Origin of the sequence: Novipirellula caenicola (assembly GCF_039545035.1) — a bacterium.
In the GTDB taxonomy this organism is placed as follows: domain Bacteria; phylum Planctomycetota; class Planctomycetia; order Pirellulales; family Pirellulaceae; genus Novipirellula; species Novipirellula caenicola.
The window spans coordinates 1-57671 of sequence record NZ_BAABRO010000031.1 but is presented as its reverse complement, the minus strand read 5'-3'; the positions used below and the strand labels follow the sequence as shown (position 1 = coordinate 57671).

Annotated in this window: 28 protein-coding genes (1 of these 28 running past the window's edge); 10 read left to right on the top strand and 18 right to left on the bottom strand. The window is 55.1% G+C overall.

The window, feature by feature from the left end; translation table 11 throughout:
• Together ABEA92_RS29935 and ABEA92_RS29930 are read right to left on the bottom strand one after the other, a co-directional pair.
• The coding region annotated (locus tag ABEA92_RS29935; RefSeq protein ID WP_345689307.1) for a beta strand repeat-containing protein crosses the window boundary (this coding region is incomplete at its 3' end): on the bottom strand, positions 1-7882 show 7882 of its 11800 nt. 3918 nt of the annotated region lie to the left of the window's left edge.
• Between the two features lie 1801 nt (positions 7883-9683).
• Positions 9684-11498 (bottom strand): C45 family autoproteolytic acyltransferase/hydrolase, encoded by a 1815-nt coding sequence (locus ABEA92_RS29930; RefSeq protein ID WP_345689305.1) that lies wholly within the window; start codon positions 11496-11498, stop codon positions 9684-9686.
• 457 nt (positions 11499-11955) lie between these two features.
• Between ABEA92_RS29930 and ABEA92_RS29925 the strand changes: the two genes are divergently transcribed.
• A complete protein-coding gene (locus ABEA92_RS29925; RefSeq protein WP_345689303.1) occupies positions 11956-12891 on the top strand; it encodes a ThuA domain-containing protein in 936 nt (311 codons plus the stop codon).
• Positions 12892-13407: 516 nt separating this feature from the next.
• Positions 13408-14676 (top strand): glucuronyl esterase domain-containing protein, encoded by a 1269-nt coding sequence (locus ABEA92_RS29920; RefSeq protein WP_345689301.1) that lies wholly within the window; start codon positions 13408-13410, stop codon positions 14674-14676.
• A 689-nt stretch (positions 14677-15365) separates the two neighbouring features.
• Here ABEA92_RS29920 and ABEA92_RS29915 read toward each other — a convergent pair.
• The 4 genes from ABEA92_RS29915 to ABEA92_RS29900 all read right to left on the bottom strand — a co-directional run bounded on the left by ABEA92_RS29915 (position 15366) and on the right by ABEA92_RS29900 (position 21294).
• Positions 15366-17237, bottom strand: coding sequence for a squalene--hopene cyclase (locus tag ABEA92_RS29915; protein WP_345689299.1), 1872 nt, complete (start codon positions 17235-17237; stop codon positions 15366-15368).
• Positions 17238-17345: 108 nt separating this feature from the next.
• Entirely contained in the window at positions 17346-17759 is a 414-nt protein-coding gene (locus ABEA92_RS29910) for an ExbD/TolR family protein (protein ID WP_345689297.1), read from the bottom strand.
• Positions 17760-18295: 536 nt separating this feature from the next.
• Positions 18296-19339, bottom strand: coding sequence for a MotA/TolQ/ExbB proton channel family protein (locus tag ABEA92_RS29905; RefSeq protein ID WP_345689295.1), 1044 nt, complete (start codon positions 19337-19339; stop codon positions 18296-18298).
• Positions 19336-21294: a tetratricopeptide repeat protein gene (locus tag ABEA92_RS29900; RefSeq protein ID WP_345689293.1), complete on the bottom strand. Its 1959-nt coding sequence runs from the start codon at positions 21292-21294 to the stop codon at positions 19336-19338. Before ABEA92_RS29900 ends, ABEA92_RS29905 begins: the two co-directional genes overlap by 4 nt.
• A 268-nt stretch (positions 21295-21562) precedes the next feature.
• On the opposite strand from ABEA92_RS29900, the gene smc reads away from it, so the two are divergent.
• Positions 21563-25159, top strand: a complete 3597-nt coding sequence (gene smc / locus ABEA92_RS29895; RefSeq protein ID WP_345689291.1) for a chromosome segregation protein SMC — start codon at positions 21563-21565, stop codon at positions 25157-25159.
• 79 nt (positions 25160-25238) lie between these two features.
• Here the strand turns inward: smc and ABEA92_RS29890 are convergent, their stop codons facing one another.
• The 5 genes from ABEA92_RS29890 to ABEA92_RS29870 form a co-directional block, all read right to left on the bottom strand.
• Positions 25239-25844, bottom strand: a complete 606-nt coding sequence (locus tag ABEA92_RS29890; RefSeq protein ID WP_345689289.1) for a superoxide dismutase family protein — start codon at positions 25842-25844, stop codon at positions 25239-25241.
• Positions 25845-25957: 113 nt separating this feature from the next.
• The gene (locus tag ABEA92_RS29885; protein ID WP_345689287.1) at positions 25958-26152 is read right to left on the bottom strand and encodes a YqaE/Pmp3 family membrane protein; all 195 of its coding nucleotides are present in this window, start codon (positions 26150-26152) and stop codon (positions 25958-25960) included.
• A 739-nt stretch (positions 26153-26891) separates the two neighbouring features.
• Complete coding sequence (locus ABEA92_RS29880; protein ID WP_345689285.1) at positions 26892-28406, bottom strand: bifunctional metallophosphatase/5'-nucleotidase; 1515 nt, start codon at positions 28404-28406, stop codon at positions 26892-26894.
• A gap of 26 nt (positions 28407-28432) precedes the next feature.
• A complete protein-coding gene (locus ABEA92_RS29875; protein ID WP_345689283.1) occupies positions 28433-29071 on the bottom strand; it encodes a DsrE family protein in 639 nt (212 codons plus the stop codon).
• Between the two features lie 262 nt (positions 29072-29333).
• On the bottom strand, positions 29334-29864 hold the full coding sequence (locus tag ABEA92_RS29870; protein WP_345689281.1) for a hypothetical protein: 531 nt from the start codon (positions 29862-29864) through the stop codon (positions 29334-29336).
• 342 nt (positions 29865-30206) lie between these two features.
• Between ABEA92_RS29870 and ABEA92_RS29865 the strand changes: the two genes are divergently transcribed.
• Entirely contained in the window at positions 30207-33185 is a 2979-nt protein-coding gene (locus ABEA92_RS29865) for a hypothetical protein (RefSeq protein ID WP_345689279.1), read from the top strand.
• A gap of 6 nt (positions 33186-33191) precedes the next feature.
• Here ABEA92_RS29865 and ABEA92_RS29860 read toward each other — a convergent pair whose 3' ends face one another.
• Positions 33192-33542: a hypothetical protein gene (locus ABEA92_RS29860; RefSeq protein WP_345689277.1), complete on the bottom strand. Its 351-nt coding sequence runs from the start codon at positions 33540-33542 to the stop codon at positions 33192-33194.
• 196 nt (positions 33543-33738) lie between these two features.
• Between ABEA92_RS29860 and ABEA92_RS29855 the strand changes: the two genes are divergently transcribed.
• Entirely contained in the window at positions 33739-33933 is a 195-nt protein-coding gene (locus ABEA92_RS29855; protein WP_345689275.1) for a hypothetical protein, read from the top strand.
• 133 nt (positions 33934-34066) lie between these two features.
• Here ABEA92_RS29855 and ABEA92_RS29850 read toward each other — a convergent pair whose 3' ends face one another.
• Positions 34067-38704, bottom strand: a complete 4638-nt coding sequence (locus ABEA92_RS29850; RefSeq protein ID WP_345689273.1) for a PAS domain S-box protein — start codon at positions 38702-38704, stop codon at positions 34067-34069.
• A 585-nt stretch (positions 38705-39289) separates the two neighbouring features.
• Positions 39290-42580: a PAS domain S-box protein gene (locus ABEA92_RS29845; RefSeq protein WP_345689271.1), complete on the bottom strand. Its 3291-nt coding sequence runs from the start codon at positions 42578-42580 to the stop codon at positions 39290-39292.
• A 32-nt stretch (positions 42581-42612) separates the two neighbouring features.
• Between ABEA92_RS29845 and ABEA92_RS29840 the strand changes: the two genes are divergently transcribed.
• The 5 genes from ABEA92_RS29840 to ABEA92_RS29820 all read left to right on the top strand — a co-directional run bounded on the left by ABEA92_RS29840 (position 42613) and on the right by ABEA92_RS29820 (position 50843).
• On the top strand, positions 42613-42756 hold the full coding sequence (locus ABEA92_RS29840) for a hypothetical protein (RefSeq protein WP_345689269.1): 144 nt from the start codon (positions 42613-42615) through the stop codon (positions 42754-42756).
• A 1049-nt stretch (positions 42757-43805) separates the two neighbouring features.
• The gene (locus tag ABEA92_RS29835; protein ID WP_345689267.1) at positions 43806-44735 is read left to right on the top strand and encodes a hypothetical protein; all 930 of its coding nucleotides are present in this window, start codon (positions 43806-43808) and stop codon (positions 44733-44735) included.
• A 58-nt stretch (positions 44736-44793) separates the two neighbouring features.
• Positions 44794-46530: a sulfatase gene (locus tag ABEA92_RS29830; protein WP_345689265.1), complete on the top strand. Its 1737-nt coding sequence runs from the start codon at positions 44794-44796 to the stop codon at positions 46528-46530.
• A 395-nt stretch (positions 46531-46925) separates the two neighbouring features.
• Positions 46926-49376 (top strand): DUF1553 domain-containing protein, encoded by a 2451-nt coding sequence (locus tag ABEA92_RS29825; protein WP_345689309.1) that lies wholly within the window; start codon positions 46926-46928, stop codon positions 49374-49376.
• Positions 49377-49379: 3 nt separating this feature from the next.
• On the top strand, positions 49380-50843 hold the full coding sequence (locus tag ABEA92_RS29820; RefSeq protein WP_345689264.1) for a DUF1501 domain-containing protein: 1464 nt from the start codon (positions 49380-49382) through the stop codon (positions 50841-50843).
• A 19-nt stretch (positions 50844-50862) separates the two neighbouring features.
• Here the strand turns inward: ABEA92_RS29820 and ABEA92_RS29815 are convergent, their stop codons facing one another.
• From ABEA92_RS29815 to ABEA92_RS29800, 4 genes are all read right to left on the bottom strand, one after another.
• Positions 50863-52293 carry a sulfatase family protein gene (locus tag ABEA92_RS29815; protein ID WP_345689262.1) on the bottom strand — a complete coding sequence of 477 codons (1431 nt, stop codon included), beginning with the start codon at positions 52291-52293 and terminating at the stop codon, positions 50863-50865.
• A gap of 59 nt (positions 52294-52352) precedes the next feature.
• The gene (locus tag ABEA92_RS29810; protein WP_345689260.1) at positions 52353-54221 is read right to left on the bottom strand and encodes an endo-1,4-beta-xylanase; all 1869 of its coding nucleotides are present in this window, start codon (positions 54219-54221) and stop codon (positions 52353-52355) included.
• 158 nt (positions 54222-54379) lie between these two features.
• Complete coding sequence (locus tag ABEA92_RS29805; RefSeq protein WP_345689258.1) at positions 54380-55630, bottom strand: FG-GAP repeat domain-containing protein; 1251 nt, start codon at positions 55628-55630, stop codon at positions 54380-54382.
• 137 nt (positions 55631-55767) lie between these two features.
• A complete protein-coding gene (locus ABEA92_RS29800) occupies positions 55768-57267 on the bottom strand; it encodes a sulfatase (RefSeq protein ID WP_345689256.1) in 1500 nt (499 codons plus the stop codon).
• Positions 57268-57671 lie beyond the last annotated feature (404 nt).

The window sequence follows — 57671 nt, the reverse complement described above, 5'->3', positions numbered from 1 at the left end:
CCGTGAGGGTGCCTGCGTTGGTGCGAACATTCGTGCCTGCATTGGAGTTGATCGTGAGGTTACTCGCATTAATGTAACCAGTCGCTAGTCCGGCTTCGGACTTAACCGATCCGGTCGAGCTGGTAAGCGTGACGGGGACGTTGATAGCAGGATTAATTTGATCCAGCGTGATATTGCCAACTGCGTTCGCAGATAAAGTTGACGCCGCCAGTATTAAAGTTTTTGATTCGATTAGACCTTGTGAAGTCAGGGACACGTTTGTCGGGGCCGCGCCACCAGAGGTACCCTCGATCTTGTCAAAGACAAGGCCGCCCGAACCTGCTGCAATTGTGACATTCGCAGCGTTGGCTTGAATCGTATTTAGTGTAACGCTTCCCGCACCCGATCCTGTGATATTGACCGCCCCTTGCGAGCTGATGTTGGCACCGGCGTTGGCGGTGGTGATCGATTGTGCCGCCAGGGTGACGGTTCCTGTGCCGGTGGTCGTCAAGGTTCCGGCGAGCGTGATGGTGTCGTTCGCACCCAGGTTAATGTTGACGTTGGCGGCCAATGACATCGCATTGAGGGTAAGCGAATCGGCTTTAGTACCGCCATTGATCGTCAACGAGGTCAAACTCGTGGTGCTGATCGTTGTGTTTTCAAACGTCGAACCGGAGAGGATGAGGTTACTTCCCGATTGCGTCAGCATCGCGTCAGTATTATCGACCAACGAGGGCAGGTTAAAGATCGCGTTGGTAGCGGTTCCGGTGTTGGTGATCGGTTCCAGACCGGTGTAGGTAATCAACCGGTTGGCCCCGGCGTAACCGATGCCGGTGCCGACACTGAATCCTACGCTGCCGTCGTTGGCGTTGGTGTAGTTGTAGGTGTGAGTGGCGTACTGGCCGGCCAAACCAACCACATTGAGCACGTCGCCAGGCAGCGGGGTGTCGTGTCCTTGGCCGTTGACGATCAAGCCACCGGCGGGCAATGGGTTGCCGCCGGAAAAATCGACGGTGAAGGTGTCGTCGCCGTTGCCGCCGTTGATGGTCAGCGATTGGCCGGTCCCGGCCAATGACGCCAATGGCCGCGAATCGATGGTGGTTCCATTAACTTTCACCGCGACGTTCTCGCCGACACGAACGACCTGGATGGCGTCATTGTTCGCTGTGCCTGCGATAGTGACAGGCCCATCGACGACGATGACGACATCATTGCCATCCCCCCCAGCGTAGGTGATTCGCGCAGTCAGACCGCTGGTCCAGCCGCTATTGGCGTTTGTCAGTACCGTGCCTTCGGGAAGACCTGCGAATGTGCCCGTACGTGTTGCGGACCCGGCAACGTCAATGATCTTGAAGGCATTGCCAGCGACAATGGTTGCCCCAGTCAGATCTAGTTGCAAAGTTGCAGTCTCTGAACCGAGTGCTACCGTTGTCACGGTCGGTGAGGTCGCCAACAACGTGTCGTAAGTGGACTGGCTGGTGATATCAATCTTCAACTTGCCGGTATCGAAGTCCGCACCGCTGTTGAGGGTCAGCGTGCCTGTTGGGTCGACGGTGCCTGAGTTCGTGATGATCTGGCCGGTCACTGTCCCGTTGCCCGACAATACCTTGCCGCTACCAAGTCGCAATCCACCGGCGGCGTTGATCTCTCCAGTGACGGTTGTCGAGTTGCCTAGAATGGCTCCATTGGTATCAAGGATAGTCAAAGTGTGCGCAGAATTGACCACTACCGAACCAGCAGTCTCGAACCCAGTATCGGTCCCATTTCCAACAGTCGCATTTCCGCTGGTGACGACTTGCGCCGATACTGATGCACCTTCGATCCGGGACGTGAGCACACCGTTGACCGTCAGCGTCGAACTGGCGTCGATCTTCACAACATCAACGGTACCGACAACAGCCTTTGTTGCATTCCCGACGAGCGTGACCTCGTCCGTACTGTCACCGTTTTCCATCGATAGGATGATCTTGCCGGTGATACTGGTCAGCGGGATGGTCACTTTGCTGGCGGGCGTCGTTACATCTCGCGTGAAGCCAACTGAGGCCAAGCCGATCGGCAATGGGCTCACGTTGGTGTCTTCAATCACCAGATTCCCACCATCGACGGACAGTTTGAGCTTATCATTGCTCGCGGCGCGTACGTCCGTGATGAGCAAGTTACCCAAGCCATCAAGTTCAAGCTTCGTTGTTGCGATGGTGTAGGTTTCGTCGGTTGGTGCCGTGCCATTGGCGATGACATTGCCAGCGACGTCGGCCAAGCCATCGGTCGTCTTGACATTTAGGTCAATTGTGCCGTCACCCGTCCCGGTGGATACGGTCACGGTAAAGGTCGAAGAAACGCCTGTTGTTGGCGTGACCGAACTGATCGCCGCGCCAGTGGGAATCGACGTGCCTCCAAGCTCAAAGTCGCCAATGGCAACGGTTGTCGCATCAATCGGCTCACTGAACGTCACCAAGAAGTCAACGCTAGCAGCCAAAGTCGGATTAGCATCCGCCGCGCCCGTACGCACGATTGAAACAACGGTAGGTGCGAGAGTATCGATATCGAATTCTGGTTCGACACTGTAGGGTTCTTGGTCATTGCCAGCAATATCCTTCGAACCGGTGACATCAACCGTGACACCATTCTCTTCCTCATCGCCATCGACCAGCGTAAAACTGCGGGTAAAGACCGTGTCGCCCATGCTCCACGTGCCGACCGCAACTGGCGACCAACTTCCAGTACTGAAAGTAATGTTTGGAACAGTCGACGTGTCCATCGCTTCGTCAAACGTGACAGTTACTTGCTGAACCAGATCACCTTCGTAGACTAAGTCGGTGTCTACTTCTACAGATAATACTGCCGGAGCAACAGTGTCGACTTCGGTACCGCTGGAGATTCCGGTCTCGGCAACCATCGTGTTACCGGCCACGTCCTGAGCACCCGAAACATCCACCAGGACATCAGCCAATTCCACATTGGCATCGGCCACCGTGAAGTCGAGCGTGTAGGTCGTCGAATCGGTCCACTGACCATTGGTCGGACTAGTCAACGTCGTGCCTGCGTTGGTCGCAATCACAGGAGCAACACCGGTGTCCATGGCTTCGCTGAAGTTGACCGTCAATGTGACCGTCGCGGTGTCGTCGGCTTCGTTGATTAACGGATCCCCGAATGAAGCATTCACCGTCACCGTCGCTGGAGCAACAGTGTCGACTTCGGTACCGCTGGAGATTCCGGTCTCGGCAACCATCGTGTTACCGGCCACGTCCTGAGCACCCGAAACATCCACCAGGACATCAGCCAATTCCACATTGGCATCGGCCACCGTGAAGTCGAGCGTGTAGGTCGTCGAATCGGTCCACTGACCATTGGTCGGACTAGTCAACGTCGTGCCTGCGTTGGTCGCAATCACAGGAGCAACACCGGTGTCCATGGCTTCGCTGAAGTTGACCGTCAATGTGACCGTCGCGGTGTCGTCGGCTTCGTTGATTAACGGATCCCCGAATGAAGCATTCACCGTCACCGTCGCTGGAGCAACAGTGTCGACTTCGGTACCGCTGGAGATTCCGGTCTCGGCAACCATCGTGTTACCGGCCACGTCCTGAGCACCCGAAACATCCACCAGGACATCAGCCAATTCCACATCGGCATCGGCCACCGTGAAGTCGAGCGTGTAGGTCGTCGAATCGGTCCACTGACCATTGGTCGGACTAGTCAACGTCGTGCCTGCGTTGGTCGCAATCACAGGAGCAACACCGGTGTCCATGGCTTCATCGAAGGTCACCGTCAGCGTCACCGTGCCGGGGATATCTCCCTCAGTGACTAGGTCGTTTGCGTCATCAAACGCGACCGTGCTTACTGATGGCTGAGTCGTGTCGACAAGGACATTTATTAGCGTTGGAGTTTCATTGGTCGGGGTCGTAAAATCGAGGTCGGCGTTGGCTCCGCCCGCGTCTTTGATCGTGCCTCCATTAAGGTCGATCACGCTGCCTATCCCGATGCCGTCAGTGTCCGTTTGACCGTTCAGGACCGTGTAGCGGAACTTCAAGGCCGTTGTTGTCGAACTACTGGGGTCGTAAAAAGCTTGGACTGTCGCGGAACCGATTGTAACAGCAATTGATGGAACTCCCCCGCTAGTATCCACAACAACCGATTCGTCGTAGTTAACGGTAAATTCGAGAATATCATCCGCTTTGTAGTTGCCATCAATTGGACCGCTGACGGCGACAATGGCGGGGGCGACATTGGTGACCGTAATCGGGATGGTGATGGTGGATTCAAGCGAATCACTGCCGTCCCCGTGGTATCCATCGTCATTGATCGTCAAAGTCAACGTTGCCAATCCGTTCCAGTTTTCTGTGGGTGTGAAGGTCAACCCATTGAGCTTTGAATTAATATTCGCAATCGTACTCGTGCCGGTTACCGTTCCACTGCCGCCGTTGATATATACGGTAGTAGAACCATCGCCGGTGACCGTACTATCGACATTTGCGACGCTGATCTCGCCCGCGCCTGCGGTCACTTCAATCTTGAGCAGAAAACGAGGACTATCCGCGCCCGGACTACTGGTATCGACATCGCCGATCGTTAACCGATTTGCGTTTGTGTCATTGAAGACGAGCGGTGTGTCTTCGGCAGTGGTTTGGGCATCGGCCGACTCGTTGTTGGCAACCGGAATATTGTTGAATGCGATAAACGGAGCATCATTACTTGCTGTAAGCTCAACGGTCACGGTTTCGGCGGAAGATTCATTCCCAGCGGCATCAATCGCGACAACCGTGAAAGCCTCCAGGTTCTCACCATATAAATTGGCTGTTGGGGTCCAAGTGAGCGAGTTGCCAGGCTTAAGGGTGTCATCTAGCACAGCATCGCCACTCCCTTGAGTGAACGCCACGGTACCGTTGGCGATGGATTGAATCTTTAGTGCAACAACGCCCGAGTTATCCGCTGCAGACAACTCGACAAGTAATTCATTGTACGTTTTGGTGAGTGTCGTGTCTTCATAATCGCCGTCTTGGTAGTACTTGCTATCTAGCGTTGGCACGACTGAATCGGCATAAATGACAACGTCGTTGCCGGTGCCGCCAACGTATGAGATTCGCCCCGTGAAATTATCGATGGCTACGACTGCACCTTCCGCTAGGCCCGAGAAGGTTCCCGTGATTGGATTGGGGCCTTGGTTGTCTATGATTGTCATAATCTCGGTGTCAACATCGGCAGTTGCACCTCCGATTAGGTTCAGAGAACCATTTGTCAAGTCCACGTCCCCAGTGACAATTATCTTGTCGTAATCGCCGCCGGTAGCGGGTGCAGCGGCACCGGGCGTTGTGTAGGGCGAAATGATTTCAACGTCCAGCGCGCCGCTCAGCGTGTAGTTTCCATTGACCGTCGTGGTTCCTGGGCTGTTTCCAGGAGCATGCACACCGTCGCTCGGGATATTGACGTTTCCGTTGATTGTACCGCTGCCCGCAAGCGTTCCGTCGACCGTCAGCGATCCAGCGCCGGTGACAGCTCCATTGACGACGAGTTTGCCGCCGGAGGAGACGTGGATATCGCCGCCTGAGGCGGCGAGGCTGCCGGTGATGGCGAGCGTGCCCGCGTTGACAGCAAGCGTTGGGCTCGTGCCGGTGGATTTTTTGAGCGTGCCACCGGTGACGGTGACGTTCCCGCCGCTGATGGTGATTGCGGGAGAGTCGTCTGAGGCGCCGATTTCTTGTGTACCGAGGTCGAGAACGACGTTCACATTTGGGGGGGCTTCGGCGGTGAGGTTGGCGGCCTCATTGGCAGTCGCTTTGACTTGAATTTCGACCTGGTTCGTCACACCCGTTTTTGCTTGGACCGCCGTGAGCAGGTTTTGCAAGGATCCGCCAGCTGCGGTGAGCGTTAGTTTGGGTGTCACGCCAATTGGCGTGCTGGCGATTTCGCTGTCAATGACCGACGCGATGAGGTCAGCCGCTTCGCTTTCATTCGCTGGGATGTCAAGGTTCCCAGAACCATCGACGGCCTGCGTGCCCGTGGCGGTGACGATTGTTCCACCGGCGGGTAGCATTTCAACAGCGCGGGCGATCGATCCGGTGGAGGTGACGTAAACCTTGTCCGAAACGACTTCTGCAAATCCTTTGTACGCCCCAAAGGTGGATCCGTGGGTCGGGTGCAGTTTGTCCGGGTAATGCAGGATGCGGGCTTCGATGGCCAAGGCGTCTGGTGCGGTCAGTGATGAGGCGTCAATGTCGAAACCACCGATGGTCCAACGGGTGCCTGTCGCGTCAGCCCTCAAGAAGGCAAAACCGTTATCCGGCGCAAATTCCAGATCGTAGACGCCGCTGCCTGAAATGCCCCGGAACAGCGTATTACCAAGATCAACGGAAGTGGGCGGTGCAACGCTCCCAGTACCAACACCGTCGAATCGCAGTGCTGATCCCCACCCGCCGGTGATTTCAGAGCTCCCGCCACCAAGCTCAACACCATTGAAAGACAGGCCGGATACATCGCTATATCGCTGAATGCCGATCATCTGGGTGCGATATTTACCCGAGACATCAATATCGGATAGCGCGATGGTGCCCGAAGGACTTACGCCGGTACCGTCGCCTGCTCCCACTCCACGGAACTGGATACCAAGCTGAGCGCCGCTACTGCTGGGCGATTCCACGCGATTGCCAACCAAGCTCAGGTTGCTGAGCGTTGCGTTGTTGTTGTAGCCGAAGAACTGAATGTCACCTTGGCCGCCGCTGCCGTTGATACCGTTGTTGGCAAAGTCGAGATTGGTGAGGGTTACCGAATCGACGATTGCGGAGACTGAAGGGTCGCTGCCGTTGTACGCTGATGCGCCTAGGTAGAAACCTTGGCTCTTGAAATTTTCCACCGAGCCGTTATCCAGGCTGACGGAGGAGACATTGGCATTGCCGTCAATACGCAGCCCGATATTGGCTGTGTTTTGACCGTCCAAATTTACGTTACTGATCGCAACATCCGCGTTTGCAGGAAAGCTTGCACCCGTGATGTTAATGACGTTGCCGGAACTAGCCTGAAGCGTTGTTGTCGCGTTTCCACCAACACCCGTCGCTCCGACGATATTCACCGGTTTGCTGATAACAAGGTTTTCGGTGAAAGTGCCTGCAGCGAGATTGATCGTGCCGCCGATGCTGGGGAGATTGTTGATGGCGTGCTGGATTGATTCTCCAACCGCCACGTCGACGGAAGCCTCGTAGGAAATCGTCACAGCGTCATGGGCGGTGAAGCTGGTCGCTCCTGTGGCGCCTTCCATTACGCTAAACGTTTGGCCGTGGGTGATTTGGGCGGAAGGCGTGAACGTCCACGAGCCAAGGCCATCACTAGCATTTCCATCGCTTGCATCATTACCAACGTCAACAAATGTCTCGATGCCATCAACGTAAACTGTTGATCCTGCAGTCGCTGTTCCTGTAATGGTCGGTGTCAAATCGTTTGTCGACGCCGTGTCCGCGGTTACCCCTGCGATATCGGCAAAGTCTTCGCTTTCACCGATTCCCGTAATGTCGGCGGCCAGTAGTTCGCGCCGCTCGAGCGTTTCTACGGTGACTCCCGCTTGCTGCGTGCTGGCGAATCGCGGACGACGTCGGCGGTCCGTTTTGCGTTCAAAGCTAAACAACCACGGCAACATCGCGGTGTAGGGAACCGCTGGACGCTTTTCGATTCGCACGATGAACGGTGGATCGGTAATCATCCGCACAATCGCCATCAGACCCAAGCCGATCTTGGCTAGCCAGGCACCGCGAAAGGCTTCGCGGAAACGCTCGAGTCGAGCCGCTCGCTTCTCGGCCCATGATTGCCGCCGTGATTCGAGTCGGTCGGACCAACGGCGAACCCGCTGACGCAGTTTTTCGACGCGAGAAAGACGATTGAGGCTTGTACCCGAGAGATTGGAATTGCGGCGAAGGGACATGGTGAGTTACCTAATGATTCAATGACTTGGGGCGAAGAAAACGACTTCTAAACGCGTCCGGCAGCATCGCGTACCTAGAAGAAGAAAAATAATTCAGCAACAAAATGCGTTGCACATGGTGGAGTCCGCGTCTCTAAGGACCATGTCGTGCAACAAAAAGGCTTCGTAAACGCGAAGAAAGCCGAAGGTCCCCCATGTGATGCGGTCGACGCAACATTGGGACCATCGGCTCGTGACGCACAATCACAATCGCAGGGGCTCGAGGCATGACGACGGCAGGGGGTGATAGGTGAACAGGCGATGCCATACGGTGATTTCACGGATGGAATGGTTGCATTTGTTGGCCGCCATCAAGCGGCCTTTCTCGTTCGCTCACGCCACATCATGTGCGTAAGCGGACCAATAAAATCGTTTGTTCATGCGGGGGGTAGCATCCTGCTCATGCCAGCAGCAGCATAAACGATTGAATATGCGGGGGGGTAGTGATGGCGGAAAATTATTTCGCAATCACCTCGAAGAAACACCCGTTCAATCAAGCAGACCGCATGGTGAGGCGTGTTGCGTGCCCGTAACGCACCATTAGTGGATTGGTCAATGCCTTTGAGGGATTTGCGTTTTTTTTCGTGTGTGCGAAGGTCACTGACGATTTGCGACGGAGCTTCGGAGGTGAACAGAATGGCACCCCCCAAAGGCATTGGGTGGGTTTCTCATCGGACGGGTCGTGTGGAGTTCGCGAGGCAGCGCGCCATTTTGCACAGCTCGGGTGCATGGGGTGGTGTGTCCGGTCACCTGGGGGTTGCTACAGCTCCGGTGCAACTGCGTCGCTCTTGCAGACGTTGTTGTCATGCGCAAAAAAACTGATTCTGTTAACGAGGAAAAAAGGGACAGGGCTAAGATGGAGCGGGTGGGGCGGCCCTCTGGGGGACTGGTGGCGGCTAAAGTTCCGAGCTCGGGTTTTGGCCGAATTGCCAGTTACCGAACGCTTTAATCACGTCAAACGTTCTCCGGTGTTTTAGCACAGGTTCGGATCGCTCGATCGACTTTGCAGCGTCGGTTGAACCACGGAGCCGACGAGGTGAGTGGCACTGAGAACTTGGTTCGATCGTGGCCCGATTCCTAGCGAAATCCGGCATTTTGGTCGCCGATCGTTGCCGCGGTTTTCCATCGCGAACTCATTGAATGCTGTGTTGATTTCCCCCATCTCGAGGTGACTCGCTGAAGCGTTCACGCTCATTTCGAGGAGGCTGGGGACGATGCGTTTCCGTTCGCCAGCGAAGCGAACCGATGTGCGCTAGATGTGACCGTTTACACTTGTTTTTCGCTCGTTAATCGCCTCGGGCATTTCACCCTGAAGGGGATTCTTTCAGTGTGCTACGGACACAGCATGTGCAACACATTGTCCTTTCGAGAGTGCTTGTTCGGCCTGTTTGTCATTCACCGTTGGCGAAGTCGGTTCGCGAAAGCAAAAGGGGACATGCAAGGAATGAAGGATGTGGTTCTAGCGGTGGGCGAGCACAGCAATCCGAAATGCCCCGAGGGCCAACATCCTTTTCAAGAAAAGTCGGACAGTCTGAGACCGAAGACCACAGGCGAGGTGAGGTTGCCAAGTTGCAATGCGACTTGGCGGAATGCCCGAAGCGAAGTTGAGGAGGTGCATCAGAATGGGATGCTGTTTAGCACATTAAAACTCAAGTCGACCAATGCAATGCCACGCATTGAAGCGTGGCATTAGGGAACGTTCGTGCTGCATGATTCATTGCACACTGCGCAGTGGAAGGAAAGGTCTTGTTTCGCAGGAATGTTAGCGAGGCATGCTTTGCAGCAGTTCGGTAAGATTGAATCGGGCGTACGGTTGCTCGGCGGCGGGGGCGTTGTGGGTGGCGTTGGCAACGTAGAAGACGCCGTCTTCGGGGATGAAGAGCACGTTGTGGAGGTTCGACTTCATCGCCACGGGACGACTCATCAGCCATTGGGCGGCTTCGACGTCGATCTCGCCGTATCGCTGCTGGATTCGCTCTCGCAGTGTTTCCAGTCGTGAACCCGACGACAACGCCAACACATTGGGGATTCCATCGCCGAGTCGTGGATCGCTTTGACCTGGCATGATGAACTCGATCGATTCGGGATCCGCTGCGACACCGACTGCTTGCCTGCTCTTCCCGTCGGCGAACACGTAGAAGTACTCACACGTTCTCGGCGAGTCCTGCCACAGCGTCATCACTTCGTCCAGCGTCGAGCATTCCTCGAGTGCCCGCCGCATCAAAGTTGCCATCGGCACGCCATCCCATTGGCCTTCGCCATGGCCGCCCATCTCGCCGAGTGATATCGCTTGGTCGTTCATCCCGCTGACGCTGCCGATGAATCCGGCATAGCCAATATTCGCAAACGCATGCTTACCGTCGACCGCAACAATAAAAGTGGTCGCGGCATCTTGCAGTCCAATCGTGGTCATGTAGTCCAAGACGCGGCCGTGATACAGTTTGCCGTCTTTGCTTGCGGGGCCCGAAACGGCGAAACCGGAACAGTGAAACAGTTCGGGAAAGACGTTGATCGCGTGTGCCGTGGATGGATCGATGTTAATTGCCTTGGCAAACGCCAACGTTTCACGCTTATGGTCTTCGGGAATGTGCGGAGCAAGTCGAGCGTAGGCCGCGTCCAAATCGTGCCGAAACCAACGCCCGGTGCGAATGGTGTTCACGGTTCCAAAGGTGTACAGCACCGAATCAATACATCGCTGCGACTCGACGGCCAATAGCCGGCCATGGGCGTCGCCGATCTGCTCGGGCGTTCCTTTTAGCAAGACAACACGTTGGCCATCGATCCAGCGAAGTTCGCCACCGGGAACCTGGCGGGCTTTTGGCTGTGGCGACGTCAGCAGTCGCGACGGCGACAGAATCTCTAGTGCCCGTCGTGTCCCGCGTGTGATGCTGCGTTCGAGTTCCGGACGCTCAAGCACCACTTGTTTGAAATCCACCCAGTCGTCTACTTTTGCCATCTCGGGCAAACTGTCTTGGATCGTCAACGTCCCGCGGTGTTTTTCGCCGACATTGATCTCGATTTTCTTGCCGCCGTTGTGGAATTGCAACGAGACGTCGTTGCGGAGTGTCCAGTGCTGCCGATTCACGTTGAAGTCCATCTTCAATAACCCTGTCAACATGTGAGCGACCGCCTCAGAGTCGGTTTGCTGAAGCATTGGCACGACCATTGTCAACATCGAGCCACTTCCGACCAATCGGTTGGTGATTCCCCGCGGTGACAGTTGGTCCGACGCATCCACATCGCCCGATCCGAGGAAGACGGTTTGATGGTGAGGCAACGCAAACGCGGTCGCATCGGTCCGGCGTCGAATCCGCACGCTGTAGTCGCTGTGGATCAGGTCCAGGTCAAACGACTGGTCATCGAATCGGACGAGTCGCCCGTCAACATGTTGGACTTTGCCATCGAGAAGCACATCAATGTCCAAGGCAACCGCAAAGGAATCGGCACGTCCTGATAAACAGGAAAGCAGCGGCTGCAAGTTGTCGCCAAGCCGCGTTGCATTCGATTCGGCATGGATGGGAACTACCGTCACGAGCAGTAGTGAGAAGGCAAAAACACGTAAGAGAATGGCAATCATATTGAGTCGGTATTTCGTGCTTGATGGGGGTAAAGAACAGGCATTGTTGTCGATTCGATGCAGCTGATTGTAATGCAAATGCGGCCACGCGAGGGTGGGGGAAGCCGTCGCTGTTGGCTGGGCTTCGCGGGGGACTGTGAACGTGCAGGACAGTGAACGCGAGGGCCGGCAATCTGGGCCGCTATTTGCCACCGCGTTTTAAGTGCGGCGTTTCTTAGGGGCGACGTGTCTTAGGGGCGACGTGTCTTAGGGGCGACGTGTCTTAGGGGCGACGTGTCTTAGGGGCGGCGTGTCTTAGGGGCGGCGTGTCTTAGGGGCGGCGATGCGATGTGGTTTTTCCAGCGAAAGTGGCTGGGTTTCGATTTTTTTGTCGGGACGGTAACGATGGCAATCAAAACGCGACTAAAATGGGGGTCTTCCTCCCTATCCATCCCCCCCGTAATCGAGAAGTCGCGTGATGAATCGACTGTTCCTGCTGACTCTAGTGACCTGCCTTTGCTCGGGAGCTTGTTTTGCCGAGGACAAGTCGGATGCTTGGCAAGAAAAGAAAGCCAAGCATTTCAAACCGCTTAGTGAAGATCAGCTAAGTAAGATCGCAAGTGCGGTTCCCGAGCAGTTGGCGGCCGAGCCGAAACAGGATCGACGAGTGCTGGTGTTCTATCGCTGTGAAGGATTCGTTCACGGCTCGATTCCGTATGCAAATGAAGCGGTCAAACAAATGGGACAGAAAACGGGGGCGTTCGAGGCCGACTTTGCCGACACCTATGACGTGTTCACCCCCGAGAACTTGAAGCAGTACGATTGTATTTTGCTGAACAACACAACGGGAATGCAGTTTGAAACCGCCTCGCAGCAAAACGCGTTTCTGGATTTCATCTCCGGCGGCAAAGGCTTGGTCGGCTTCCACGCGGCGAGCGACAACTTTGGCCGTCATCCCGAGTGCCGTGCGATCGTGGGCGGCGAGTTTGGTGGACATCCTTGGACCGCAGGCGGCACATGGGCATTCAAATTGGATGATCCCGATCATGTGCTCAACCAGGCATTCAATGGCAAAGGGTTCTGGCATCAAGACGAGATCTACCAGTACAAATCGGATTCGTACGAAGGGCCTGAAGTGCTACGGATCCTGGTCAGCTTGGACATGAGCAAAGAAGAAGTTTCCAAGCGGATCAACGATGGACCTCGTGAAGTGCCGGTGTCGTGGATTCGCACCGCGGGGGACGGACGCGTGTTCTATACCAATCTGGGCCACCGCAACGAGACGTTCAGTCATCCGGTCGTGCTCAAACACATGCTCGACGGCATTCAGTATGCGATGGGTGATCTTGCCGCGGACGCGACTCCGACGGCAAAAGCCGAACCGACAGAAGCTGCACTGGCGCCAGCCAAGTGAGTTGCGGCGGGCACTGTCAATTTTTCCAGGCAACTGGGGAGAGGTCGGATGGGGCCTTTAGGCTTCGTGCGGGTGAGGGATGGCCGCGTGCACGCGAGGCGGCGTGCGGCGTGGATTGCTCGGACGGCCCTCACCCGAGCAATCGCCGGAGGCTCTGCTCGACCTCTCCCAAACAAGTTTGGGAGAGGTGGCATGCCGCAAGACAGCTTCGCACGCGCGGGGGCATACCGCAGTCACCTTTCCCGAGCGCAGCTGGGGAAAGGTTGGACGGGGCCTTTAGGCCTGGTGCGGGTGAGGGATGGCCGCGTGCACACGAGGCGGCGTGCGGCGTGGATTGCTCGGACGGCCCTCACCCGAGCAATCGCCGGAGGCTTTGCTCGACCTCTCCCAAACAAGTTTGGGAGAGGTGACATGCCGCAAGACAACTCCCAACTCCCAACTCCCAACTCCCAACTCCCAACTCCCAACTCCCATTCTCCCATTCTCCCATTCTCCCATTCTCCTGAGTTTCAATCGATGCTTTACTTGACGAATCAATTCTCCACCGCGGTGTTTAGCAGCTTGTTTGCTGTCTTGTTCATGACCGGTTTTGCGATCGCCGAAGAGCCCGCTGCTTGGGCGGCGAATCCGGATTTGGTCAAGAAGCTGAGTGCGAAACGCTCGTTCAATTACGACGAATCGAAGGTGCCTGACTACGAGCTTCCCGATCCGCTGACGATGAACGATGGGACCAAGGTTAGCTCGGCGGGGCAGTGGATGACGAAGCGTCGCCCCGAACTGTTGGAACAATTTCGGAACTTGGTCTACGGTCGTCGCCCGGACACTGCGTACCAAGTCACGTTCGAAACGACAGCAGAAATTGAAAACGCGTTCGAGGGACTGGCCACCGGACGCGGCATGAAGGCGATCATCACGGTCGACCAGCGAACGTACACGTTTCCCTTTGTTGTGTTTACGCCGAATCACACTACGGGAAAAACGCCAGCGGTGGTTGCGATCAACAATCGCTATTTCATTCCGTTGGAAAAGGCGGTGAGTGAGTCCGATCCGTATTGGCCAGTGAAGACGTTGTTGCAACAAGGCTATGCAGCGGCGACCTTCTACACCTCGCACGTCGATCCCGACAACAAGAATGATTACGCCGATGGGATTCGAGCTTTCTTTGCCAACGGCAATCCGCCCAGCGATGACGCTTGGCGTAGTTTGTCGGCTTGGGGATGGGGAGCAAGCCGAGTGTTGGATTATTTATCGACGCTGCCCTCGATCGATGCCAACCGGGTTGCCGTCGTCGGGCACTCACGCGGCGGCAAGGCGGCGATTTGGGCGGCGGCCGAGGACGAACGATTTGCGATCGCGTACAGCAACAATTCTGGCTGTGGCGGCGCCGCACTGTCGCGTCGCGGCTACGGAGAAACGGTTAAGCAAATCACCACGGTCTTTCCCCATTGGTTCACGCCACAGTTTGCCAGTTATGCGGACCGCGAGCACGAGCTGCCGATCGACCAACACGAAGCGATCGCGCTGGTTGCACCGCGAGCGGTGTACGTGACCAGTTCGGACGAAGACCTTTGGGCCGATCCCCGCGGCGAATATGCTTCGCTGGTCGCAGCCGCGCCGGTGTTCGAGTTGTTGGGTAAAACTGCGATCGATGAACCGACAATGCCGCCGCTCGACGGTCAGCGGATCGTGGGCCAAACCGGTTATCACGTCCGCAGCGGTGGTCATGGGCTCGGCCAAGTCGATTGGGATTTCTTTGTTAAGTTTATGGAATCGGTGTGGAGGTAACCGAGTTGCCGGGCGCCTCGCCTGAGCAGAGGTTGCGGGAGCATCGCGGCACAAGTCACTTCTCCCAAACAACGTTTGGGAGAGGTGGCATACCGCAGTCACCTTGCCCGAGCGAAGCAGGCGATTAGATGATGCAACCTTTTGGGGTGCCGATACAAAAACAGCTGGCCACGGGAATTCACCCGCGGGCAGCTGTTTTGAAATATAATTGGGGTGGCGCGTGGGACCCGGCCGCTGACGCGTCGCGGCTCAGTAGATCAACAAGCCGCCAAGAGTTTCGTCCGCTCTCAATTGCCTTTCGTACGCCGCCCAACGTGACCGAAAGTCTTGGCGACTTTCGCTACGACTACGGCGATGGCAGCGTCCGTTTATCGCTCAATGGCTTCTACTTTCACGCTAAACGGGTGGTTTTTATAGCGGTGCGGTGCAAGCCGCCCGGTCAAAATCGAACGTTTGACTCGCCGCAACCGGACGGGCCCCGCGCCGCTACTAAAGTGGATGGCATTGGCCTTAAGGCATCGGCTGGCGTGCGGGACCCGACCGCTGACGCGTCGCGGCTCAGTAGATCAACAAGCCGCCAAGAGTTTCGTCCGCTCTCAATTGCTTTTCGCACGTCCGCCAACGTGACCGAAAGTCTTGGCGACTTTCGCTACGGCTACGGTTACGGCTACGGCGATCGCAGCGTCCGTTTATCGCTGCCAGGTCGCGGCGGGCTGCTGGGCAATTTTGGCCTTCGATTCACGCAGTGTGTGACGGTAGTAGCTTTCTAGACACAGCGTTGCCATTGCGGTGGTGTAGATCGATCCGCCGTAGCCTCCCCACACGCTTTCGGTGGGCCATTGCCCATCAGGCAACTGGGTCGACAACAATCGCGACTGAAGTGCGCGGTTCCATTCTTCCCACGCCTCGTCTTGCAACTGATGAAGCGCGAGCGTGGCGTAGTACCAATAGTAGTAATTGTCTTGCCCAACGCCCGGTTTCTGTTGCAACAACGCGACTTCCGCTTCGTCGATCTCAGCTTGAGGCACGCGTTGGCCGATCAACAAGCGAGTCGCTAACGCTTCGGCGGTCATCGTACGGCTCGGTGCCTCGCCGCCTCGATAGCTAGCCAACCCGCCAGTGCGGCCAGACCGGACACTGCGCAAAAAACGCTCCATTCCGCGAACCGCCGCATCGCTGGGCTGAATCCCTGCTCGGCTGCCTGCATCTAATACCATCGCTTGCCAACCGAGCTGACTTAAATCTCCGGTGTCGCCCTTGGTATAACGCCATCCGCCGGTCCCCGAATGCTGCATGCTTTGCGTGTACTGCATCGCACGCCGAGCCGATTGGATCGCTGATGCATCGTGGGTGATCGCAGCGGCTTCGCACATCGCCAGCGCGGCCATGCCGTGGGCGTAGGTCGCCGCATAGATCGACGCGTTGCCGGCCAACGATCCATCCGGTTTCTGATTGCGGATCAGGTAGGCCAAACCACGATAGACGTTGTCCGCATATTCGCCTTGCTGATGCGTTTGCCCGGCGCCCATCAGCGACAACAGCGCCAATCCGGTCAACGCCGTTTCGGCGCGTGAACCGGCCCCGCCGCGGTTCATCCCCAGCGGCTGTCGCTCTTGTCCCGCACCGCTGGAATGAGGATCCCAGGCGCCGTCGGCACGCTGGTGAACGGTCAAATATTTCAGTGCCGCTGCAACGGCGGCCTCCGTTTCCACATTGCCGCCGGTTTCAATCAGGGCTTCGGTTTTCGCGTTTCCGACCCGGTTGGCAAAATCGTTCTGCTGGGCTCCGGCCACAAACGCTCGCTCGGCAGCGGCTGCCGAAACGGGAACCGCCTCGACCGTTCGCGGCGTGGGCTCGGTACGCGCAACAACGGGTTGGGTCGTGGGTTCGGGTGTCGGTTCGACGACGGGCGTGTTCACCGGCGTCTGCACCATCGGTTCAGCCGGCTGCGGCACGGGAGGAGTTTCCGGCTGGGGCTCGAACAATTTCTGGAAATCCGCATCGAGGCTATCCATCATCGAATCGACTGCCGTCGTCGACTCGGCTACTAACGATGGAGGCACAATCGATGGTGGTACTTCGACTTCGGCTGCATCCGACGCTGACGATTCGATTTCCTCGCTCTCCGCTTCCGCCACGTCAGCGACTTCGGGATCGACAAGCGAGTCGGCCAAATCGGAAACCGGCAACGGCGCGATCGTGGGCTGATCCTCGGCTTGGGAATGATCTTCACGCTGCATCTCGGGATCAAACGACGAGAATTCGATGTCTTGAATGCCGATGGTGTCGTCGGAATCCGGATGGCTTTCCGCGCTCCCGCCGGCGGGTTTGGGCAGGTAGGGGACCAAGCACAACAGGATTAGATGCAGCACGACCGAGCCGATCAGGCAGATGATTCCCGCTTGCCGGCCTTGGCGTTTTTGTCGCCGAAACAACCAAATCGTGATTAGCAGCAATGCCACTGCCACCGCCGCGACGGCGTACACCAACCGTCGATCCGCCCACAGCGAATACGAGGTTTGCAGCGCGATAAGCGATCGGTCTAACGAAAGGGAAAGCACGTCGTCACCGTCGAGGAATCGAAGTCTCAGAGTTTGCTTTCGTGTGCGAGAAAAGGGTTTGCCCGCTGCGAAAACCGCAACGACAAACGGTCATCCCCGCCGAATGCATCAGCGGCGGGTGCTTTTTGCCGACAATCCGACCTGTTGGACCCCGCTGCTGCGAACCGCGTGCAACACTTCGGCCACTTGTTGAAAAGAGCTTTCGCCATCGCCGCGGACCGCGACTTTGAGTGCCGGATAATTTGCATGTTGATTGCGAAGCGTCTCGGACAACTCGGCAATCGTCACAGGCGTTTCGTCGAGGGTCAGCGAACCATCATTGGCCACGACGACCACCCGCTCGTCAGGCACCCGCGTCATCGAACGCAGATCACCCACTGAAGGAACATTCACATTAATTCGGCTTTCTGCCTCGCTAAATTTACTGCCGACCATAAAAAAGATGATCAGCAGAAAGACGACATCGATCATCGGCGTCAAATTGATCGTCGCATCCTCGGCTCGTTCACGTCGAATTGCCATAATTTCACTCGATAAAACGTTCGTTCATCACCCCTGTGGGATAGGCTTCCAGCCTGTCATGTCCCCTGTGGGATAGGCTTCTAGCCTGTCATGTCCCCCCGTGGGATAGGCTTCTAGCCTGTCATGTTTTCCGTGTCCTCAACTTCCGGTGCTGCGTTTCAGCTTGTTTTTGGACCGGCGAAAATCGTCAACGGCTAGTTGGTTTTGTGAACCGGTCGCGCGTCAACAGCCGGGTCCCACGCGTTACCCGGTGCCTTACGGCCCACGGCTCACGGTTTTGATTTGCGTTTGGATTAAATCAACCAGTCGTCAAGCGTTTTGGATTGCCTGTCAAATTCAACGAAAGTCTTGCCGGCTTGTTGATCTAATGAAGTTTTCTGCGGCAAGGGTGTATGGTGGACTTCCTAGTCCGTCAATGGCGCATTCGACGGACTAGGAAGTCCATCGTACGAATAAAACAACAAGCCGTTGACGGCTTCCGCTACGGCCAGCCCAACTTTCAAGCCTTTACGTATATTCCCCAAAAAGCCCTCCCACTACGCTGCACGTCGCTTGCGTTGCGGGCGTGCGTTGCCAGAGTTCTCGAGTCCCTCAGCCGAAATGCAATCGACGACTCGTTGGCACAACTTGTCGATCTCGCCCAAGTACCGATCACTTTTGCTACTGAAATACATATAGGCCAAATAAGCCGGGATGGCGACCATCAATCCACCCGCCGTGGTCATCAGAGCGGTACTGATCCCCGATGCCAGCATCTCGGGTCGACCGATCGATTCCTGTGAACTGATCGTCTCGAACGCCTCGATCATCCCCAACACGGTACCCAACAAACCTAACAGCGGAGCGACGTTGCTGATCGCGTGAAACACACGGACGAAGCGACGCAGCCCATCGGCCACTCGATCGCCCGCATCCATCACCGCTTGTTCAATTTCAAACATCGGACGTCCCCAACGACGCACCGCGGCTTGGAACACCTCGGCCACCGGACAATCAAACTCTTCGCAGATCTCGGTCGCCTCTTCGTAACTCAATTGGCCATCTTCGACACACTCGGTGAACCGGCGAACGAACGGGCGGGGAATCACGCGTCCGCGACGCAGCGCCACCAAACGCTCGAGCGACAAGGCAAATACAACCAACGAGCAAAACGCCAACGGCAACATCAACCAACCACCCTCGGCGAATTTGCCCAAAATGCCTGGCAGTTGCCATCCTGCACCGGCGTCGGATTCTGCATCGGCCAACTCGGGCTCGGAAACCGCATCAGCCTGTGGTTGAGCCGACGGGATCGCGGTCGACGCTGGAATCGTGGGAATCCCGCTATTGAACTGGGCCGGCGCAGGTTGAAAGTTGTTCTGACCGTAGCCGTTCTGCTGAAAATTCTGTTGTGGGTATTGCGCTGTCGCCAATTCCAAATGAGTCATCCACCACAGCGAACCAACCCCCAACACCACCAAAGGTGCCACCCGCGACAACAACCCGGCAACATGAGTCGGTTGTCGCTGACGCACGCGGGGATGCAACCGCGCGGGGCGAGGTTGAATTGGCTGAGAAACAGGGAAATTGCGATCGCTCATCGTCGTAACGTTTTGTTCGGTGTGTTCGATGGTGACCCAGGTTTTGTCGGCGTCGTACCGTCACTTGGCGACAACGCGGCAAGCCGACGACTGGCTAGAACAGCGAACTCGCTATCCCCATGTCGGCTAACTAGAGTCGAATAACAAACCGCAGCGTCCCGTGTCCTCCCCAATTGCTCAAAAGATTTCCCCGCCTGGACCAACGAAGCGACCACCCACGTGCCATCGGGGTCAATCCCAGCCACCCCGCGGTAGGCTTCGATCGCTTCGACATACCTCTGTTGCAGGTAATACGTTTCACCGATCATCCACTGAGCCCTTCCTCGTAGCGATGCGTCGACTTGGCTGCTGCGAACGACCGATTCCAGATCGCTGCGAGCTTCATCAAATCGCAACCGGCGTATTCCAAGTTCGGCTGACAACATTGCGACCAGTGCCGTTCGGTAGCGATCGTCACCCGCCGCCGCGGTTGCCGCTTCGACTCGCTGCGTGGCCCGATCCACTTCGCCGATCGACACCTCGGTTTCTGCACAACGCAGCAGCGTGGCGAAATCGTCCGCTCCCAATTCATCGACCACATGACACCACCAAACGTGCGCTTCGGCTCGGCGACCGGTTTGCATCAACGCCTCGGCAAACAATCGTTCCATCGTGATCGTGCGAGTTGGGTCCTGTTGGGCGGGCGAGGTCGATTGCGATGCCAACGCCAGCATCGACCAACGCTCGTGTCGGCCAGCCCAGCGGCAAGCCGATTCACGTGATTTTGCTTGAATCGTCGACGTTGCCGGCGGCGACAATAGATACAACGCCAACCGTTCCGCGTCCGCAGCGACCGGCAACTGACTCAGCAAATCCGCAGTGGTTTGGCCCGTTTGGTCGATTTTGCCAAGTCGGTTGACCAATCGATCCCACGCGTTGGAATCGCCTTGAGCTGCGGCAATCCGAATTGCAATCGAGGTCATCGCGGGCGTTAATTGATCAAAATCACGCCGCAGCACCAAATTTCGTAGCGGTTCGGGGATCTTGTCGATGTCGACGGCCCCAAATTGATTCAATACTTCTTTGGCTGCATCCGAATCGGGCCAGCGATGGAACAACTCGATGATCATCGCTTCGGCCTCGTCATCGCGACCGACCTGTTTCAAACACGCAATCCCCGCCTGTGATGCACGGGCGGCGTCCGGGTGATCGGGATAGGTTTTTAGAAACGCAATCATCCGATCCGCAGCTTCACCCATCCGTTTGCCCGACATCGCCACCGCCCAGGCGGCTCCCAGCATCGCCGTCGGCTTTTGTGCCGGAGCGGCGTGTTCGGCAGCTAAAATGTAGGCGGTTTCCGCAGTCGCAAGGTCCTGTTTGGTCAACGAATCGCGACCAATCCGCAAGCAAAGATCGACCGCCAGCGGCGTTTGCTCAGCAGTGATTCCTGATTCGGCAACCAAGGTTTTCTTGAGCGTCTCGGTTGCAACGTCCAACCGTCCGGCGTGAACAAACAACGAAGCCGCAGCGAGCCGAACCAAGACCACGGTTGCCGGCGGCAAGGTCTTGCTCGCAGGCCGCTCGAGTGCCGCGTTGGCGCGGGAAAAAAACTCTACCGCGTTCGTCGCATCCCCGGCGTTCTGGAATGCTCGGCCAATCTGCGCCAACGGCAACGTCAAATCGATGTCCGGCGTTGGGGAATCCTTGAGCTGTTGGTCCAGCTTGCGAGCCACTTGCGACGCATCGGCGAGATTTCCCGCTGCAAAGTGCGACTGGATCAGCGCATACAGCTGGTGGGGGGAAGGCTGTGTCGAGGCTGTATCGTCTATCGGTGCCGACAAATCCTCCACCGCCGTGGCAGCAGAATTATCCCCTTGCTGCGCCACCCCCACTCGGGGTGCACATGCGAACACACCGATAGCAACAAGGATCGCCACGGCGATCCTGTTGGACGAGATTCGGGGCGGCCAATCCATTGGCAACTCAGAAATTCCTTTACTGATGAGATCCGCGTCGAATGATTTCTCTACATCTTCTCAAATACCCCAAATTGCGGATTTGCCGCAATCCCGGCTTTTCCCCGGCGATTTGTCGGTTCTGTTGCGTAAAAGAGACAAAAACAGAGCTAGGCTCATCCGGTTCTTTCATCTACTCTGTAATATGCGGTAAATAAGCTGTATTTCGTATTTCACGGTCCTTGTTCTTTGGCCTTACCTTCCTGATCCCGAGCAAAAAACTCTTCGCATGCTGAAAGCACTCGAACTGGCCGGGTTCAAAAGTTTTGCCGATCGGACCCGCTTTGATTTCCCCGATGGGATTACGGTCGTCGTCGGCCCCAACGGCTCGGGCAAATCAAATATTGTCGACGCTATCAAATGGGTTTTGGGATCGCAGAGCGCCAAGAGCCTGCGGGGCAAGGACATGTCCGACGTGATCTTCAAGGGATCACAAACCCGCGGTCCGGCGGCATCGGCCGAAGCGACCATCGTTTTTGACAATGCCGACGGCTCGCTGCCCGTGGACGCCCCGGAAGTCCACGTCACCCGCCGCGTCTATCGCAGTGGCGAAGCGGAATACCTGATCAACAACCAAGCCGTCCGACTGAAAGACGTCAAAGCCCTGATCCGCGGCACCGGCATCGGGATCGACGCCTATAGTTTGATCGAACAGGGCAAGGTCGACCGCATGCTGCAGGCGAACGCCAAAGATCGCCGGGCGATTTTCGAAGAAGCTGCCGGGATCAGCCGCTTCAAAGCCAAAAAAATCGAGGCGGAACGGCGACTCGTTCGTGTCCAACAAAACCTGACCCGACTTGGCGACATCGTTGACGAAGTCGCGTCGCGGCTAAAATCGCTGCGTAGCCAAGCCAGCAAGGCCGAACGTTATCGACAAGCCTCGGACCGACTGAAGGAACTGAGGACGCAAGTCGCGTGGACCGATTGGGCCGATCTATCGAACGAGCTCGAAAAGTTCGAACAAGACCTGACCGACGCCGTCGCTCGTCATCAAGAATTGCAGACGCTTCGCGAATCGATGACCGAGCAGCGACAGGCTGCCGACATGAAATTGCAAACGATCGCCGAGCAAGCGCGTGCGATCGAAGAGAAACGCTCGTCGGCCTTGCAGCGGATCGCTGAACTCAATGGACGACGCTCGGCTGACAACGCTGCGATCAAGGACTTGCGATCGAGCATTGCTAAATCACTGGTTCGTGTTCGGTTGCTGCAAAACCAAGCCGGCTCGGCCGCGGCGGAACTGCGAAACGCCAACGAGCGTCTTGCTCAGTACGAATCCGAATTGGCGGCGGTGCAACAACGAGGCAGCGAAGCCGAATCGCGACGAGACAAGATTCAAGTCGAAGTCGACGAGGTTCGCAAAAAACGCGACGAAGTCCAACAGAAACATCTCGCGCTCGTTCGTCGTGCTGCCGATCTCGAAGCATCACGACAACGCAGCGAACAACAGATTGCCGAAGTCACTCGGTTGTTGGCCAATTTGGGCAAACGGATCGCCACCGCCAAAGCGTCGCTGAGTGAAGCCGAAAAAGAATCTGAACTGGCGAAGAACCGCGTTGCATCGCTCGACAAGCAAATCGAAGATGCGGCCAAAGAAGTCGGGCTGGCCGACGCTAAGCTGCAAGAGAGTCGACGCACGTTGGCACGGCGACGCGAAGAAACATCGGCACTGAAAGTACGATTGCAAGGGGTCACCGAGCGGTTGAGCGTGCTGTTGGACCTGCATCGCCGTCAGGAAGGTGTTTCCGGAGGCGTCCAAGCGATCCTGCAAGAAATGAGCGGTTCGGACGACCCGATCGCCAAGACGATGCACGGCATTGTCGCCGAGTGTTTTGAAGTGGACACCCACGTGGCTCCGCTGATTGATGCCGCACTCGGTACGCGAGCTCAATACGTGATCGTCAGCGGTGGTAATTTGCAAGACGCGATCTTGTCGGGCAAATTTAAAATCAACAGCCGCGTCGGACTGATTCGACTCGATGAATTGCCACGTCGACGCCCCGGCGACCGGATCCGGTTGGATGGACTCAAAGGGGTCATCGGGCGTGGTGACCGAATGATCAAGTGCGATGCGATGTTCGAACCGCTTGCGCGACATCTACTTAGCAGCACTTGGTTGGTCGATTCGCTGGCCACGGCATTGGGGTTACGGAAACTCAGCGGTGCGGGACTGCGATTCGTCACCGCAACCGGCGAATTGCTGGAAACCGACGGCACCGTTGTCGTCGGACCGGCCAACATCTCGACGGGCCTGGTGAGCCGTCGTAGCCAAATCACGGCCGCCGAGCAAGAAATCAAACACTACCAATTCCAATTAAAAGAAACCGAGGCGGAATCCGAGCGATTGGCTTCGTTGGTGGACGACCAAGCCGCCGAACTCGGACGCATCGAGCAGAAACACCGCAGCCAAATCACCGAGCGAGCAGCGGCGGTCGCCGATCTGCGTCATGCGCAAGAGCGGTATCAGTCGCTCAAAACGGCGTACGATGAACTCGATGCCGAAGTCGCCGCGGCCGACCAAACTCGTACGACCGCCGAGCGTGAATACGCTGCCATGGGCAGTCGCATCGCCAGCGGCCAACAAGAGATCGAAACACTCGAAATGGAAGCCGCCGAGATTGACGAGATGCTCTCGGGCGCCCAAACCGAATTGCAATCGGCCACCAGCGAAGTGATGGCGATCTCGGTTGACATCGCTCGTGCGGAACAAAAGTACGAGGCGCTCTCGACCACGATGCAGCAACAGCGTCGCGACCAAAGCCAACGCGAAGCCGCCGTGGCCGAAGTCCGTAGCCAAGCCGAACAAGGACGAGTGCGGCTCGACGAACTGACGCTGCGAGTGCTCGAGGCCACCAGTCGGCTAGCGACGCTCAGCTGGGAATCGGATGCCAGCACGCACGAGCTTGCGTCGCTCGCCGAAGCGGCGGCAAAGGTTCGTGCCGAGAATCGCCAAATCGTCAAAGCCAGCGAAGACGCGATCAAGCAAACCAGTGTGGCCAGTGAAGCGGTCCATTCGATTACGGCTAAACGCGATAACGCAAAAGTCCGCCGCGATACGTTGGCCGACCGATTGCTCGAAGACTACGAGATCGACCTTCGCAACTCCGAACCTCCAGAGGATCTCGAAGCCCCCGAAGATCGCAAGGCGGTCGAAGACGAAATCACCGAACTACGCGCCCAGTTGCAGCGCACCAGTAGCGTCAACATGGAAGCACTCGAAGAACTCGAGGGGCTGCAATCACGCTACGATGAACTGCACGGCCAATACCAAGATTTGACTGCCGCCAAAGACTCGCTGCAACGAATCATTGGCCGGATCAACGCCGACAGCCGACGATTGTTCCTGGATACGCTCGAAGCCATTCGCCAGAACTTTCAAAAGCTTTATCGCAAATCGTTCGGCGGGGGCCACGCCGATTTGATCCTCGAAGAAAACGAAGATCCACTCGAAGCGGGTGTCGAGATTGTCGCCACCCCGCCTGGTAAGCCAAGCTTCAGCAACTCACTGCTTTCCGGTGGTGAAAAGGCGTTGACGGCGGTTGCGCTGCTGATGTCGATCTTCCAGTATCGCCCCAGTCCGTTTTGTGTGCTGGACGAAGTCGACGCACCGTTTGACGAAGCGAACATTGGTCGTTTCGTAACGGTGCTGAATGAGTTCTTGGACCACTCGAAGTTTGTCGTGGTCACGCACAGTAAAAAGACGATGACCGCAGCGACCACCTTGTACGGCGTCACGATGCAAGAGTCGGGCGTCAGCAAGCAGGTCTCGATCCGCTTCGAAGATGTCAGCGAAGACGGCGAGATCAACGAAGGCGAAGCGGCTTAATCCGCCGAGTCCGCCCGTGGTTGATCGCTAGTGACGTTCGGTCTCTTGTCGCTGTGCATTTAGTGAGCGGGCACCTCGGTTATTCCGATTGCTTTTCGATCTTGCCGAACGCGACTCGATCTCCTGCATCGCCACTTGGCTGCGTGAACTTGTCTTCACCGGCATGGATCACGAGCGCCCGCCCGACGATCGAATGCTCGCCGCTTAACGAAATCACCGAGTCGTCGATTTCGATAAGCGCAATGCCTTCCTCGTTCGCTTCGATATTGCCAAGATCACCCACGTGGCGTTTCTGATCGGTCATCTTTCCGTGCGGTTGATCGGTTGGGTTGAAATGTCCGCCCGCGGATTTGCCCGTTTCTTTGTCCGACAGATCGCCATGTTCATGGATGTGAAAACCATGTTTGCCGGGAGTCAATCCAGTGACCTCGCCACGAACCTGGACCACATCCCCTTGCTGGGTAAAGCTAACCGCTCCCTTCACTTTACTGTCACCAATCGGCACCAATTCGCACATCGCTTTGATGGTCGTGTTCGAGTCGGCATCGGTGATATCACGAGTATCAAGCGACGAGGCTTCCAGCTCAGGTGTCACGTCTTGATTCGTGGCATCGTCAACGTCTTGATTGCATCCCGTCAACAGCAGTACTGACAGCCCCAACACAGGAAAAAGTCGCAAGCGCATCTCAATTCTCCATTTCAAAATTTGAAAGACCAAGCTCCAAGGGCAAACCAGAAACAACCGATACTCTGGTCACCCGTAGCGTTTTTTTTGAGGGGGACGTGAAACAATAACGATCACCCCGGACTGCGTTCCAATCTCGTCAAACCCGGCGGTCGTGCAGCCATGATGTAGACGGCGTGCAGGATGCCTGGAACGATCCCACAAAGCGTCAATAGACAGTTGATCCAAAAATACTTGCCGATGCCAAATTGCACGTACACCGCGGCAGGGGGCAAGATGAATGCAATTAGTAGACGTATGAAGCTCATCGCTGCTTCCCGATTTAGAAACGTTAGTTATCCGGCGTTATCCGTGCATCGACTACGATTTTCAATCGGATTCTAAATCCGATAACGGCGGCCCGGACAAAGGAACCACAGATCGAACAAGTTGCAAACGATGTGCCATTTCGTCTGCTAGAGACACGCTTCCGCTTCCAACACACGGGCTCTTCGCAACATGCAAAATTATGCATGACGGATGCCTGGCTTCTTCACATCTGCCAAGCTTGTGCTCATCCAGCGAAGCGATCGTTGCGGGGTGACTGTCGTTTTCCCTTAGCTCAGCAGGTCGACAGGTGTCTTTCGGTAGACGAGCCGTTTTCGCCAACGCCATGAAGCATTTCGGAGTCGTGTTTTGCCGTGTCATCACACCCGACGCGTCAGTTTTGAAGTTGCGCTTTTGTATTTAGGGGCAAAGCCCCGGACGTTTACCTAGCCCAGCCCAACGGGCTGGGACCAAGAAAACCAATGAATTGTAGGGCCAACGGTCCGGCCGTTTACCGGGACATAATGAGGGCGGCTAGCAAATGGCCGGGCCTTTGGCCCTTAGGTTTCTTTGCATCGAAAACCTAGCCCGTTGGGCTAGGCTAGGCAAATTGCTGGGCCTTTGGCCCGAAGAACGAAAAACAGCAACTTCAAAACTGACGCATTCGGGTTATGAAAGATGCTTTGCAGCGTTGGCCGAAGCTGCTATGGGGATTTCACCCAATTACTCCTGCATGCCAGCTTAGCGGCTCGGTTGCGACTGCAGCAACGAATCCGGCGAATCCGTTTTATCCACTTTCCGAATACGGACATCGTGCGGCGCGGATACGTTGGTCTGCTTTTGAAAGTAGGTTTTGATCATTTCATATTGACTGCCGTGCTCCTGCAACTCTCGCCCTCGGGTAAACGTCTGCTGGTGATGGCCGCCAGCGGCAAGCATCGAATTCGTGGCGACGCGGTACTTTCGCTCAGGGCTCCATTGGCGTGGCTCCATGTGGATGTCCTCAACACGCTCGCCCAGCGGCTTGTCACGGTCATAGCGGAATCGCATTCCTGAAACCTGGATCATGCCACCAACTTTTTTGTCGAGATCCTTTGTAAAAACATTCTCGACCGCCTGCTCGAGAATCTCGCGCAATTCGCTTCCGGAAAGCTGCATCGTGACGACCTTGCCTTCGTGGGGAACGAGCTGCCGAAGCTGGGCCGCGGTGATCGGCCCCGGCGGAATGGCCACCCCATAACCCACACCGGGCAGCAAAGCCACGTCACTACTGGTCGTTTCGCGAAGGATGTCCGCAAACAGGCTGTCGACGGGCGACTGCGCGTCACGTTTCCTCGGCTGTTGGCCTGCCAGCGTCTGGGCACGAATCAACCATGAGGCAGCTTCGCCAATCGGCTCGTCCATGCGATCGCGATGGGGAGCAATGATTTGTTCGACAAGCTTGTGGATTGCCGGATCCGGATTGAATTCGCTTGCCAGCAGCGGATACAAGACGCGTCGATGCTTGACGATGCGTCCATCCTCGATGAACAAGTCCAACCGCCCCAAATCCGAGCCGTGTGCTCCGGCTTGAACGATCAACGTCTGACCAACCCGCCGTGCTTCGTGCATCCGGTTATGACTGTGTCCACCGACAATCACGTCAATTCCTCGCACCTGCTTGGCAAGCTGGATGTCGGCGCCGAGTCCGAGATGAGTCAACGCGATGACCAAATCGACGCCCTGGTTGCGAAGCTCGTTGACGAACTTTCTGGCGACGTCCACCTCAGGATCAAACGTCATATCTTGAACGTTTTTTGGTGCCGTGGTCCACGGGGTTTTGGGGTAGGCAAGTCCAAACACGCCGACCTTCACGCCATCGTAGTCCTTGATCATGTAGGGGCGCGTCAGCAATTCGCCGTTGTCCTTTCGCCGTACATTAGCAGCAAGCGTGGCAAACCCCGCAGATTCAATCCGCTGCATCAGCGTGGCACCACCAAAGTCTGGTTCGTGATTGCCGATCACCACCGCATCGTACTGCAGCGCATCGAATACTTGTGTCAACGCTTGACCGTGCGTCAATTGCGCGATCATCGTATCACCGATCAGGTCACCCGCGTCCATCAACAACAGGTTCGGCGATTCGGCGCGGACGGCAGCGATGGCCGATGCCAAACGAGCAGCTCCACCTAGCTGCTGATCCTGAAGCTCTCCCTCCCATCCACGCCACGCCCTCAGGTGACCATGCACGTCGTTCGTGTGGAGGAGCGTGATCATGGTTGGCGGCGAATCATCCTGAGGGCTTAGTGGAAAGGGAGATAAGCATACCCATCCATTTGGCTGTTGATGTTGACGGTGGCTGCCGAAACAGCGACTTCTACATCCGACGCAACATCACTAGTGGCAAACCCATGATGAGCGAGAGCTTGGCCGCAGACGTAAATCTTCACCCCCGCTTCCTTCAGCTTGCCGATCAGTTCGAGGTTTGGATTTTTGTTCTTTCCTTTGGCATTCAGGTAGGGATCGGTGTGCTTTCCATAACCTGTGTCCGATAGCGCAGCTTTGGTGGCAGGGCCGTGCAGGATGATCGCCATCTTAAATCCGTTGTCCATTCCCGCTCCGGCTTCGGAGTACTGATTTAGGATCAGCGCGGCACGATCAAAGCCTTTGATCACAGAGCCAGATTTTGCATCCGACGTAATATCCAACAGCACCTTCGAATTCGCTTTGGGTTGGTGGGCAGCGTCCGAAAGGGTGACGATCCCGCCGTGATCTTTGATCACCGGGTACTTGAAATTGGGCTCCCCCGTCGGGTCGGCCGCTTGTCCGAGAGTTGGCATTACCAACAGAAGCAGTGTTGCAAGCATAGGAATTGTCGATCGCATCGTTACTCTCACTTTTAAATTCGGGGGAAAGGTTAAGAACGGGATTGCAGCAATCAAGTCGTGCTTTCCTCGGGTTCTGGACGATCGAAATCGATCAACCAGAAACTCAGCAAAATCAGCGCCAAGCCGGCTCACGGGAACGCTTCGCAATGAGATATCGACTTCGTTCGCTCTCCAAATGGGATGGTCGGCAATTCCGAACGAGGAACCGCGACGCGAGTTGTGTGGCGGCGAGCACGTGTTGAAACTTGTCCACCTAAAATGAGTGCAACAAGAAAAGACATTCCACATCAAATCAATCTGCCAACGGCCTCGTCACTCAAGCCCGTGCAGGTTGCGAACGCTTGCGTCTCGCACCAAACCAACCGGTGCGTCGTCGGCGAATCGAAGGCCAGAATCGCCGAACGATTAAATTCACCAACTCTTGATCGGACAACCGATCAAAGGCGGTGTCTCGCACAATTCGCTCCTCCCGGCTCAGCCGAATCGCATGGATCTGCTCCAGCAATTGTGATCTCCGATTGCTCTGACACATCGACTTCGTCAACACGTTTAGCATGTCCTCGCGGGTGAGCCGTTTGAGTAACACGTCCCCTATTTCCTGTTGTGACGGGCTCAACCGAGTGTCGTAGCGATCCCGTAGCGTGCGGACGATCTGAACGACGTTGACGACTAAAAATAGCGACATCCACGATGCAGGCGCGAACATCGCATCGGCTTGGCAACAGAAAAAGATGATGCCAAAAATTAATCCCGCACACGTCAGAACACGTAGCCACAAAATGTCTTTGCAGAGGTACGAGCCGAGGTAGAAAAGATTCGCGACATGGATGCAATGATCAGCTGTCATCGTGGGGTTAAGGCTCGACAAAAAGGGTCAATGGAAATGGGGACGTAATAGCTCAAGATGTGATTTCTGTTCTTCCAATTGCCAGCGATCAAAATACTGTTCGGCTTTCGCGATCTCGCGAACCATTGGTCGGATAATGGCCACGTTGCACCGAAACGAACCAGCGTTACGGCGTCTACTGCCAACTCAGCGTTGCGTATCGAGTCGCGAATTCGTCTCGTTTGCGACTCGGTCCGTTTCGCGTCCGACGTCAATATCAGGCACGCAGTTTGCTAATCTCGTGCCATAGTCCCCAATCACCTTTGTGCCCCAACTACGCCTAATCGGACTACCTTTACATTGATGGACTTCTCTTACTTGCGACTCCGTTCCGTTTTGACGGGCAGCATCTACACCATGATTTGCCTCTCGATTCTCGGTTGCCGCGACCGGGATTCGATGCAGCAATCGGCCGAGCGTCAAAACCTTGCCGTCCGTCCGGTGGTGGCCGTCTCCTCGATCAATCCCTCCAACTCTGATTTCGGCCGTCAACATCAGCTGCCGCTGCCGAGCACCATGGCGGTTTTTGACTACGAGAAGCAACTATTCAAGTTTTTGAGCGAGCGTCAGTACGTTGAACTGGGATGGCGAAAGGACAAAACGGTTCGCGATACAGGTCCCTACATCGACGGAACCTACTACGGAACTCATCCTGCGGTGCGAGTCTTCTATTCGCCGGGGATCACCCGTTGGCTTGCCGAAGGACGCGTCGGCCCGATCGCCGATGGGGAAATGATCATCAAAGAACAATACGCTCCGCCAGCAATCCTGCATCGCGATAAATCCGAAGCCGAACTGCGCGACTCATTGGAATCATGGACGGTGATGATCAAGGATTCCACCGGCTCGCATGATGGTTGGTTCTGGAGCAATCCATCGGCGGATGCAGAACCGTTTGACTATCACGCGAAAAACGAGCAACCCTATTCGGGGTTCGGTCTTTACTGCGTACGCTGTCATGCATCGGCCCAGTCACCCGGCGTCGAATCACCGGCGGACATGGCAAACGAGTTCACCTTTGCATCGCTACGAAACATCGAAGGGTTCCCTGGCCAACCGATCCTTTTTCGAGTCGACGATTCGTGGCAAGCTGCAGCAGATCAGGAAGCCGATGACGAAGCCAGTGGGGGCGATACGGATGCAACCGAGACATCGAAGGTGGCCAAGGCTACGGCAGATCAGGCATTTACGGCGCTGTACGACTCGATCAAATCGATACCGCTTCAATCAATCGACTGCCTGCCACGCTCGAGCCATGACTCGGTCCCCAGCAGTCGTTACCAAGCGAAACAGTTCTTTACGTCCAATCAATGCATGAATTGTCACGCTGGACTAACCGGTCCGCTGGGTCCCGTCGGATATGTGCACATGGATTCAGCGACGAACGAATACGGGGGCGATGGAGTGAACGTTTCGCCCTACGGTGAATGGCGGTGGACGCCGATGGGTTTGGCAGGCCGCGATCCTATTTTCTACGCTCAATTAGAAAGTGAAATCTCCTTGATTCGGCAACAATTTGGGGAAGGCGACGAGTCTCGGCAAATTTCGGAAACGCTAATCGATACCTGTTTTCGTTGTCATGGCCCAATGGGCTATCATCAACGCCGATCGCAACACGGTGACGTCGAAAAAATTTCGATGGCCGATGTGCACGGTGATTCCGAAATCGGGGCGCTCGCCCGTGATGGTGTTAGTTGCATGGTTTGCCATCGCATCAAACCACCGGCCCAACCCGAAGATGATCAACGCCCCTATCTGCAATATTTCCTAGAAACTTCGACCACCGGAAATCTGCATCTTGGTCCGCCCGGTGAACTCTACGGTCCCTACAAAGACAACGAGGTAGCCGGCTACGCAATGCATCATGCGACCGGGTGGAAACCAGTCCACAGCGACTACCTGAAAAAATCGCAACTTTGCGGAACCTGCCACACGGTTTCGCTGCCAACCATTGATCGGCCGCTGGGCGATGATGATTCTGGACCACTAGTTGATCCTTTAACCGACGCCGAATCCGTTCCGGAATTCAAGCGATTTCACCATCACATTGAACAGGCAACTTACTTGGAATGGCTCAACAGCCAATTCAATAACGAAACCGATCCCGATGCCGTTCATGGTCGATCGTGCCAGGATTGTCATATGCCGAGCAAGGTGTTTGCCGACGAGAACAATGGGGCCGAAGAACCAGTACGCACGCGAATCGCTGCCATTCAAGATACAACATACCCCGACGCAGAAAACTTAGCCGAACACAAACAACTCGACATTCCCATCCGCGACGAATATCGGCGTCACGGTTTCGCGGGGTTGAACGTCTGGCTGCTGGAGTTGACCAAACAATTCGATCAGCAAGTTGGTGTCAAACAACAGGATCTGATGACAGGTTCAACGCGTGGCGCCGAGCAGGCGATTGCCGGCATGGTGCGAACCGCGCGACACGAGACCGCTTCGATCAAGCTAGACATTGTGCCTGAATCGACAACCACCTCCAACACACTGGACGCGAAGGTCACCGTCACCAATCTCGCGGGGCATCGATTTCCCACCGGCGTCGGATTTCGTCGCGCGTTCATCGAAATGACGGTCTTTACAACAGACGAACAAGGTAACGAATCGATCGTTTGGTCGTCTGGAAAAACCAACGAACTGGGTGTCATCCTAGGCGATGACGGTCAGCCACTGGAAACCGAATTCTTCGCTGGTGACGTCCCGGACGAGTCGCATCAGCCGCATCATGAAGTAATTACTTCCCAGAATCAGGTTCAAATTTATGAGACTTTGCTGAAAGACAATTTTGGACGCTTCACGACCAGCTTTGTTCGCGGCTGCGAGAGCGTGAAAGACAATCGCTTGCTACCCAAAGGATGGTCCGCCAAAGGTCCCGGCGGCGGATTGGATGGTCCCTATCTAAAGGCGACCCTACCGGGACCGATCGCAATGCAGGACAGTGACTTCACCGACGGCAATGGACATGACATCGTGCACTACCAAATTGCACTACCGGCAAACGTTGATCGAGACGAAATCCGCGTACGAGCAAGCCTCTATTACCAAGCGTTGCCTCCCTATTACCTGCGGAATCTATTCAAGACATCACCCGATGGCGGGGCGACGCAATTGCTCCATCAAATGACAAGCCGACTTCAGTTTAAAAACTCGCCAATCCAAGATTGGAAGCTGCTTATCGACCGCCAAGAAACGTCGCTCGTGGGCCTAGAAACGTCGCTCGAGGGCAGCGACCACACGTCGACGCCGGCATCGGCCGCTGCACCAAAGTGACCGTCGTCATATGGCCATCGACTCGAGCTCGGTGAGCGACTCGACCGCAATTTCCAGTATTCGCTCGACGTCCGAGGCGGGGTCTTCGGCAGAGCAACGCTGCAGCACGTCCAGCGATAAGCTTGCCGATTGCAGACGATTCCGAATCGCATGCCGGTGCTTGGACGCAGCTTCCATCGATTCGGTATTGGGCGAGTGACTCAGCCATCGGTTGGTGGCAGATTCATCCTCGAATAATGCGTCGGACATTGTGACCTCGACCAAAGTGGTTTGTCGGTCAGTGCGATTGACTCGAATCACGACTCCGAGCTTATCGAAGCGGATGATTTCCGAGCAAGTTGAGGTCAGTGCAACCATTTGAATGTCTCCTTACATAGTTGACAGATGAGGATTTTTGACCTTCCGTTGGCTTTTCCTTGTACCAGCTCGTCTATGCAATCAGCGTGCCGACTGTGTGATTGAAATGGGCAAACCGTTTCAATTTGGTCCTGGCACGCCGGTTGCAGTGAGGGGACGTCCTAACCCGAAAATCACAAACAAGATATAGATTGCGATGAGAGACGAGTTTTCCAGTATCAACGTGGGCGAAACGTTTTTGCACCATGGCGATCGATACCGCAAATTGGACGATCATCGAGCACTGTTGGTGAGCGATTCCAAAGACAGCGAATCAAAAAAAGGAAAGGCTTACCACTTTTATGCCGAGGAACTCGTGACCAAGATGTCGCCGATGGAGCAGCGGCATTAGTTGCGGACTGCGAGTCGCGCATCGACTCGATCTCGAGAATAGATCTGCTCAAAATCGCCTGGCAACGCGTTCATGGCTTCACGCACTTCGTTGATCTCTAGCCGACACTTGGATTGCCAAGCACCTTCTCGTTCTATTTTCCAGCCTGATGCGAGAGCCCCTTTGTTGGGTCGAGGACCCTTCTCGCAAAACCATTTTGCAAGTGTTGCTCGATTTTCTCGAGCATCACCGCCTTGTCGATCGGCTTGCTCAGATAGTCGTTACACCCGGCCTCGATACACCGGTTCATATCACCTTGCATGGCGTCGGCAGTCAACGCGATGATCGGGCCATGGTAACCAAGTTGACGCAAACGCTGTGCGGTTTGATAACCATCAAGCCGTGGCATCTGCATGTCCAACAAAATCAGATGGTACACCTGTCCTTCATCGATCGATCGTTTGACCATGTCAATCGCTAATTGGCCGTCTTCGGCTTCACTGACACTAGCGCCCGCTTGGGTTAAGAACGTCTTGCTCAAGAAACGAATGTCGCGTCGGTCATCGACGATCAGAATCTCGGCATTGACCGTCACCGATTCTTCCGAAGTCCGCAAAGCCTGATCAGCCGTAGTCGGTGAGGCGACATTGGCTGCAGCGACTTCCGCCACGGCAATTGTGACAGTGAATTTGCTGCCGCGTCCCAAAACACTTTCGACTGTGATTTCGCCGCCGAGCATTTCGGCCAAGCGTTGACTGATGGCAAGTCCCAATCCCGTACCGCCGAACTCGCGATTGACATTCCCATCGCCTTGAGAAAACGGCTGAAACAGATTTGCAAGTTGCTTTTCACTAATGCCGACCCCCGTGTCGATAATATCAAAACGAAGTTGGCCGGATACGAATGACACCAGCAACGTGACGTCACCTTCAGGAGTGAATTTGATCGCGTTGCCGACAAGATTGATCAAAATTTGCTTCAAACGCTTTCCATCGGATCGAACCCACGCTGGCATCGGCGTCTGGTACTGTACCGAGAGCTTGATACCTCGCTCACCCGCACGAACATCCATGATGACGCGAACGTCTTCGATTAGCCGAGCAAGCGAAAACGTCTCTTGAGCGATGTCCAATTTCCCTGCTTCGATCTTGGACAAATCCAAGATGTCATTGATGATATCCAATAGGAAGTCACCATTGCGGCGGATCGTACGAACCCACATCGATGCTTCATCATCGTGAACCTTTTCAGCGATCAAGTCCGTGTAGCCTAAGATCGCCGTCATGGGAGTACGAATTTCGTGACTCATGTTGGCCAGGAAGGCACTTTTCGACTCGTTCGCCGCTTCGGCTTGTTCACGTGCTTCGCGTAGCGATGCTTCGAATTCACGCTGCTGCGTGATGTCAATCAACGTTCCGATCAACTGTGTCGCGCGGACCTTTTCGCCTTCGCCGGTATAGATCGGCCGTGCATGAATCCGCACCCACCGGATTTGCCCATCACTCCTTAGCACGCGGTGCTCGACGGTGTCGCTGACGCCTTCGGGCAGCGTCAGCAGCCGTTTGAAAAAGCGGAAACAAATCTCGCGGTCGTCGGGATGAACCCAGTCCGGGATTTTATGATCCAGAACATATTGCTCGGCATCGTCTGGCAGACCAATCAGTCGCTTGAACTCATCGGAATACCCAACCGTCCCGGCGATCAAGTCGGCGTGCAGCATCCCGAAACCAGCGGCCTCAGCCGCGTTTCGCAAACGTTCTTCACTGATCGAGATCTTCCTCACTGCCTCGTGACGATCGTGCGTGTCGATCACGCTACCAACATACCCGGCGAAATTCCCATCTTTGTCAAAGCGTGGTTTTCCAGCATCAATGACCCAGCGATAGGTACCATCTTTTTGTCGCAAGCGAAAATCGATCTCGTATTCCGCTCGCTGTTCCGCTGCGGTTAAAAATTGATTCTTCGCCGCTTCCTGGTCATCGGGATGAACGGCAGTGGTCCACCCCAATCCGTGCCCCTCTTCTTCGGATTGGCCGGTGAAGTCATACCAGCTCTGCGACAGAAACGTGCAGTAATGATTTTCATCGGTCACCCAAATCATCGCGGGCGCCGCATTGGTCATCTCTCGGAATCGCACCTCGCTCTCGCGGAGTTCCGCTTCGACCATTTTCGCGTGGCTGATGTCACGAACTTCGATCACGGTTGAAACCGGCACGCCGTGGCGGAAAATCGGGCTAGCTGCACACATCACCGGAAACGACGTGCCGTCTTTGCGGAAAAACAAATCTTCGTGTGCACGCACACTGAAATCCTCAGGCAACGCACGATCGATCGGACATTCCGCCATCGGATAGGGGCGTCCGTCGGGATAATGGTGATGTATCAGATCGTGTAGCGGTTTCGACCGAATCTCGTCTTCATCAAACCCCGTCATCTCGAGACAGGCTTGGTTGCAATAGGTCAAGTAGCCCTTTTCATCCATCATGATCAACGCATTGGTCGAGTTCTCGGCGATCGTGCGGACCAGCTCTTCGCTGCGACGCAAATTGGTTTCCGCCATGATCCGGTCATGAACGTCAATGTTCATCCCAACCCAGCGGCGGATTGATCCATCGCGGTTGCGAATGGGAGCGGCTCGCACCTGGGTCCAGCGGTAATCGCCGCTGTGGTGCCGCAGGCGAAACTCGTGGTCTAGCGCTTTACCAGTGTCAATGCAATCCTGCCACGCCTGCCTAATGCCATCGCGATCGTCGGGATGGACGACGTTGACCCAACCGTTTCCAAGCCACTGCTGGTAGGATTGTCCAGTAAAAGCACGCCAACTCGGTGAATCTTCCACGACTCGGCCGTCCGCATCCGTCGTCCATACAATCTGGGCTGCCACATCGACCAGTGTCTTGAACAGCTCTTGGCTGTCGCTCAGTTCGGTCACATCACTAAAAGTGACGACGATGCCATCGTGTTCGCCGTCGGTCCCTCGGTACGCGGTGACTCGGCGAATGTAGGTGCGACCGGCAATCTGTCCGATCATATCCTCGATTTCATCGTCGTCTGACAACGTGCGCGGATCGGGAAGCGGCGGCATCCCCTCGACCTCGGACGCAAATTTTGTCAGCTTGCGACCAACATCACTTTCACGCAGATCGTAGATTTTTTTCACCGCGGGCGTGAAGCCACGGATACACAATTGGTTATCCAAAAAGATCGTCGCAATCCTGGTACTGCGAAGCAAGTTTTGGATGTCGTTGTTGCTGCGGACGAGGTTCTCGTTGCTGGTTTGCAATTCCTCTTTGGATGCTTCGAGCTCTTCGTTGGCCGATTGCATCTCTTCGTTCATCGAAAGCAATTCTTCGTTCGATGACTTCAGCTCTTCATTGGACGCTTCGAGTTCTTGGACCGTGCGTTCAAGTGCGTCGCGAGTGCGCAGCAGCTCGAGCTCTAATTGCTCGATGACTTGCCCCGCAGTCGAGTCGACGAGTCCGCCGGATGCTGCTGCGTTGATCGAATCATCGTTGATAGCAGCTTGTAGCGGGGAACCGATGCGATGAAAAACGACCAGGTGCAGACTTTGATCCGATCCCATCTCGGGAATCGGCTGAACCGTGATATGAACTCGCTGGATGCCACCTTCCACCGGAATCGACATGCCTTCGGACAATGCCCGACGGCGATGCTCTTTCGATTCGCTAAACGCAGCCCGAAGCCCAGTCCGCAGATTCTCGTGAGCCATCGTGATGATGTTGTTCTTGAAATTGCCTCCCGTGATTTTCAAAAACGGAGCCGGGTCCGACGACAGTGAATGGATCTGACCTTCGTCGTCGCAAACGATCCATTGCGGAGCAAACTCACTCAAGATGATCTGTTGTGAATAGCGAAACAAGTCGAGCTCGCTGTTGCCCGCATCCGCGTGGGTGCCAAAACGATTCAGATTCATCACGGGTGGCTCGAGGGTTTGAGGACGATCGAGGGCGGTGACACGTCGCTGATAAAGTCGATGTTTGGTGTGTAACGTTCGAAACAGCTCTCGATTGACCGAGAGGGTTTCGGCAGGACCGAGAAAAAGATAGCCACCGGGTTGTAACGCATAGTGAAACAGCGGAATGAGTTTCTTTTGCAGGTGGGCTCCGAGATAAATCAGTAGATTGCGACACGAGATCAGATCGACTTTGGTAAACGGTGGGTCGCTGATCAGATTATGGGCAGAAAACAAAATCATGTCGCGAATTTTTTTGTTCACAACATAGCGGTTCCCACGTTTGCTGAAGAACCTTTGCAACCGCGTTTCGCTAACCTCATCCCGAATTCCAAGCGGATAACTACCCGACCTCGCAACCGACAACGCACGTTCGTCCAGGTCCGTCGCAAAGATCTGGACGCTGACTTCCCTACCGCATTGCTCGAGGATCTCAGCTAGCAGGATCGCAATCGAATAGGCTTCTTGACCGGTCGCACAGCCGGGGACCCAGATCCGAAGCGGGCCTTCGCCTTGGTGTCGATCGACCAGCGGTTTTAAGACGTCACGTGCCAGAGATTCGAATGCATTTGCGTCTCGAAAAAACGCAGTGACACTGATCAACAGGTCACGGAACAGCCGAAAGACTTCGTCGCGTGACGATTGCAACCGTTCGATATAGTCATCGACCGAAGACAGCTTGAGCACGAGGATCCGTCTGCGGATTCGCCGCGTTAGCGTGGTCGTCTTGTAATGCTTGAAATCATTTTGAGTGTGCTTTTCAATGACCGCGGCAATCTTGGGGATGGCGATAATTATCTTACGGTTTAAATCGCTCATCTCGCTCGTGTCGTCAGCATCTTGTTGGGGGGCGGAAAGACAAATCCTCTGCCGTGATCAAGTCCAGATGTCGAACATGCCGCACGTCGAATGGATTGATCGCTCTTGTATTGCTTGCTGGGAAAAAAGTCTAGAACGCTCGTTGGCGAATGCGACGCATTAAGCAATCCTCATGCCAGCGACTCGCTCCGCTGCGCAATTTGCCTTGGGGGACGCTCAGGCCACCTCGCAGCGAGGTTGCGGTTCCCTCAATGACCTGCCCTCCATGGTCAAAATCTTCAGCCCAAGGGACGGTTTCGCCGTTGCGTCGCAATCCGCGAGAACCGGCACTATTGCTGGAAAACCAAAGTCATTCGGAGGCTTTCGTCGCGAGCGAGCGATCATCGAGAGCCAGCGACCATTGAGCAACAGGATCCAGTTGAGATCAGTTTAGAACCAACGCTTTGATTTGAATCGATCACCTTGATCGAAAAACGCTCAATCGCTCATAAGGGGGGCAAGATCGTCACCGCGGATCGCCCGCCGCGTCACCGCAGACGGCTGATCGAGATGCCCATATCCCTAACGCTGAGATCACGCCTGGTTTTAGTTAGAGCTGACAATGCGTTGCTTTGAACGAGCGGCGATGAATTCATCAAAGACCTGTCGCAGCACTGCAACGCTGGCGGGCTTGACTAGATGCTGGTCGAATCCGGCTTCGCGGGCCTGCTGGATATCTTCGGGTTGCCCATTGCCGGTCATGGCGATGATTTTCAAATTGCCAAGTTCAGGAAGTGACCTCAGCGCTTGGGCGACTTCGTAACCCGATTTATCAGGCATACAGATGTCGGAAAAAACAATGTCCGGCTTTTGCTCGCGAACCAGCTCAATCCCGTCATTCGCACTGTACGCAACATGAACCTTATGCCCTAACGCCTCGATCAGCTTGACCAACAGCGTCGCCACCGCGGGCAGGTCATCGATCACCACAACATTCAGCGACTCCTGCGAGACCGATGGTTGGTCAATATCTGATTTCGGTTCATCGACTTGGGCCAGCGGCAGGCGAACCACAAATCGGCTGCCAGGCTGCTGTCGCGTTTGATCCAGCTCGACGGTGCCTTGGTGCATTTCGACCAGTTGTTTGACGAGCGTCAATCCAATCCCAAGACCTCCCTGACTGCGAGTCACCGAGCTCTCGACTTGTGTGAACATTTCAAAAATCCCCTTGGCATCCTGTGATGAAATACCGATTCCATTATCTTCGATCGAAATTTCCACCGCCTGGTCGACGGTATCACAGCACATCTGGATCGTGCCTCCGGGCGGCGTGTACTTGCAAGCGTTGTTTAAGATATTTGTAAAAACCTGGGCAAGACGAACGCGATCGCCCTCCACCGTTAATGACTGAGCCGCATCGATGCGGGACTGCAACGTGTGTTGCTGGTTCACGCATGACGGACGAACCGATGTCAACGCGGTTTCCAGAACCTCGCCGATCGAAACCGGTTCACGTTGTAATTTGATCTTTCCACGGGTGATCCGTGAGATATCCATCAGATCGTCGATCAGCCGAATGAGCTGAGAAACTTGCCCCTGAAGAATCTCGCTGATCTCCGCAATCTGCTTGGGATCATCGCTGCAGAACTTCAGCAACTCGGCTGCATTTCCAATCGGAGCCAGCGGATTCCTCAGTTCGTGCGCAAGAACGGCAAGGAATTCATTCTTGCGAGCATCCATTTCGCTCAACTGCTCGGCTCTTTGCCGCAGTTCACGTTCGAGTTCTTTTTTGGCAGTGATATCTACCATGACTCCGCGGAGATGGTTTGGTCTGCCCGCATCGTCCGAGACCACGTACACGATATCTCGCAACCACACCGAACGGCCATCCCGCGTGACGGCTCGATACTCGAAATCATGGTCGCGACATTCGTTACATGCATTGCGACACAATGCGACGGAGGCTTCGCGGTCTTCGGGATGAATGATGCTTGGCCAAAACGAAGTGTTCGAAAGCCATTGATCGATGGGATACCCGAGAATCTGTTGTGCACGTTCGCTGACAAACGTGAACTCCCATGTATTTGCGTCTGCTTCCCAGACAATCGCGTCCAAGCCATCAACCAAGTTTCGGTACTTCTCTCTGGCAATTTCTGCATCTTTGCGGGCCTGAACCTCGCGTTTGATCAGCGCCTCGCGTTCCTCTTCGGCGAGCACCGATTCGGTAACGTCACGAGAGATCGACAGCAGCTGCTCGGGAGTTCCGTCTTCTCCAGCGATCGGCGTGACAATGACGTCCCACCACTTCCGTAGCTTCGAATGGTAAGTCGAACAGACACCGCGAAATCGTCCCGCCCGCCCAGCTCGAGCGGCGGCCACCGCCTCGGCGGCAGATTGTCGGTCGGCCCCCTGCCAAAAATCGATCCACTGCTTTCCGAGCAACATTTGGATGTCATCAATCTCCAACAGTTTCATCCCGCCGATGTTCATCGAAAGTAAATGACCATCCAGGTCAAGAATTTTGATGCAGTCTTGGCTGCTGGCAAGGATCTGCTTGGCTTGCTCCTCACTGCGATACCGAGCAGCTTCGAGCTCTTTTAGCTCGGTCACGTCGCTGAAGGTGGTGATGGCCCTTGCCTGATTTCCGTCGCCCAAATCCACTCGCTTGGAACTGACCAACAAGCGACGGATTGCACCCTGTTCGGTTTCGAAAAGAATTTCTTCGTTGGATGTGGATTCACCGTGCAGGATCGTCCGTGCCAATGGCCATTCCTTTGGCTCGTACCGGCGACCGTCTGGATGATATCCGACGAAGTCCGTTAGCGAATTTGGATCGACGCTGTCGGGTATCTTACCCCCCACAATCTCAAGGGCACGCTCGTTCACAGACAGAACTCGCCCGCTGGAAGTTTCGGCAACGACGACGCCGGTGGGCAGTTGATCCAGCAGCGCCTTCATCAACGAACTCTCTTCTTGCAGCTGTTGAACAAGCTTTTCACGCTCTTGATCTGCGGAAATCTGTTCACTGATATCGTCAAAGATCAATAGACTTCGACCGGATTCGCCGCCATATTCCTGCAACGGAGCCGCGGCAATTTTCACATGCACGTTCGATTGATTGCGGTGGCGACGATAGGTAGAGATCCCCTGGAACGACTTACCTTCGGCCAATTGTTCGCGGACCGAACGACATTCGGCTTCTTTGTCCGGTGGAACAATCGGCAGCGGTTTGCCCAACACCTCGCATGCCTGGTAGCCAAACATTTTTTCAGCTGCGTTGTTCCAAAGATAGATTTTTGCATCGTCGTCGATGACGATCATCGCAAGCGGTGACTGCTCGATAATGACTCGCAACAAATGGTGCTGCTCTCGCTCTCGATTGGCAAGCGTCACGAGCTCGATCTCCGATTCGACCGACGCTGCTAAATCGTGCAGTATCTCGAGTTCGACTTCCGTCCAGTCGCGAGGCACGACATCAAAAACACAAAATGATCCGAGCACCTCTCCGGACCGTGCACGTACGGGCACCCCTGCGTACGCGCGGACACCAAGCTCCTCTACCGCCGGATTGTCCTTGACTCGTTCATCGGTATGCGAGTCATTAACGATCAATGGCGCATCGCAGAGAACCGACTGCCGACAAAAGGAATAGCTGAGCGGCGACTCTCGCCGTGTCGCCCACGGCTCCGGCAGCCCCACACAGCTCTTGAAAAATTGACGGTGCGCGTCAACAAGCGTTACGACGGATGCCGGGCACTTAAGAAGTGTAGACGCAAGCCGCGTCAGCCGATCGAATGAAATGTCCGGTGCACTGTCAAGCAGTTTCGTGGCTCGCAAGCTGGCCAGTCGACGTGGATCAGTGATCGGATCCGAATGAATCTGTCGTAGTTGGTCCATGGCCCAATTGTTTTCCAATAGGAGTGCACTTGATGACCGATTACGGTATCAACGAAACCGATTCCAGAGAAGCACAAGCCAGACGGCAAGTTTCAACTGAAGAGTGCTTTGCAGCGAAACTTTTTTTACGAATTTCGCGTATTTCAATGAAAACAGCAGCCCAAACGATACGGTGAATCCAAGATCGGCAAATTTCGAACCGCCTTTTAATTGTAGAACATCCAACGCGTCACAGGACGCCTGTTCCCCGTCCAAGGGCCTCCTTTCCTCACAACGACGCTCCTTCCTCAATTGAATTGCTTCTGAAGATGTCGATCGATAACCCTGATGCCATTCGAGTCGGCGGCCAAATCATGCCCGCCAACCAGAGTGTGCGGCTGAAATGACTGGCTCCAAGTCCGTCAATTCAATGGTACGACGTCTCCGATGATCTTGCCTTGGAAATCTTGAATGCTTGAAACCATGCGGGCCTGGGTACGCGGATGATTGATTGAAAAAGGGCGGTTCTGTTTGGTCCCATTGCCGCCTGGACAACACGTTTTTTGATCAAGCCGGTCAGACACGCCGATTTATCGGGCTCTATCCGGCTGGACAACGTCGTCCCGCTATAGAATGTCGTCACCGACAAAGACAAGACGATCGCCACCACTGCAGGGCTTTTCTCCGGGAGCTTCGGTTTCCGTCTCGTCGATGCTGCAAGTCAACTCGTCCTGTTTGCCCGAGCGAGTGAACGATCACGACGGCTTTGAAGAACTCAACGACTTGAAAACCGATCCCAATGCGTTTACCAATTTGGCTGGTGCTTTGGACATGATTGCGACGAAGGCCAGACTCTCGCAAGGCCTGCCGACACCGGCGGCGCCACACCAACGCATTCCTCCAACGAACAAAGTACAATCTGCGGCGAGACCGCAACAGAGACGACAAGCGATAGCCAAATAGACTTAGCCTGCCACTCAACGGGATCATGTGGGTCGTCATCACGCTCCCCAAGATGATCGCGATTTTCACGAACGAGACGCGTATGCGAATCCTAAATAACAACCGCGAATCAAGTAGCCAAATGACCAATATCCCACGACTTCGTCCGCGATTAATCAATCAAACATTTCGACGAGCCAAGCTTGGTTTAGTAACACGACCAAACCAGGCCCATTCTTTATCCACCAGAAAAACGGAGATGATAGACCGGTACTGTCGCAGCAAGCGACCTTCAGTTGTGGTCATGCTTTGCTGTTTTCTGTTTACGACTGCACTGCCCGCCGCCGACTTGTTGACGATTGATAACGGGTCGGTGAAGGTCGGCATTGATCGCGAGAAAGGCGGCGCAATCACGTGGTTGTCATCGGACGCCTATCCGAGAAACATTGTCAACATTGCCGATCCAGGCCGTTTGATTCAACAATCCTATTACGCGGGGCGGCGACTAGACCGAACGTCTGAAGGGCAAAGCAAAGCGTGGAGTCCTTGGTCATGGAATCCCATCCAAGGTGGAGGGGTTGGCAGCGAGGGCAGCAAAGGATCTTGGGCACGAGTGACTGCGTTTGAAAAGACAGGCAATACCTTGTACTCCGAAACGATCCCCAAGCTTTGGGACATGCCCGACGAAGAGGCTGAGGCCGTCATGCGTCAGTGGACGACGCTGGAACCGAACATGCCGGGTGTCGTTTGCGTGCAATGCGAAATCAAAACGATGCGTCGCGACGACGACCCTTGGGGCGAGACAAAAAGCAGTCCTCAAGAGGTCCCAGCCTGCTACTTCACTCGCAACTTCGAGTCCGTGCAAAGCTATCTCGGCAATGGAAAATGGCGGCCCGAACATCAACCGCCTGGACCACCATGGGGCCGCACCACTCCGCCGCGCAAAGCGATGGCAATGTTCGAGCCCTCCGGCCAAGGCGTCGCGGTCTTTTCGCCCACGTCCGGTGAGAGCTGGAATTTCGGTCCTCACGGCGGCGGTCAAAGTAACGATCCCGCCGCCGGCCCTTGCATGCATGTCGCACCGATCGACCGCGTCCCGCTCGGCCGCAAGACAACTTTCCGATATCGCTACTGGCTAATCGTGGGTAACGAAAGTGAAATCGCCTCGCGGTTGGATGCACTTTGGACAAAATACTCGTCTGAAAAGTCCCAGCTTGTTGATCCCTCAACTTGAATGGCACCGAATCACCTATTCCATCGCCTGCAACATCACTCTCACCACAGTCCTCCCAATGAATCGATTTTCCGTTTTCTTCTTCTGTCTTAGCTTTGCGTTGACTTCTCCGCTCGATGCCGCAAAACCCAATGTGATCATCATCCTCGCAGACGATTTAGGCATCGTCGATGTGAATGCCTACGCGACAAAGTTCACGGGGACCGATCCTTCGCAAATGTACTACGAAACGCCGAACCTGGATCGATTGACCAAGGAAGGACTTGCGTTCTCGCAGGCGTACGCTTGCCATCTGTGTTCACCGGCACGGGCTAGTCTATTGACAGGCAAATACGCAGCACGCACCGGATTCACCACCGCAGTCGGTGGTAACGTGCGAACATTCTACAACCAAGCGATCGAGCCACCGCAAGGTTACGTTGCTCAGGACGCGTTGGTCTGGGAAGACAAAATCGACATTCAACAAGCGTTGCTCAACGGCACTACCCGCGATGCACTGGCGTCAGGCCAACCGTCGGACAATGGACAAGATGAAACAACGATCGCCGAAGCGATGCCCGAACATGACGCTGCTTTTATCGGTAAATGGCATGTCGGTGGTCATGGATCGCAGGGCTGGCAACCGTCAGATCAAGGTTTTGAAGAAATCTCGTATCTCGACGAAGGTGGATCGCCCTACTTCAATTGGCGAGGCATTTGGGATAGCGGACAAAAACTGCACCCCAAGACACCGCAAGCGAAATTGTTGCGTGGGAAATCGGGCGGAAACCTTGGGCAAGAATACCTCACCGATGAATTGACCGAGCATGCAATCAATTACTTGCGTCATCAAGCCGATTCGCAAGCGACAAACGGCAAGCCCTTCTTTCTGCACTTCTGTCACTTTGCGGTTCACACTCCGTTTCAAGGACGTGCCGACGATGTCGCCCACTTTGAAAACAAAGCGACACGCGGTTGGAACGGACATGACAATGCCATCTATGCGGCGATGCTAAAACGATTGGATGTCTCGGTCGGTCGGATTCTCGATACGCTTGAAGCAACCGGGCTGGACGAAAACACCTTGGTTGTCTTCATGAGTGACAACGGCGGAGTGATGTACACCGATCCGCTCGCGACCAACAACGCTCCGTTCAAGGGAGGCAAAGGGACGCATTTCGAAGGCGGCATTCGCGTGCCTCTGGTGATTCGCTGGAAAGGTCACGTCGACGGCAACCGCTGGTGCAATGTTCCGGTCGATTGCAACGACATCTTTCCGACGGTCTTGGATTTGGCTGGCTATGATCTTTCCAAACATATCCAACCGGGCGGAATCGATGGATGCACTATCGCTCCGCTACTTGACGACCCCGCCAATGCGAAACGTGGATACACTCGCGATACCTTCTATCAGCACTATCCTCTGAACGTGATCGTCAAAAATCCCGAAGATGGATTACCGTCGGCTCCTTCGTCCGCCATCCGCAGAGGGGATTGGAAATTGATTTTCGATTGGTCCGGTGCGCTGCGGCTGTACAATATTGCGAAGGACCCCTACGAGCAGAACGAATTGTCCGCGGCAATGCCTGAGAAGGCTCGAGAGTTATTCGTGCAATTGAATGATTGGATTGATACGAACGTCGACGTGAAATACACACCGGCCATCAATCCCGATTACGATCCATCCAAGGAGGCTCGCGAACGACCGTTTGTGGACCTACGACGCAAGTACTTGGGCGACGATCGAGCGATTCGCACAATCGAAGACGATCCGAGGTTCAAGCTGATTCCCGCTGCGGTCAAAACATCGAAATAGCTTCAATGCGATGCGTATCCATAGATGAAATCGCCTTTTTTGTCGCAAGAAAACTATATTATGGAATTCTCGCAAAAAATTTGTGCGGTAGCGGGAATGGATAGAGTTGTTCACAAAATGTTGACAGTGGGCTGGAATGTGCCAGACTGCCCAGCCAGGAGATCCGATTCATGGCCAAACGTCCAACATTCAGCCGGGGATTTGAATTGACCGATGATCAAGCAGGCAGTGAGCAAGAGCTTTCGCATGCCACTTTCGCCAAAAACGTACGTGTCGGTGAAAACTCGCTGTGGAATTGGCCAATCGTTTGGCCGTTGTTGCTACTTACCGCTGCGATCGCTGTGCTCCCGGGCGCGAGTGCAGCGGAAACGAATAATGACGGCGAGATGGCAGCGATGCCAACCGCGGATGTCTCGTTCAATCAAGACATCCGTCCGTTGCTTTCGTCACGATGTTTCGCCTGCCACGGTCCTGATCCCGAGTCTCGCGAAGCAGGCCTACGGTTGGATCAAGCACATGGCGACGAAGGGGCAATCGGCATCGCGATTGAACCCGGATCGATCGACGATAGCGAACTATGGAACCGGATCACCACGGACGATGAGTCGATGCGAATGCCACCAGCGGACTCGCATCTAAAGCCGTTTTCGAAGAAGGAACAGCAACTCATTCGTGCCTGGATCGAATCGGGTGCCAACTACGAAGATTTTTGGGCATTTGCGCCGCCTCAAAGACCGAAGACGCCAGTCGTCAAAGACAAGCATTGGAGCGAGCAACCGATCGACCTGTTTGTGCTTCGCAAACTCGAAGCAAATGGCTTGTCGCCTGCCGAAGAGGCCGATCCACGCACGCTGGTTCGCCGCGTCACATTCGATTTGACTGGATTACCGCCCTCGCGCGACGAGGTCCGTCATTTTGCCGAAGCGTACAGGAAATCTCCCGAGATCGCTTGGGAGCAACTTGTCGACGATTTGATCGCTCGCCCGCAATTTGGCGAACACATGGCTCGCTATTGGTTGGATCTAGTCCGCTTTGCCGACACCAACGGGATGCACAAGGATTTCTATCGCAACCACGTCGCCTATCGTGATTGGGTCATCCGAGCGTTCAACGAAAACCTTCGCTATGACGATTTCCTTCGCTACCAATTAGCTGGCGACCTGTACCCAGAACCGAGCAAGGATCAGTGGATCGCTTCTGGATTCCACCGATTGCATCTGATTATCGACCGAGGCACCGCGCTGCCCGAAGAAAGCCATGTAAAAAACGTCTTAGATCGTGTCACCTCGGTTGGAACCGCATTCATGGGGCTGACGGTGCAATGTGCCCAGTGCCATGACCACAAGTTTGACCCGATCACGCAAAAGGATTTTTTCGCGCTGTACGGTTTCTTTAACAACATCGACGCGGACCCCGAGACCAACCCACGAAAAACCGTCGCAGGATTGCAGGAACCGATTGTTCGTTTTCCCACCAAAGAACAGCAAAGGGAATTGGACCGCTTGGACGCTCAACTTGCCCAGTCTAACGATCAGCTTCAGCGATTGACGGCCTCCATTGAATCGATGGCCATGCAAACGAAAAGCAAAGCATCCTTAGACGCAAAAAACAGGGAAAACGCAGTCGGTATAGAGCCGAACGCTGATGAACCCGCCAAGCCGGAAGACGGCAAGCAGGAAGACGGCGCTCTGGCCAAGCTAAAGAAAGAGCAAACTGTATTAGAAAAAAGAATCAAAGAGCTGAACCTTCAACGCGATGCCATCGAGCGATCGGTGGAAAAGGTCATGGTGATGAAGGAACGCGAAGACGTCCGAGAGACCTTTGTTCTGATTCGAGGACAGTACGATGCTCCCGGCGAAAAAGTCGATCGAGACGTTCCCGGGTTCTTGCCGCCGCTAAAGAAATCGTCGCAAGTCGCTTCCCGAATGGATTTGGCGGAATGGTTCGTGGCTCCCGAGAACCCGCTTACCGCTCGCGTCGCCGTCAATCGTTTCTGGCAATCGTTCTTCGGTGTCGGTCTGGTCAAGACGTCGGAAGACTTTGGCAATCAGGGCGAGGTGCCGAGTCATCCTGAGTTGCTTGACGAATTGGCGGTCTCGTTCGTCAAATCGGGATGGGACGTAAAGGCCCTTGTCAAACAAATCGCGATGTCGAAGACCTACCGGCAAGCCTCGCATGGCTCACCCGAGCAGTTCAAGGCTGACCCCGAAAATCGGCTATTGGCCCGCGGACCTCGTTATCGTTTGGATGCGGAGATGATCCGCGACCAAATTTTGATGACCAGCGGTTTGCTGTCCACCAAGATGCATGGTCCGAGTGTGAAACCACCCCAGCCCGATGGATTGTGGGAGGCCGTTTCGATGACGGGTGAGCGATATGTACCCGATTCCGGCGAGTCGATCTATCGTCGCAGCATCTACACGTTCTGGAAACGAGCGATGCCGCCACCGCAAATGACGATTCTAAACGCTCCCATTCGCGATGCCTGTATCGCGCGGCGTGAGCGGACCAACACACCGTCGCAAGCATTGTTGCTACTGAATGAAAGCGAATATTTGCTGGCCGCACGTCACTTGGCGCAGACAACGCTTGCCGAACCGCGCAAACAGCGGCTGCAGTTTGCTTGGGAAACGGTCACCGCAAAACTGCCCGACGAGCAAGAGCGTGAGATCATCGAAAACTTGTTGATTGATTTGACACATTACTATCAGCAACATCCTGATTTGGCGAACGACCTTTGTCGCGATCTGACTCTCGACACTGCGAAAGCGAAGGCGGAACTGGCTGCCTGGACCGTCATTTGCAACACGCTGTACAACCTCGACATCACCAAAACCAAGGACTAAACGATGCACCTTTCCGACAACTTGGAAACGCTGGGCAATCGTCGTCGGTTCCTGACCAATGCAGGAATGGGACTGGGTACCGCCGCGATGGCATCGCTTTTGGGCCAACCTCGCCTCGCCACGGCTGCAACGGCCAATTCCACTGCGAATGTTCCGCCCGGTTGCCATTTTGCCCCCAAGGCAAAACGGGTCATCTTTTTGTTCATGGCCGGTGCGCCAAGTCAAATCGATTTGTTCGACCCCAAGCCGGGACTTAAAAAGCAATTCAACAAACCGCTGCCCCCCTCGGTCAGCATGGGGCAACGCGTGACCGCGATGACCAAGGGCAAAGAACAATTGATCATGCCCAGCCCTTTCAAATTCTCGCGAAAAGGCGAAAGCGGATTGTGGATGAGTGAATTGCTGCCGCACTTGTCCACTCAGGTCGACAAGTTGTGTTTTATTGATTCGATGAATACCGACGCGATCAATCATGACCCCGGCAAGACGTCGTTCTGCACCGGTTCAGAGATCCCCGGCAAACCCAGCATGGGAGCATGGCTTAGCTACGGACTCGGCTCGCTTAACAAAGACCTGCCGGACTACGTCGTGATGCCGTCGGCTTATTGGAGTGGCAAGGTCAACGTACAAGCTCTGTACGCACGACTTTGGGGCAGCGGCTTCTTGCCATCGAAACATCAAGGGACGAGTTTTCAGACGACCGGCGATCCGGTCTTGTTTCTTTCCAATCCAACCGGTGTCGATGCAGGAATCCGGCGACGAATGCTCGATTCATTGGGGCAACTGAATCAAAAGCACTTTGCTGAGATCGGAGATCCCGAAATTGAAACCACCATCGCACAGCAAGAAATGGCGTTCCGAATGCAAACGTCGGTTCCCGAACTGACCGACATCTCCGACGAGACACAGGAAACGTTGGCGATGTATGGGCCAGAGGTTAGCAATCCCGGTTCCTACGCACGAAATTGTTTGTTGGCACGGCGGATGGCCGAACGTGATGTGCGTTTCATCCAACTGTTCCATCGCGGTTGGGATCACCATACCCGATTGCCCATTAACCTTCGCGGACAATGCCAGGACGTCGATCAGCCGACGACGGCGTTGCTACGTGACTTAGAACAGCACGGATTGCTCGACGATACTCTTGTCGTGTTTGCGGGTGAGTTCGGACGAACCGTTTACTGCCAAGGCGAGCTGGATCCGGAAACCTATGGCCGCGATCACCACCCACGCTGTTTCACCGCTTTGCTGGCTGGCGGTGGCGTCAAAGGCGGTATGCGTCACGGCGTCACCGATGACTTCAGCTACAACGTCGTTTCCGATGGCGTCCATGTTCGTGACCTACATGCAACCATGCTGCATCTGCTGGGCGTGGATCACAAACGTCTGACTTTCCCATTTCAAGGACTCGACCAAAAGTTGACCGGCGTCGAGCCGAGCCGCGTGGTCAAGGAAATCATCGCGTAGAACGTTACTCGATTGTAGATTATTGGGCGGCCGCCTTGAGTTCGGCAAATCGTGCTCGCATCTCGCTCAGCTGGGCCGCATGTTCTGGGTTGGCGGCGAGATCGTTCTCTTCGATCGGATCGTTCTTCAGATTGAACAATTGCTCGCGGTCAAATTCTGGCCAATAAAAATACTTCCAATCCTTGCGAACCAATGCTTCCGAAGCCGGGATGAAATCGGTGCTCCGCAGCATTGGATGTTCGTAGAAGAACTCGTCACGCCACGCGGGCTTTGACTTGGAAAGATACAGCGGCGCGATGTCCGTTCCTTGCATCGTTTCAGGAGCCTTGATCCCGGCAGCAGCAAGGATGGTCGGAGCAAGATCGACATTGAGCGTGAATTCATCGTTGGTTTGTCCGACTGCTTGCTGAGGCATACGCGGATCACGGATGATCAATGGAACGCGAATACTTTCCTGGTGTGGGTACCATTTGTCCGCCAAGCCGTGTTCGGCATGGTAATAACCATTGTCAGTCGTAAAGATCACCAGCGTGTTCTCAGCAACTCTCTGTTTCTTCAGTTCATTCAAAATTCGGCCGCACGCCGTATCGACCTCGGTGGCCAATCGATAGTAGTTCTTCATCATCGTCTGATACTTTTCCGGAGTATCAAAACGCCAATGCCAACGGTTGCGTCCCTCATTCTTTTCATTGCCCACGAAGTCCGGCAACCGTTCAAACGACTCTTGGGTCGCATTGACTGGCACTGGAATCGTGATGTCCTGATACAACGGCATGCTTTCGGGTTGTGGCAGGAACTGCTGAGGGTGAGAGTCCTCGGCGTGCGTGGCGAAAAACGCAACGGTCAGACAGAACGGTTTGTCGGCAGGCCGACTGTTCAGGAAATCCATCGCGTCATTTTCGTTCTTCTGGGTCACGTGGATCTTTGAACCGTCGGGCTTGGTGATCCAGTGGGTTCCATAGTAGGAGCGGCTGAAGTCAAAACGTTCGGCCGGAAGTTTCCCGTTGTGCCATTTTCCGACGTGCCCAACGTAATAGCCGTTCTCACGCAGCAACCCCGGATACGTTTCGGACCAATCGGTCTTCCACGGTTTAAATGACAGGTTGCCATGTCGCGACATCCATTGTCCCGTGAACAACGACGCGCGGCTGACTCCACAAATCGAGGTGGTGACGCAATTCTGAGTGAATCGCACCCCCTGGCTCGCGAGCTGATCAAGGTTCGGCGTCTTGACGACCGGATTGCCAGCGACTCCCAATGTGTCATGCCGCCAATCATCGGCATACAGAATTAGGACATTCATCGGCGATGCATCGGAGCGGCCCTCATTCGCCTGCTCGTTCGCCCGTTCGCTCGCCTGCTCGTTCGCCCCATCGACTCGGTTGATGTCGAACATTTGGAATGCGGCAAGGGCCAGACACGCGATCAGGGCAAAGGTTTTCTTGGTCATTGGAAATACACGGGATTGAAGGAAAGCTCGAAATTAAATTTGATGCAGCCGCCAGTGGACTAGGGTTTTGAGGGCGATGGAAGATGTACTTGCACTGCAGTCCCATCCGCGGTGAGTGTTGCGTTGACTTTCTTGGTCACTCCATCTTTCTCGACCGTGATCTCATAGTCTCCCAAAAAACCGCGTAGCTGGCTCTTGCCATCGTTGTCGGTTTGGCTCACTTCGTCAGTCCACCACTGATTCGCAACCAAATCGACGAACACCTCGCCCGCCGGCTTGATCGTCCAATCTGCACGCCACAGGGCTGCAGCAGGCTTCCAGTGCATCTTCTCCCAAAACCCCCACTGCACGATCGCTTCAAAATTAGGATGACTAAACGTTGCAATCATCACGTCACGAAAATAGTCGGCCTGCAATTGTTCGTCATCCCCGGCATCGACGTCAAACTCACTAAGCTGCAGACGCGGTGCAATTTCGGCGAATTCGTCATAGACTTGCAATAACTCTTCGGGCGGTGTCAGCGTGGTGGAATCAAAGTGCGCCATGAACCCGACAATATCCGCTGGCTGGCCCTGTTCGTTCAGAAAGCGAATGATGTGCTTATAGGGTTCACGTTTGTAACCATCCGGAAGAATTTTCCCTTCATTGATGGCGTGGGTCGCATTGGGTGCCAATCGTCGGGCTTCGGCCATGATTTCGGCGTAGATCTCTGGCCCGCCATACTCCTTTTCGTAGGTGTGTTTTCCCCAACCGATAATGTGATTGATCGTGTCCCACTCGGTGACAAATTCGGACGTGGCCGGAAGCACGTCCTTCATGTGCGTCCACAGCCACTCGCGATGAGCCTTCGGATCACCAACAAATTCCTTTTCAATCGCATTGAAATCCATCGGAGCCCAGGCGACATAGTGCCCTCGCACGTTGATGTTGTTTTCGATCAACCAAGGCAGTGTCTTATTGAAAAAAATGTCATGCTTTCGGCGTGCCTCGACGCTTTTGCCGTTGAGTCCCTTCCATACGTGGGGTCGGAGCTCGGATTCAAAGGTGACGCGATCAAAGTACTTCTTGACGACCTCGCGGTACTTTTGTGCTTCTTCCCAATCAACAATGATTTGTTTCTTCGGATTGATCGGAAAGTCACTTTTGGGGGCACCGAGCACTTCGGAATTGACGGCGTTGCCAAACCCGAACGCATGCTTTTGCATCGCAGCTCGAACCCGTACGCCGGGAACAGGATTTCCATTCGCGTCGACCACTTCGATCGCAAGCTCACCTTTGCGGATGCGATCGATGCGTTCCAAAGCCGACGTTCGCCACGCGGCATTCTGTTCGCGACCCTGATACATGATCGTGGACTTCGGCAGCGTCGCGATGTCGCGATCGGGGCCGTAGTCGATCAGACGAAGATCGGCAATCTCAATGATCGTGCCAGCCTCGCCCAGGTCAAACCGAACGCGATCGACACCGGGATTCATGGGACGCGGTGCCACAAATGAACGTACGTGTTGTTCCCAATCGCGATATGCAGACAATTTGTTTTTGTATTTAGGTTCACCAGACGAGTTTCCAATCGACAAGTAAACATGGTTCGGCTGTCCACTCGCATTGGGACGCCGGATCCAGTAGGAAACGAGAACAACGTCTCCTTTGCGAACGGGATGGGTTAGTGGAATGTCAAGTTGCATGTTGGCCCGATCACTGAAACGCGTGTCCGATTCGATGCGAAACACGTCCTCGAATGGTTGGTCATGAATCTCGATCCACTTGGCATCGGCTTTGACCGTCTGCGACGCGAACACATATTCCTCGTCTTGCGAAAACGTGAGCACGCTTTGACCACCCGCGGGAGGATCAAGAACCGATGGTTGAACCGCGACGGCATCGCCGGTGATCAATCCTAGCAGTGCGACTGCAATGATGATCTGCATGCCTCGGTGGGCGAGTAGCCTGGATCGTTTTTGCAGGGCCGACTTGAGATTTCTTGTTTGCCGCGGGACGCCGAGTCTGTTGAACATAGTTTTGATTAACGGGTGTTTGATATTGATGTGTTTTTACGTGGACGATTTAATCGTTTCCGCGCGGGTCGTCAGCGGAGCAGAATTGACGGGTAGGCAGCGGACAATTGATCGTTAGCAACCGATGGGTTCTCAAACCAAATGACTCCCCAACCACCGTTCTCTTCGGTCGTTGCAATATCCTGGTCTCCGTCGCCATCGATGTCTGCGACATAAACGTTGTCCATCTTCTTTCGTGTCTTTGCACCGGGCGTCACTAACGCTTGCGTCATCCAGTTGCCTTTGATCATCGGGTCCCCTTCATAATTCGCAGTCCAAAGGTCGCCTTGTTTTGGCGTGATCACAATCTGTTTTGTTTTCGAGCCCCCAGTAAGATCGACGATCGCGACTCCCTTTGGGAAATTGCCACATGGTTGATCCAAAATGATCTCATGGTAGGTCGGGTCTCCGGTTTGGTTGGTGCGTAGCAACACGGTCAGCTTGTGTGACCATTGTGGGGAACCCTCTTCGCCACCGGCGATTGCAATATCGGCTTGGTCGTCACCGTTGATATCCCCGATCGCAATGAACATCGACTTATGAGGATGGAGTGTCTTTCGCGGCCACGGTTGTGCGATCCTGTCTAGTCCAGGATGACGGTACCAAAAGATCTCGCGTCGCCGGTCGGGGACGATTAAGTCGGCAAATCCGTCGCCGTCCATGTCGTGCGGGATGCAGTTCATCGGCCACTTTACACTTCCGAGCGACTGTTTGCTCCAGTTCTTCGCATCGTGCTTGCCCTCGGCTGGTTGCTTGAACCACGTTTGCGCGCCGACCACGAGATCATTGAGTCCATCGCGATCAACGTCGATCACCAACGGGACGCGTTGTTCGTGATTGAACAGAGTCATCTTCAGCCAGGATGATGTATCGCGAACCGAGGCTTGTCCAGGATTGAAGTACACCCAGCCCCCATTGGCGACATAGTCGATGTCTCCGTCGTTATCCAAATCGCCGATCGATGAATCTTCGCACTGCCCATGCTTGAACTCGATCCAATCAGTCCAACGTTCACGACACTCCTCGGCACCGGGATTAAAGTAAAGTCGGCTGAACTTCCCTTCTTCGTAATTGACGAATACGTCGACATCGCCGTCTCCATCCCAATCATGGAAATTGATTCCATCGGGTCCATGGTCGGCCGGATCGGGCTGGATCACATGGCAGCGCCACCCATCTGGACCAGCCTTACCTGCGTACTGCTGCCAGGGCTCGTCGGCCCCCGCGGCGCCGCACAGCAGGATCGCAATCAAGAGTGTGCAGTGTTTCAACATGGCGTTCATGTTCGGTGTGACAATAAAAAGAGCGAAGCGGTCCATTGGAAATCATGAAAAACGTACGACACCGTGCCACAGCCAGACAAGAGCCGCCACACCGGCAAACAAAACTCGAACAGATTGCAGCTTTGCATCAGAGTATTTTACTTCTTCATTTTGACGTGGGTGGTTTCAATGCGTCGCGCCGCATTGAGCTGTTCGGCCAAGCGTGAGATTCGTTTGCTCTGCTCAGCCGACGCTGCTAGATTTCGGTCCGGTGTACTCGTGTCCTGATGATCGTACAATTCCCGCGCGACCACGCGTTTCGTGCCGGCCTGGATCCATTCGGTGTATCGGTAGCGATCATTTCGCAGGCTGTATCCCATCGTTGAACCACGCGGGTACTGGGTCAGAGCGAACGGCTTGAAACTCTGGTTTGGGTCTTGCAACAGTGGCTGCAGGCTTTTGCCATCGCACGACTTGGGGACTTCGCCACCGGTCATCGATGCCACCGTGGGAAAGAGGTCAACAATCTCTACGAGAGCTTTGGTGCGTTGACCACGCGTGTGCCCCGGAGCGGAAATAATCAGCGGCACGTGCGCGTCCAGTTCAAAATTTGTGTGTTTGCACCACAGCCCGTAGTCGCCAAGTTTGTAGCCGTGGTCGCCCCACAACACGACGATCGTGTCATCACGAAGTTTGAGTCGATCGAGTTCCGCCATCACTTTGCCGACCTGTGCGTCCGCAAAGCTGACCGAGGCGGCGTAGCCGTGCATCAGCTCGCGAGTCATCTCGTCCGACAGTTCCCCTTGCTGCGGAATTCCGTGATATCCGCGTAATTCGCCCCAGATCGTGAACGCGAGATCCGGTGATCCTTCGGGTCGCTGGCGACTTGGCACCATGAACTGCTCTCGCTCATAAAGATCCCAGTAGCGTTTGGGGGCCGCGAATGGCAGATGCGGCTTAGCAAATCCGACACACATAAAAAACGGCTTGTCTTTGTTCTTTCGCAGCGATGCGATCGCCTGTTTGGCAACGATGCCATCGCGATAGCCTTCGTCTGCAGTAACGAAACATTCCGTCGGAGGCCCGTTGGCCGCAAGACGCGTTTGATCGACATCGAGCTTCTGCGTTTTGGCATCCTTCACACGCCTCGCGATCGCCGCCAACGTCTCGGGATCGGCATACTTTTCACTGGGCGGTTCCGGAATCTCCGACCAAGACGTTTTGTCATCACGCAAGTGGTGGTACACCTTTCCAAAGGAAGCGGTCACGTATCCACGCTGCTGGAAGTACAGCGGCAACGTCATCGCGGTCTTGTTCACCTTGCGTAGCGGCGTGAACAGATCCACGATTCCGGTGTGATCTGGGTACTGTCCGGTCATCATGCTGATGCGCGAAGGTGCACAAAGCGCCTGCTGGCAATACGCTCGTTCGAACAACACCCCTTCGGACGCTAACGTATCGATCGAAGGGCTCTGAATCGAATCGACGTCGTAGCAACCAAGTTCGGGACGCAGATCATCGATGAAGAAAATCAGCACGTTCTTCGCGTCGGCGGATGCTTGGTGTTCCTCGGCCTGCGCGAACACGGGCAAAACGATCAACGCCAACAGGATCAAAAATACATTGACGCGACGGGGAAAAATGAACTTGGGGATCATGCAGATACTTGCGGTTAGAGTAAGTGATCATGGCTGCGTTCGCACCTGGCGAGAGGCCAGCGACAACCGCATTTTCGCCACGCCAATCGCGGGCTAGCCGCGAATCAGATCATCGCAATGTCATGCGGCTACAATCTCTGTTGTTATCCCGACTTCACCGCTGAAATTTGCGGGATTTTTTGACACTTCTCGGTAATTGCCACCGAAAAACGCTCGTCCCCAGACTCCTGCCCAACGCCGTGAAGCATTTTCAGGCTAGAAATGACGCTATTCGCGTTTCGTAGCTACGCTGCTCCGAAAACGGCATCCGGTAATTTGCTGGGTGCGGGCAGACCGATAGCGATGGCTCTTATGGACAAGGCCTTAAATATCGGCTTGTGGATTATTTGTGTTTAGGTGACGTG

Coding starts and splice junctions, on each gene's coding strand:
- ABEA92_RS29815 (WP_345689262.1), bottom strand. CDS start 52,293: ATGACCAAGAAAACCTTTGCCCTGATCGCGTGTCTGGCCCTTGCCGCA.
- ABEA92_RS29855 (WP_345689275.1), top strand. CDS start 33,739: ATGAGAGACGAGTTTTCCAGTATCAACGTGGGCGAAACGTTTTTGCAC.
- ABEA92_RS29800 (WP_345689256.1), bottom strand. CDS start 57,267: ATGATCCCCAAGTTCATTTTTCCCCGTCGCGTCAATGTATTTTTGATC.
- ABEA92_RS29830 (WP_345689265.1), top strand. CDS start 44,794: ATGAATCGATTTTCCGTTTTCTTCTTCTGTCTTAGCTTTGCGTTGACT.
- ABEA92_RS29840 (WP_345689269.1), top strand. CDS start 42,613: ATGACCGATTACGGTATCAACGAAACCGATTCCAGAGAAGCACAAGCC.
- ABEA92_RS29930 (WP_345689305.1), bottom strand. CDS start 11,498: ATGATTGCCATTCTCTTACGTGTTTTTGCCTTCTCACTACTGCTCGTG.
- ABEA92_RS29825 (WP_345689309.1), top strand. CDS start 46,926: ATGCCAACCGCGGATGTCTCGTTCAATCAAGACATCCGTCCGTTGCTT.
- ABEA92_RS29910 (WP_345689297.1), bottom strand. CDS start 17,759: ATGGCAATTCGACGTGAACGAGCCGAGGATGCGACGATCAATTTGACG.
- ABEA92_RS29905 (WP_345689295.1), bottom strand. CDS start 19,339: ATGAGCGATCGCAATTTCCCTGTTTCTCAGCCAATTCAACCTCGCCCC.
- ABEA92_RS29865 (WP_345689279.1), top strand. CDS start 30,207: ATGGACTTCTCTTACTTGCGACTCCGTTCCGTTTTGACGGGCAGCATC.
- ABEA92_RS29870 (WP_345689281.1), bottom strand. CDS start 29,864: ATGACAGCTGATCATTGCATCCATGTCGCGAATCTTTTCTACCTCGGC.
- ABEA92_RS29805 (WP_345689258.1), bottom strand. CDS start 55,630: ATGAACGCCATGTTGAAACACTGCACACTCTTGATTGCGATCCTGCTG.
- ABEA92_RS29890 (WP_345689289.1), bottom strand. CDS start 25,844: ATGCGCTTGCGACTTTTTCCTGTGTTGGGGCTGTCAGTACTGCTGTTG.
- ABEA92_RS29925 (WP_345689303.1), top strand. CDS start 11,956: ATGAATCGACTGTTCCTGCTGACTCTAGTGACCTGCCTTTGCTCGGGA.
- ABEA92_RS29860 (WP_345689277.1), bottom strand. CDS start 33,542: ATGGTTGCACTGACCTCAACTTGCTCGGAAATCATCCGCTTCGATAAG.
- ABEA92_RS29920 (WP_345689301.1), top strand. CDS start 13,408: ATGCTTTACTTGACGAATCAATTCTCCACCGCGGTGTTTAGCAGCTTG.
- ABEA92_RS29885 (WP_345689287.1), bottom strand. CDS start 26,152: ATGAGCTTCATACGTCTACTAATTGCATTCATCTTGCCCCCTGCCGCG.
- smc (WP_345689291.1), top strand. CDS start 21,563: ATGCTGAAAGCACTCGAACTGGCCGGGTTCAAAAGTTTTGCCGATCGG.
- ABEA92_RS29845 (WP_345689271.1), bottom strand. CDS start 42,580: ATGGACCAACTACGACAGATTCATTCGGATCCGATCACTGATCCACGT.
- ABEA92_RS29810 (WP_345689260.1), bottom strand. CDS start 54,221: ATGCAGATCATCATTGCAGTCGCACTGCTAGGATTGATCACCGGCGAT.
- ABEA92_RS29820 (WP_345689264.1), top strand. CDS start 49,380: ATGCACCTTTCCGACAACTTGGAAACGCTGGGCAATCGTCGTCGGTTC.
- ABEA92_RS29835 (WP_345689267.1), top strand. CDS start 43,806: ATGCTTTGCTGTTTTCTGTTTACGACTGCACTGCCCGCCGCCGACTTG.
- ABEA92_RS29850 (WP_345689273.1), bottom strand. CDS start 38,704: ATGAGCGATTTAAACCGTAAGATAATTATCGCCATCCCCAAGATTGCC.
- ABEA92_RS29900 (WP_345689293.1), bottom strand. CDS start 21,294: ATGGATTGGCCGCCCCGAATCTCGTCCAACAGGATCGCCGTGGCGATC.
- ABEA92_RS29880 (WP_345689285.1), bottom strand. CDS start 28,406: ATGATCACGCTCCTCCACACGAACGACGTGCATGGTCACCTGAGGGCG.